General features: G+C 67.9%; 45 protein-coding genes, 1 tRNA gene and 1 pseudogene. 22 read left to right on the top strand and 25 right to left on the bottom strand.

The window, feature by feature from the left end:
- Positions 1 to 397: pseudogene (locus B1A74_RS07035) on the top strand (Hsp20/alpha crystallin family protein); the annotation flags it as partial.
- Positions 398 to 471: 74 nt separating this feature from the next.
- Here B1A74_RS07035 and B1A74_RS07030 read toward each other — a convergent pair.
- Entirely contained in the window at positions 472 to 1089 is a 618-nt protein-coding gene (locus B1A74_RS07030) for an NUDIX hydrolase (protein ID WP_077244190.1), read from the bottom strand.
- 5 nt (positions 1090 to 1094) lie between these two features.
- Positions 1095 to 1709 (bottom strand): BMC domain-containing protein, encoded by a 615-nt coding sequence (locus B1A74_RS07025; protein WP_018870039.1) that lies wholly within the window; start codon positions 1707 to 1709, stop codon positions 1095 to 1097.
- A gap of 144 nt (positions 1710 to 1853) precedes the next feature.
- Between B1A74_RS07025 and B1A74_RS07020 the strand changes: the two genes are divergently transcribed.
- Together B1A74_RS07020 and B1A74_RS07015 are read left to right on the top strand one after the other, a co-directional pair.
- Complete coding sequence (locus B1A74_RS07020) at positions 1854 to 3848, top strand: site-specific recombinase (RefSeq protein WP_077244189.1); 1995 nt, start codon at positions 1854 to 1856, stop codon at positions 3846 to 3848.
- 14 nt (positions 3849 to 3862) lie between these two features.
- On the top strand, positions 3863 to 4240 hold the full coding sequence (locus tag B1A74_RS07015) for a YajD family HNH nuclease (RefSeq protein ID WP_077244188.1): 378 nt from the start codon (positions 3863 to 3865) through the stop codon (positions 4238 to 4240).
- A gap of 28 nt (positions 4241 to 4268) precedes the next feature.
- Here the strand turns inward: B1A74_RS07015 and B1A74_RS07010 are convergent, their stop codons facing one another.
- Positions 4269 to 5288: a DUF21 domain-containing protein gene (locus tag B1A74_RS07010; RefSeq protein ID WP_018946428.1), complete on the bottom strand. Its 1020-nt coding sequence runs from the start codon at positions 5286 to 5288 to the stop codon at positions 4269 to 4271.
- A gap of 169 nt (positions 5289 to 5457) precedes the next feature.
- On the opposite strand from B1A74_RS07010, the gene B1A74_RS07005 reads away from it, so the two are divergent.
- Positions 5458 to 7863, top strand: coding sequence for an EAL domain-containing protein (locus B1A74_RS07005; RefSeq protein ID WP_077244187.1), 2406 nt, complete (start codon positions 5458 to 5460; stop codon positions 7861 to 7863).
- 140 nt (positions 7864 to 8003) lie between these two features.
- Entirely contained in the window at positions 8004 to 8453 is a 450-nt protein-coding gene (locus B1A74_RS07000; RefSeq protein ID WP_024328563.1) for a host attachment protein, read from the top strand.
- A 39-nt stretch (positions 8454 to 8492) separates the two neighbouring features.
- Here B1A74_RS07000 and B1A74_RS06995 read toward each other — a convergent pair whose 3' ends face one another.
- On the bottom strand, positions 8493 to 10028 hold the full coding sequence (locus B1A74_RS06995; RefSeq protein ID WP_077244186.1) for an L-lactate permease: 1536 nt from the start codon (positions 10026 to 10028) through the stop codon (positions 8493 to 8495).
- 187 nt (positions 10029 to 10215) lie between these two features.
- Here B1A74_RS06995 and B1A74_RS06990 point away from each other — a divergent pair, with 187 nt between their 5' ends.
- The 3 genes from B1A74_RS06990 to B1A74_RS06980 all read left to right on the top strand — a co-directional run bounded on the left by B1A74_RS06990 (position 10216) and on the right by B1A74_RS06980 (position 12083).
- Positions 10216 to 10662, top strand: coding sequence for a bacteriohemerythrin (locus tag B1A74_RS06990; RefSeq protein WP_018870045.1), 447 nt, complete (start codon positions 10216 to 10218; stop codon positions 10660 to 10662).
- A gap of 83 nt (positions 10663 to 10745) precedes the next feature.
- Positions 10746 to 11177, top strand: a complete 432-nt coding sequence (locus B1A74_RS06985) for a bacteriohemerythrin (protein WP_024328561.1) — start codon at positions 10746 to 10748, stop codon at positions 11175 to 11177.
- 102 nt (positions 11178 to 11279) lie between these two features.
- Complete coding sequence (locus tag B1A74_RS06980; protein ID WP_018946433.1) at positions 11280 to 12083, top strand: proteasome-type protease; 804 nt, start codon at positions 11280 to 11282, stop codon at positions 12081 to 12083.
- A 15-nt stretch (positions 12084 to 12098) separates the two neighbouring features.
- On the opposite strand, the gene B1A74_RS06975 is transcribed toward B1A74_RS06980, so the two are convergent.
- The 4 genes from B1A74_RS06975 to B1A74_RS06960 form a co-directional block, all read right to left on the bottom strand.
- On the bottom strand, positions 12099 to 13061 hold the full coding sequence (locus B1A74_RS06975; protein WP_018946434.1) for an alpha-E domain-containing protein: 963 nt from the start codon (positions 13059 to 13061) through the stop codon (positions 12099 to 12101).
- Between the two features lies 1 nt (position 13062).
- The gene (locus tag B1A74_RS06970) at positions 13063 to 14511 is read right to left on the bottom strand and encodes a circularly permuted type 2 ATP-grasp protein (protein WP_018946435.1); all 1449 of its coding nucleotides are present in this window, start codon (positions 14509 to 14511) and stop codon (positions 13063 to 13065) included.
- Between the two features lie 332 nt (positions 14512 to 14843).
- Complete coding sequence (locus tag B1A74_RS06965) at positions 14844 to 16412, bottom strand: methyl-accepting chemotaxis protein (RefSeq protein WP_077244185.1); 1569 nt, start codon at positions 16410 to 16412, stop codon at positions 14844 to 14846.
- Positions 16413 to 16511: 99 nt separating this feature from the next.
- Complete coding sequence (locus B1A74_RS06960; RefSeq protein WP_018946437.1) at positions 16512 to 17879, bottom strand: HDOD domain-containing protein; 1368 nt, start codon at positions 17877 to 17879, stop codon at positions 16512 to 16514.
- A 69-nt stretch (positions 17880 to 17948) separates the two neighbouring features.
- Between B1A74_RS06960 and motA the strand changes: the two genes are divergently transcribed.
- Together motA and motB are read left to right on the top strand one after the other, a co-directional pair.
- The gene (gene motA, locus B1A74_RS06955) at positions 17949 to 18800 is read left to right on the top strand and encodes a flagellar motor stator protein MotA (RefSeq protein ID WP_019021261.1); all 852 of its coding nucleotides are present in this window, start codon (positions 17949 to 17951) and stop codon (positions 18798 to 18800) included.
- 19 nt (positions 18801 to 18819) lie between these two features.
- Entirely contained in the window at positions 18820 to 19710 is an 891-nt protein-coding gene (gene motB, locus B1A74_RS06950; protein ID WP_077244184.1) for a flagellar motor protein MotB, read from the top strand.
- A gap of 15 nt (positions 19711 to 19725) precedes the next feature.
- Here motB and ilvA read toward each other — a convergent pair whose 3' ends face one another.
- Positions 19726 to 21243 (bottom strand): threonine ammonia-lyase, biosynthetic, encoded by a 1518-nt coding sequence (gene ilvA, locus B1A74_RS06945; RefSeq protein ID WP_077244183.1) that lies wholly within the window; start codon positions 21241 to 21243, stop codon positions 19726 to 19728.
- Between the two features lie 124 nt (positions 21244 to 21367).
- On the opposite strand from ilvA, the gene rpiA reads away from it, so the two are divergent.
- Positions 21368 to 22030, top strand: coding sequence for a ribose-5-phosphate isomerase RpiA (gene rpiA / locus B1A74_RS06940; protein WP_018946441.1), 663 nt, complete (start codon positions 21368 to 21370; stop codon positions 22028 to 22030).
- Between the two features lie 6 nt (positions 22031 to 22036).
- On the top strand, positions 22037 to 22246 hold the full coding sequence (locus tag B1A74_RS06935) for a DUF2905 domain-containing protein (protein ID WP_018870056.1): 210 nt from the start codon (positions 22037 to 22039) through the stop codon (positions 22244 to 22246).
- A 9-nt stretch (positions 22247 to 22255) separates the two neighbouring features.
- On the opposite strand, the gene B1A74_RS06930 is transcribed toward B1A74_RS06935, so the two are convergent.
- From B1A74_RS06930 to B1A74_RS06880, 10 genes are all read right to left on the bottom strand, one after another.
- Positions 22256 to 23080, bottom strand: a complete 825-nt coding sequence (locus tag B1A74_RS06930; RefSeq protein ID WP_018946442.1) for a rhodanese-like domain-containing protein — start codon at positions 23078 to 23080, stop codon at positions 22256 to 22258.
- Between the two features lie 102 nt (positions 23081 to 23182).
- Positions 23183 to 27025, bottom strand: coding sequence for a DUF3683 domain-containing protein (locus B1A74_RS06925; RefSeq protein WP_018946443.1), 3843 nt, complete (start codon positions 27023 to 27025; stop codon positions 23183 to 23185).
- A gap of 299 nt (positions 27026 to 27324) precedes the next feature.
- Positions 27325 to 28242, bottom strand: coding sequence for an MBL fold metallo-hydrolase (locus B1A74_RS06920; RefSeq protein ID WP_077244182.1), 918 nt, complete (start codon positions 28240 to 28242; stop codon positions 27325 to 27327).
- A 185-nt stretch (positions 28243 to 28427) separates the two neighbouring features.
- Positions 28428 to 28501, bottom strand: a tRNA-Gln gene (locus B1A74_RS06910).
- Positions 28502 to 28548: 47 nt separating this feature from the next.
- Positions 28549 to 28941, bottom strand: a complete 393-nt coding sequence (rpsI, locus tag B1A74_RS06905; RefSeq protein WP_024328551.1) for a 30S ribosomal protein S9 — start codon at positions 28939 to 28941, stop codon at positions 28549 to 28551.
- Between the two features lie 40 nt (positions 28942 to 28981).
- Positions 28982 to 29410, bottom strand: coding sequence for a 50S ribosomal protein L13 (gene rplM, locus B1A74_RS06900; RefSeq protein ID WP_018946445.1), 429 nt, complete (start codon positions 29408 to 29410; stop codon positions 28982 to 28984).
- 150 nt (positions 29411 to 29560) lie between these two features.
- Entirely contained in the window at positions 29561 to 30040 is a 480-nt protein-coding gene (locus tag B1A74_RS06895) for a DUF4168 domain-containing protein (protein WP_077244191.1), read from the bottom strand.
- 66 nt (positions 30041 to 30106) lie between these two features.
- Positions 30107 to 30613, bottom strand: a complete 507-nt coding sequence (locus B1A74_RS06890; RefSeq protein ID WP_077244180.1) for a hypothetical protein — start codon at positions 30611 to 30613, stop codon at positions 30107 to 30109.
- Positions 30614 to 30838: 225 nt separating this feature from the next.
- Complete coding sequence (locus B1A74_RS06885) at positions 30839 to 32227, bottom strand: sigma-54-dependent transcriptional regulator (RefSeq protein WP_077244179.1); 1389 nt, start codon at positions 32225 to 32227, stop codon at positions 30839 to 30841.
- Positions 32224 to 33735 (bottom strand): sensor histidine kinase, encoded by a 1512-nt coding sequence (locus B1A74_RS06880; protein WP_077244178.1) that lies wholly within the window; start codon positions 33733 to 33735, stop codon positions 32224 to 32226. The genes B1A74_RS06885 and B1A74_RS06880 overlap by 4 nt, the downstream gene beginning before the upstream one ends.
- Before the next feature lie 334 nt (positions 33736 to 34069).
- Between B1A74_RS06880 and B1A74_RS06875 the strand changes: the two genes are divergently transcribed.
- Positions 34070 to 34720 (top strand): MBL fold metallo-hydrolase, encoded by a 651-nt coding sequence (locus B1A74_RS06875; protein WP_018946449.1) that lies wholly within the window; start codon positions 34070 to 34072, stop codon positions 34718 to 34720.
- Positions 34721 to 34740: 20 nt separating this feature from the next.
- On the opposite strand, the gene htpX is transcribed toward B1A74_RS06875, so the two are convergent.
- Positions 34741 to 35628 carry a protease HtpX gene (htpX, locus tag B1A74_RS06870; protein ID WP_077244177.1) on the bottom strand — a complete coding sequence of 296 codons (888 nt, stop codon included), beginning with the start codon at positions 35626 to 35628 and terminating at the stop codon, positions 34741 to 34743.
- Positions 35629 to 35782: 154 nt separating this feature from the next.
- Here htpX and B1A74_RS06865 point away from each other — a divergent pair, with 154 nt between their 5' ends.
- Positions 35783 to 39235 (top strand): PAS domain S-box protein, encoded by a 3453-nt coding sequence (locus B1A74_RS06865; RefSeq protein WP_077244176.1) that lies wholly within the window; start codon positions 35783 to 35785, stop codon positions 39233 to 39235.
- 20 nt (positions 39236 to 39255) lie between these two features.
- Entirely contained in the window at positions 39256 to 41106 is a 1851-nt protein-coding gene (locus B1A74_RS06860; RefSeq protein WP_077244175.1) for a putative bifunctional diguanylate cyclase/phosphodiesterase, read from the top strand.
- Between the two features lie 44 nt (positions 41107 to 41150).
- Here the strand turns inward: B1A74_RS06860 and parC are convergent, their stop codons facing one another.
- Positions 41151 to 43406, bottom strand: coding sequence for a DNA topoisomerase IV subunit A (gene parC, locus B1A74_RS06855; RefSeq protein ID WP_018946453.1), 2256 nt, complete (start codon positions 43404 to 43406; stop codon positions 41151 to 41153).
- A 174-nt stretch (positions 43407 to 43580) separates the two neighbouring features.
- On the opposite strand from parC, the gene cls reads away from it, so the two are divergent.
- A complete protein-coding gene (cls, locus tag B1A74_RS06850) occupies positions 43581 to 45005 on the top strand; it encodes a cardiolipin synthase (protein ID WP_077244174.1) in 1425 nt (474 codons plus the stop codon).
- On the opposite strand, the gene B1A74_RS06845 is transcribed toward cls, so the two are convergent.
- Positions 44996 to 46681: a diguanylate cyclase domain-containing protein gene (locus B1A74_RS06845; RefSeq protein ID WP_077244173.1), complete on the bottom strand. Its 1686-nt coding sequence runs from the start codon at positions 46679 to 46681 to the stop codon at positions 44996 to 44998. The two genes, cls and B1A74_RS06845, sit on opposite strands and share 10 nt — an antisense overlap.
- A 143-nt stretch (positions 46682 to 46824) precedes the next feature.
- On the opposite strand from B1A74_RS06845, the gene B1A74_RS06840 reads away from it, so the two are divergent.
- Entirely contained in the window at positions 46825 to 47271 is a 447-nt protein-coding gene (locus B1A74_RS06840) for a DUF3293 domain-containing protein (protein ID WP_024328540.1), read from the top strand.
- 7 nt (positions 47272 to 47278) lie between these two features.
- On the opposite strand, the gene B1A74_RS06835 is transcribed toward B1A74_RS06840, so the two are convergent.
- On the bottom strand, positions 47279 to 47746 hold the full coding sequence (locus tag B1A74_RS06835; RefSeq protein ID WP_018946457.1) for a CopD family protein: 468 nt from the start codon (positions 47744 to 47746) through the stop codon (positions 47279 to 47281).
- A gap of 125 nt (positions 47747 to 47871) precedes the next feature.
- Between B1A74_RS06835 and B1A74_RS06830 the strand changes: the two genes are divergently transcribed.
- The 3 genes from B1A74_RS06830 to B1A74_RS06820 all read left to right on the top strand — a co-directional run bounded on the left by B1A74_RS06830 (position 47872) and on the right by B1A74_RS06820 (position 51403).
- Positions 47872 to 48963, top strand: coding sequence for an SO_0444 family Cu/Zn efflux transporter (locus B1A74_RS06830; RefSeq protein WP_077244172.1), 1092 nt, complete (start codon positions 47872 to 47874; stop codon positions 48961 to 48963).
- A 13-nt stretch (positions 48964 to 48976) separates the two neighbouring features.
- Positions 48977 to 49648 (top strand): O-methyltransferase, encoded by a 672-nt coding sequence (locus B1A74_RS06825; protein WP_077244171.1) that lies wholly within the window; start codon positions 48977 to 48979, stop codon positions 49646 to 49648.
- A 66-nt stretch (positions 49649 to 49714) separates the two neighbouring features.
- Positions 49715 to 51403, top strand: coding sequence for a sensor domain-containing diguanylate cyclase (locus B1A74_RS06820; RefSeq protein WP_077244170.1), 1689 nt, complete (start codon positions 49715 to 49717; stop codon positions 51401 to 51403).
- A gap of 1 nt (position 51404) precedes the next feature.
- Here the strand turns inward: B1A74_RS06820 and B1A74_RS06815 are convergent, their stop codons facing one another.
- Entirely contained in the window at positions 51405 to 52157 is a 753-nt protein-coding gene (locus B1A74_RS06815; protein ID WP_077244169.1) for a glycosyltransferase, read from the bottom strand.
- 102 nt (positions 52158 to 52259) lie between these two features.
- On the opposite strand from B1A74_RS06815, the gene B1A74_RS06810 reads away from it, so the two are divergent.
- Positions 52260 to 52886 carry a hypothetical protein gene (locus B1A74_RS06810; RefSeq protein ID WP_077244168.1) on the top strand — a complete coding sequence of 209 codons (627 nt, stop codon included), beginning with the start codon at positions 52260 to 52262 and terminating at the stop codon, positions 52884 to 52886.
- Positions 52883 to 53389, top strand: a complete 507-nt coding sequence (locus tag B1A74_RS06805) for a c-type cytochrome (RefSeq protein WP_018946463.1) — start codon at positions 52883 to 52885, stop codon at positions 53387 to 53389. The genes B1A74_RS06810 and B1A74_RS06805 overlap by 4 nt, the downstream gene beginning before the upstream one ends.
- Positions 53390 to 53430: 41 nt before the next feature.
- Here the strand turns inward: B1A74_RS06805 and B1A74_RS06800 are convergent.
- On the bottom strand, positions 53431 to 54577 hold a 1147-nt coding region (locus B1A74_RS06800), incomplete at its 5' end, for an HAD-IC family P-type ATPase (RefSeq protein WP_143592239.1).

Here is a 54577-nt window from a genome sequence, read left to right as displayed (position 1 = left end):
CCAGGCGCGCATCGCCCGCATCCACCGCGGCGAGGAGGGGCACTTCGGTGACCTGATCCGCGTAAGCCTGGAGCGCGGGCGGATGCGCATCGGCGGCCGCGAACGGCGCTATGCCCCGCTGGCCTTCACCCTGGCGGATGGCGAGACACGCACGGTGGAGGTCCACAGCGAACGACGTTCGGGGGAGATGAAAGTGGCCTACCGCGAAGGTCTGCTGCTGCTGGATTTGCCGTCCCGTGGCCGCAACGAATTCGGCGCGGCCCGCCTGCCGTGGCGCTCCGGCTGGCGCCGGGGCGAGACCCGCCGGGTGGATTCCGACGGGCCGCTGGAGCTGCGCAACGTGCGCGTGCACGTGGAGGCGGTGCCCCTGCCCGGGCATGGTGCCCGGCGGTTCTGATCATGCGGCGCCGGCCCGGCCCTGTTCGCCTGCAAGCAGGCTCCCACAGGCATCGGGGCAACCCTGACCGCGAATCAGTACCCCGGGCGGGTGCCCGGACCCGGTACCCGGTGGGCCGGCACCGGGTCGTCGACATGCTCGGCGGTGCGCAGGCGCCGGCTCTTTTCCACCATGCGCCAGCAGGAGCGATTGTTGTTGTAGCGCGAGACATGCTGCAGTGGCACCCACAGCACGGCGTGCGACTCGTGGCTGCCGGGGATCTCCAGGCGGTCGTCGATTTCCACCAGAAAGCGCACGTCGATGTGATCGTGCTGCGGGAACTCGGGGCTGGCGGGGATGGTGTGGATATCCAGGTCGAATACGTCTTCGGCGACCAGACGGATGTGCTCGCGCGCCAGCCCGGTCTCCTCGTGCACCTCGCGCAGGGCCACCTGGAGGATGTCGGCCTGACCGTCCGCATGGCCGCCGGGCTGGAACCAGCGGTTGTGCTTGCCGTGCAGCAACATCAGCGCCCGCTCGCGGTCGGGGCTGAGAACCCAGGCGGAGCCGGTGACATGCGCCGGCAGCAGATCGCAGTTGAAGCAGTCGGGGTGGCCGCGGACGAAATCCAGCGCGCGGCGGCGAAAGCCCGCCTCCTCGATGAACGGGGTCTGGTGACGTTGCAGCAGATGCAGCAGCTGTTCGCGATGCATGGCGCTCAGGTTCCCGCAGGGCGTTCCAGGGCGGCACTGGCGGCGCGCGCGGCTTCGTCGATGTCGGCCTCGCTGCCGGCCAGGATCAGCCGGCCGAAGGCCCCCACCGCACTGACGTCGATCAGGGTCACGTGCGCGGCCTTCAGCGCCTGGTTGGCGGCATAGATGATGTAGCCCGCCGGCTCGGCCTCGAGGATGAACATGCTCTGTTCCGGCAGGATCATCGAGCCGCGACGGTTCTGGCGGTTGATCAGCACCGTGTGGTCGGGCGACATCCCGCGGATGATCTCCTGCCACGGGATGTTGCACTGCTGGCGGTCGGAGACCTCGGCCCCCATGCGCGAGAGCAGCACGCGCCCGGCCTCCTGCACGTCGGAGTCGTCGCGCTGGTGCACCACCATGGAGCCGTATTCGCGTTCCACCACCTGCTGCGACAGGTGCACGCGGGTGGACTTGAGCGCGATGTCGGTCAGGCGGTGCACGGCCATGCCCGGCGAGACCTCCACCCACAGGCAGGAGTCGCCCGGCACCGGCGGGAATCCCTGCGAGACGGTCGCCATGTAGGCCGCCAGCTGCGGCTGCAGGGAGTCCATGTAGACGTAGGTACGGAGCTTGATCATCGATTTCGTCGGGAAGGTCGCCGGGGCCGGCCGCAGGGGGCGTATTCTGGACTGCGGGGCGACGCCGATCAAATCCGCGGGCGCGCGGTCACCGGGAACGGATGATAAGCTTCGCGCCATCATCCGGAATCCAGCCCGAATCCCATGTCGCAAGCCGATGACCCCGCGGACCTGCTGACCGCCCTCGAAGACGAGCCCGACATCGACCTGGCGGAGATCCTCCGGCGCCTGGTCGACTGGCTGCGCCCGGACGACCCGCGCAATGTGGCTCCGGTGATCGCGCGCCTGGAATCCCTGGTACTGGCCCTGCAGGACCAGCCTGCGCTGCGCGAACGCCTGCGTGAACGCCTGGAAGCCGGGCTGGAAGACGCCCGCCACCTGACGCTGTACACCGGGATCGGACTGTTTTCGCGCCGCGGCTTCTTCCGCGAGGCCGCGGAACTGCTGTACGAGCGCATCAACCCGTCGCCGATGGATCGCACCGACCTGCGCGACGTGCTCTATCACGTGTTCCACGATCCGGACGACGCGGTCTGGGTGGCACGCCTGCCGGACGATGCCTGGCTGCGCCTGCTGAGCGCGCTCGGCTGTCTTTCCGGCGAGCACCCCGGGGTCCTGGAACGGGCCCGCGAGGAGATCCTCTACGCCCTGGAGATGCTCTCGATCTGGATCGCGGCGGAGGAGCTGGAACCCGAACTCCTGCGTCTGGATCCGTCGATCGCCGAGCGCAATTCGGCCTTCGTGGCGCAGGAACGCGAGATCGCGGCCTACGTGCGCGAGTACCGCGCCTGGCTGCAGGATCCGACATGCGAACGCCGTGACGACCGCCATGCGCGGGTCCTGCTGGAGCAGTGCGCCGAGCAGATCGAGAAGCTGCGCACGCTGTCGCACAGCCGCGGCAACAGCCTGTCGCTGACGCACCTGCTGGAGCGGCTGAACCAGACGCTGGCGCGCATCCACAAGCTGCTGGATCTGCTCGAGCCCGAAGAATCCGCGACCACCCGCGCCACCGCCGTCGGCCTGTTCCGCGAGCTGGTGACCACCAGCGCCCGGCGCCACGGCGTGCGCGCCCTTTGGCAGGACAACATCCGCCAGGTCTCGCGCAGCGTGACCCAGCACGTCTCCGACACCGGGGAGAAATACATCACCCGGGGACGCCAGGAATACTTCGGCATGCTCGGGTCCGGCGCCGGAGCCGGGGTCATCATCGCGTTGATGGCCCTGATCAAGATCCAGATCGGCCACCTCGGACTGTCGGAAGGCTGGTACGCATTCTGGTCCAGCCTCAACTACGGCCTGGGCTTCGTACTGATCCACATGCTGCACCTCACGGTGGCCACCAAACAGCCCGCGATGACCGCGGCGCGCATGGCCGCGGCCATTGAACAGACCGAACGCGGCACCGCCGACCCGTCGAAACTGGCCGATCTGCTGGTCCGGGTGGGACGTTCGCAGTTCGCCGCCATCCTCGGCAACGTGGGCGTGGCGCTGCCGATGGCCCTGTTCATCGGCCTGTTCGCGCTGTCGGTCTTCGAACAGCCGGTGCTGGACAGCACGAAGGCCGGCTATCTGCTGGACGGTCTGCGCCCGGTCGCCGGGCTGGCCCTGCTGTTCGCGGCCATCGCCGGGGTGTGGCTGTTCGTCTCCGGGCTGGTGGCCGGCTGGCTGGACAACCGCTGCGCCTATCTCGACCTGCCCGGGCGCCTGCGCGAACACCCGCTGCTGCGGCGCCTGCTGCCGCAGCGGGCGCGCCACGGCCTGGCGAACTGGGTCGGCTACCACTATGGCGCCGTGCTCGGCAACATGGTGTTCGGCGCCCTGCTGGGGGCGACCGGCTATGTCGGTTATCTCACCGGGCTGCCGCTGGATATCCAGCACGTGGCGTTCGCGTCGGCCAATCTGGGCTACGTCACGGTGAACGAGGGACTCGCCCTGGCCACCTTCGGGCTGTTCCTGGCGTTCGTGCTGCTGATCGGTGCGATCAACCTGTGGGTCAGCTTCGGCCTGGCACTGTACGTGGCGCTGCGCGCCCGCGGCGTGCGCATCGGCTCCCCGGCGCGGCTGCTGCGCGCCTACGGCCGCCACCTGCGGCGCCACCCGGCGGAATTCCTCCTGCCGCCCCCGCGCTCGCGCGACTGAGCTATCCTCGTAGCATGAGTGATTCGAAGCGCCTGGACGAACTGGTTGCGCGCACCCATCGCGAGCGTCAGGAGCGCGAGCGCGGCTACCGCGAGCGCGCCCTGGGCATGTACCCCTGGGTCTGCGGACGCTGCGGCCGCGAGTTCACCCGCGCCAACGTGCACGAACTCACGGTCCACCACCGCGACCACAACCACGATAACAACCCGCCGGATGGCAGCAACTGGGAACTGCTGTGCCTGTACTGCCACGACAACGAACACCAGCGCCATGGCGAGGCGCGCGCGGCGGGGCCGTCCGCCGGGGGGACCGGCGCTGCGGCGTCCGGGGGCGCCACCTGGAACCCCTTCGCCGACCTCGCCGAACGTCTGAAGGACCCGGGCAAGGACTGAACCGGGCCGCTCCGCGCCTCCCGGGCGATCACTCCGGCGTAGCGCGCGCCACGCCCCGCAGCAGCCGGCCGAGGATATCGCTGCCACTGAGGATGCGCCGGTGCTCCCCCCACAGCAGGATCACGTCCTCGCCCAGCACGGTGTCCCCCTCGTGCGCCGGACGCACGCGGAAATGCGGGATCAATCCGCCCAGCCGCCGGTTGCCGTCGCGCACCACCACCGGATGCAGGCAATGGTGCAGCGGATCGAATCTCTCGGGCGCGAACAGGGCCTCGCGGGTGAAATCCGCAGCGCGCAGCACCCGGCGTGGCTCGCCGGTCGAGTCGGTGAGGATGACCCAGGAGCAGGCCGCCCGGTTGATGCTGCGCAGGAACGGGTCGTCCACCCGCGGTTCGATGTGCGGAAACCGCGGCCGGTCCCCGTCGAACTCCAGAGTCAGGATGCTGGCCGGATCCACCGGCTCGCCCTCGTGGCGCACGGCGATGTCATCCAGCTCGAGAAAGTTCCGCGCCCCGCGCCCTTCCACCCGCGCGATCTCGCTCTCGCCCGAACGCATGTGCAGATCCAGCACCTGGTGCAGGTCGCGTTCCGGGAAATAGCGGATCTCCTCCCCGCCCAGCCAGCGGTCCAGTACCCAGGCCGTAGGCCGCGCGACCGGATACATCAGGAACTGATAGAAGCGCAGTACCGGGTACAGCACCGAGGCCACGCGCAGGGCGTGGCGGGAAAAGTACGACTGCGGGATGATCTCGGCGAAGATGGTGATCACCACCGTGGAGAACAGGAACGCCGCCACGCCGCCCATCACCGAGCCGGAGAGCAGCGCCAGCAGCACGTTGACGCCCACGTTGCCCCACAGGATGGTCACCAGCGCGAAGTTGGAATCCTCGCGCAGGTGCAGGACCCGCTGCGCCCGCGCATCCCCCTTGCTGGCCTCCACCTTGAGCTCCAGCTTGCTGCGGGCGAACAGCCCCAGGTTGAGTCCCGAAAGGATCGCCGACTGCGACAGGCACAGCAGCACGCCGATCCAGGTCAGCGCGGTCGTCATCCTCGCCCCCGGCGGTCGCTTGATACCGCCAGTATCCCACACCCGGACGGCCCTGCGATCCGGCGCCCGCCGGACTGTACCCGCCGCGCCCGGCGGTGTAGCGTATGCGGCGATCAAAGGAGGGGCCGCCAGAGCACAAAAAGCCGCGCGGTCCGTTCAGGGGGAAAACATGCAAAAGCATCCGGATTGGCGGGACACCTGGCCGATCTATCTGCGCTATACGGCGCTGGCCGTGGCGATCGTCGCCGTGCTGGCGGTGGTCCAGGTGCGCTTCGTCTACGCGGTCGAAGGCTTCCCGCCGCAGCTGTTCGTCATCCCGTCGGCGGTCGGGCTGCTGTTCGGCATCATGCTCGCGCGCATCCGCGTGCTCGCGTCGCACACCCACGTGCTGCGTGCCTTCGCGGCGGTGACGGCCGGGACCCGCGAGCCGGAAGCGGAGGACGACGCCCGCGCCTTCCACCGTCTTCTGGAGGCCGCAGCCGGCGAGCTGGACAGTGACGAGATCGCGCTGTTCCGGCAAGGCGACACGGGCATCGAGCGTCTGGCCCACTGGGCGCGCGATCCGCAGCGCCCGGCCTGTCTGATCGAGGAGCGGGCCACCGCGCTGTGCACGCGCGGCGTCGTAGAACCGGTTCCCCGGAGCGTCCCCGGACAGGAACTGGAGCTGCCGGCGGCCGGACGGGTGGACCTCGTGCGAGTGCCGATCGATCTCCCGGAGCCCGTGGTCCTGGCCGCCTGTCGCCGCGGCCACCGCACCCGCCGCCCGCCCGACCCGGTGGTCCGCGGCTTCCTCGGGCTGTGTGCCGAATGGCTGGGCATGCGCCTGGAACGCCGGCATCAGCAGGCGATCATCGAAGAGCAGCGTGCCCGCCACGCGCGTGAACAGCGCCGCGCGCAGACCACCCTGGCCTCCATTGGCGACGGCGTGCTGACCGTGGACACCACCGGTCGGATCGACTACGCCAATCCGATGGCCGCCCGACTGCTGCACCAGCCGGTCGAAGAACTGACCGAACAGCCGCTCGAACGGGTGCTGCAGCTGGAAGACGAAAACACTGGCCGCCCCCTGGACCCGCTGCCCCCCGGGGCCGGCCCCCCGGCCAGCGAGCGCGGCGCCGGCGCCGACGAGCAGGTCCTCCGGCGCTCCGACGGGACCCGCCTGCCGGTCCAGCTGACCGTCACCCCGGTGCAGGACACCGACGGCACTGCACGCGGGCACGTCATCGTCCTGCGCGACGTGTCCGAAGTCCGCGACGCCCTGCAGCACATGGCCTACTACAGTTCGCACGACGACCTGACCGGCCTGATCAACCGGCGACGTTTCGAGCGGCTGATCGAGGATGCCCTGCACGGCGCCCGCCGCGACGGACGCCCGCATGTGCTGTGCTATCTCGATCTCGACCAGTTCAAGCTGATCAACGACACCCGCGGCCACCAGGCCGGCGACGAGATGCTGCGCCAGATCGCGGGCATGCTGCGCAGCATCATGCGGCCGCAGGACCACCTCGCGCGTCTGGGCGGCGACGAATTCGGCATCCTGATGCAGGACTGCGACATCGAGCAGGGCAGCCAGATGGCCGTGGGCATCGCCAGCGAGATCGCCGGCATGCGCTTCTTCTGGGAAGACAACGTCTTTGCCCTGTCGGCCAGCCTGGGCGTCGTGCCGGTGGACGGCGAATCGGAGTCCACCCAGCAGCTGCTGCGCCACGCCGACACCGCCTGCTACGCGGCCAAGGATTCGGGACGCAATCAGGTCCGCGTCTACACCCCGCAGGATGTCGATCTGGCCGATCGCGCAGGCGAGATGCACTGGGTCAGCCGCATCCCCCAGGCGATCGAACGCGGGGAATTCGAACTCTGGGCTCAGCCGGTGCTCGCACTGGGCGACGGACCACCCGCCTACCAGGAGCTCCTGCTCCGGCTGCGCGACGAACACGGCAACCCGGTTCCCCCGGGGACCTTCATCCCGGCGGCCGAGCGATACGATCTGATGTGCCAGCTGGATCGCTGGGTGGTGGAAACCGCACTGGAATGGATGCAGGACTGCCAGGCCCGCGGTGCCGAACTGCCGGTCATCGGGATCAACATCTCCGGCACCGCCCTCAACAGCGAGGCCTTCCCCGAGTTCCTGCTGGAACGGGTACGCTCGGCCGGCATTCCCGGCCACCGCCTGTGCTTCGAGATCACCGAAACCGCCGCCGTCGGCAACCTGACCCGCACCGCCCGGTTCATGCAGGAGCTGCGTGGCGAAGGCTGCCTGTTCGCGCTGGACGATTTCGGCAGCGGCCTGTCCTCCTTCGCCTACCTGAAGAACCTGCCGGTGGACTTTCTCAAGGTGGACGGCAGCTTCGTCAAGGACATCGAGCACGACCCCATCGACCTCGCCATGGTACGCGCCATCCATGACATCAGCGGCATCGTCGGCCTGACCACCATCGCCGAACATGTCGAGAACGAACATATCGGCAACCACCTGCGCGCCATGGGCATCCCCTACGGCCAGGGCTACGGCCTGGCCATGCCCGCCCCTCTGGCCGCCTGTACGCCGACGCAGGCCCCGGCCTCGGTCGAGTGATCCGGATCACGCACGCGGCGAACTCACCACCCGAAGGACCGTGCCGGCATCTACACTCCTGAGTTGGGCCGACCCGCGGGCCCGGGATGCGCCCCGGGCCGCCGCTGGCACCCGCCACGTCAATCTACGGGAGGAAATGCATGAACAACGTCTGGATCGTGGTTGCCGATGCCGCCCGCGCGCGCATCCTGAGTTGTGAAGGCCGGGCCTGCAGCAACATGCAGGATGTCGAGGCCCTCAGTCACAGCGAATCCCGGGCCCACAATCAGGACCTGGTCTCCGACCGGCCCGGACGCAGCTGGGGCAGCACGGGCGGGGATGGCCGCCATGCGATGCAGGACCCCACCGATCCCGGTGTTCAGGAACGCGACCGTTTCGCCCGTCAGCTCGCCGAGCGCCTGCGCGAGGCTCACCACGCGGGCAGTTTTCAGCATCTGGTGATCGTGGCCGCGCCCTCCTTCCTGGGTGCCCTGCGCGAACTCCTGGACCGGCAGGTGGCCCAGACGGTTACTGCGGAGATCGCCAAGAACGTCACCAAGGTCGAGAAGCCCGCCGACCTGCGCAAGCACCTCCCGGACTTCCTGTACTGAGCCGGTCCACGCATCCCGCCGCCCCGTCCCGGGGGCGGCTCACCACACCAGCATCAGCAGCCCGGCGCTGGTACACACCACCAGCACGGGGATGATCGTCTCGCGGATCACCTGACCCTCGCGCGCCTCCAGACCGGCCGCGCCGGCGGCCATCGCAATGTTCTGCAGGGAAATCATGTTGCCCACGCCGGCGCCGATCAGCTGCAGGGCCAGGATCGACGGGAGCGCCAGCGCCAGGGCCTCGGCGGTATCCACCTGCAGCCCGGTGAACAGCAGGTTGGAGACCGTGGCACTGCCGGTCATGAACGAGCCCAGGGCACCGACGAAGGCACTGAACAGCACGAAGCCCCCGCCCAGCAGTTCCGCCAGCCCCTGCCCCAGGACCTGCGGCATGGACGGCAGCCCGGCACCGTTGTCCGCGGAGATCAGCAGCAGCTGGGTCAGGCTGATGATGAACACCAGAACGATCGCCGCGATGCGTACCCGCTGCCAGGTCGCCACGGCCGCCCCGCCCAGGGTCGCGCGATCCACGCGGAACAGAAACATCGCGGTCAGCAGCGCGAGGAAGAAATAGAAATACGGGGTGAACAGCGGCTGCAGGGTCTGGTCAGGGGCCACCCCGGGCAGCGCGCCAAAACCGATCTCCACCCCCGCCAGCCACTCGCGCAGAGGGTCCACCGTGCGCGACAGGATCAGCGCCACCACCATCACCGCAAACGGCACCAGACCGCGCACCACCCGGCGCAGGTCCACCGCCTCGCCCGCCTCGCGGCCACCGTGCCCCGGCAGCAGCCAGCCGATATGCGCCGCCCAGGCGATCAGGGCCATCGCGCTGGCACCGCCGATGATCGCCGGCAGTTCCGGCCCCACCAGCCAGGCGACCAGGAAATAGGGGACCCCGAAGGCCAGCCCGGAGAACACCGCGAACGGAATGAACTCGCGAAAACGCCCCTTCTCCTCGCCCAGGGTCGCCACCCAGGCGATGAACACGGTAATGAATACCCCCAGCGCGCCATGGATGGCCGCGGTCTGGAACACCGCCTGCTCCACGGTCGCCTCGTCCAGGCCCACCCCGGCAAAACCGATCACCACCGGGGTCCCCGCCGCGCCGAAGGGTACCGCAGTGGAATTGCCGATCAGGGCGATGGCCACCGCCTTCAACGGGGGCAGGCCGAAATACACCAGCAGCGGCGCGGCCAGCACCGCCGGGGTCCCGAAACCGGCGATCCCCTCGACAAAGCCGACCAGACCCCAGCCCAGCAGCATGGCCAGCACCCGGCGATCGTCCGAGACCCGCGCGATGGCACACTGGATGGCATCCAGATGCCCGGTCCGGATCAGCACGTTCAGCATCAGCAGGGCGACGGTGATGATCAGCATCACCTCCAGGAACACGACCCCGGCATTGGCCAGACTGGTCGCCACCACCATTCCCGGCAACTGCCAGACGAACAGCCCGATCAGCAGCGTGGCCAGCCAGGCCAGCGGCGCCGCCTCGTACGCCGGGCGGCGCAGGAACACCAGGAGCACGAACAGCAGTGCGAACGGAACCAGCGTTACCCAGAACAGCGTCATGTCCTCTCCCGCGGACGGCCTGCGCAAAGCCCCGAGGGTACACGGATCCGGCGTAGCCGCGCAGACCCGGCCGCCCGACACCCCGAACACCCGATGATTATGAGCCGAATCACTGTCAACGGTGTCCGCATCCCGTATCCTTGCATCACGACATTCTCACTCTCAAATCCGTGGCCCGGAGCAACGAATGGCACACATGGAATGGACCAGCGATCTCGACACCGGGATCGAGGTCATCGACAACCAGCACAAGCGCATCGTTGACTACATCAACGAGCTCCACCACGCGATCGAGAACAGCGATCGCGACGAGGTGGGTGACGTCATCAACCAGTTAATCGACTACACCCAGTCGCACTTCACCTTCGAAGAAGAAATGATGGAGGAGGCCGGCTACCCGTTCCTGCGCGCTCACCAGCGGGTGCACGGCCTGTTCATCCGGCGGGTGGAAACCTTCAAGGAACAGTTCGAGAACGGCGAGGACATCGCCCGCGAACTGCACACCGTCCTCAAGACCTGGCTGGTCAATCACATCAAGCACGACGACGCCGACTACGCCGAGCTCGTGCGCCAGCACACCGGGGCCGACACGGCCCACAACCGGGGACTGTTCAGCAAGCTCTTCGGCCGCTGAACGCCCCGGTTTCTCCCGTGTGGCGGAGGAGGGCCGCCGCGCTGAGGGCACGGGATACCGATAAAACCACAGGAGATGGAGCCATGCCGTACGTTCACTGGTCGGACGATCTGGATACGGGGATCCCGGTCATCGACAACCAGCACAAGCGCATCGTCGAATACATCAACCGCCTGTGCGAAGCCGTCGAGGGCCAGGCGACACGTGAGCAGGTTCACGAAGTGCTCGATCAGGTGGTGGATTACACCCTGACCCACTTCGCCTTCGAGGAGGAGATGCTGGAGATCGTGGAATACCCCGACCTGGAGCAGCATCGTAAGTCGCACGAGGCTTTCAGCCAGCGGATCCGTCAGTATCAGCAGGATTTCGCCGAAGGCCACGACGTAGCCAGCGAGCTCGGCGAGACCCTGCGGGACTGGCTGATGAATCACATCCGCAAGGATGACCATGAATACGGGCACATGGTCCGCGACTGGATGCACGCCCACGCACCCAACGGCGTCCTGCAGGACTGAGAAGGCGGGACCGGCGGCCCGGTGGTGCCGGGCCGCCCCGCGTTGACGCACCCGCCGGCGGCGCCTAGTATCCCGGGACTCCGCCCTGCCCGGATGGCCCCGATGACCTACTGTGTCGCCATCGATCTGGACGACGGTCTGGTGTTCGCCTCCGATTCGCGCACCAATGCCGGCGTCGACCAGGTCAGCACCTACTCCAAGATGCACACCTTCGAGATCGAAGGTCAGCGCCTGTTCGTGGTCCTCGCCGCCGGCAACCTCGCCACCACCCAGGCCGTGGTCAATCGCCTGCAGCGGGAAATGGAGGAAGCCGGCCAGGAAGGGGCCGCCGAACCGAACCTCGCGACCGTCGCCCACATGTCGGAGGCGGCGGAATACCTCGGCCGCATCAACCGCGAGGAGCAGGAGAAGCATTCCGAGGCGCTGTCGAAGTCGGGGATGAAGGCGGACGCCACCCTGATCATTGGTGGCCAGATCGCCGGCGAGCCCCCGGCAATCTACCTAGTCTACCCGCAGGGTAACTACATCACCACCTCGCAGCACACCCGCTTTCTGCAGATCGGCGAGAGCAAATACGGCAAGCCGATCCTCGACCGCATCATCGAGGCCGAGACCCCGCTGGGCAACGCGGCGCGCTGCGCGCTGGTCTCCATCGATTCAACGGTGCGCTCCAACCTCACCGTAGGGCCGCCGATCGAGGTTCTGGTGTACGAGCGCGACACCCTGGAGATGGACCACTACCTCTGCCTGGAGGCCGAGGACGAATACCTGCGCTCACTGACCCATGCCTGGGACGAGAACGTCAAGAAGGCCTTCACCGACCTGCCTCGCTTCGACTGGGAACACCGCCACGGACGCAAGGACCGCGGCACCCGCGTGAGTCGCCGGGCGAAGAAGAAGTCCTGAAGCGCCCGGGCCGTCTCAGGCGACATCCGGCGCGGGAGCGTTTTCCGGAAACTGGAACCAGGTCCGCACATTGGCCCCGTGCAGCTCGGCCACGTCCTGCTGCAGCGTCTCCAGAAATTCATGCAGGGTGTCCTCGCCGATCAGCTCGTCGATATCCGCGTTAAGGGCGTGGCGGCGCGCCTGGGTGACCAGACGCAGCGGCATCTCGTTGCGCGGCAGCCGCTCCAGCGCCGCCTGGACCTCGGTCAGGGCATGCGCCACCGCCCGGGGGAATGCGGTGTCCTGCAACAGAAAACGCACGACATCCGGCCCGTTGATACGCCGCTTCACGTGCAGCCGGTACATCTGGAACCCGCCCTCCGAACGCAGGATGGAGGTCCACAGCAGCCCCTCGTAGGGCCGGGCCGTCTCGTCGTCTTCACGCTTGAGCAGCCTGAGGGCGCCCACGTCGACCTGACGGGTGGTCATGTCCGCGCGTTCCAGATTGCGTCCCAGACGGATGAAATCGTAGGCCGCATCGTGGCTCATGCTGCCCGCCAACAGGCCAGTAAGCATCTGGCAGCGTTCGATCACCTCGGACAGAAATTCGAAACGGCCGCGCTTGGTGATGCCCTGGTCGATGTGATCACGCGCGAACAGGAACAGCTCGTTCATCACCTCCCAGGCCTCGGAGGGCACCAGGTCGCGCGTGGTACGGACGTTCTCGCGCGCCTTGCGCAGCGACGACAGCACCGCCCCCGGGTTGTCGGCATCCGCCAGCAGGAACTTCACGCAGTTGCGCTCGTCCTCGCGCTGGTAATGCGCCTCGAATTCGGCGTCGTGGCCGGTGACCGACACCAGCCCCCGCCACGACAGCTGCGCCGATTTCGGCATGTCCAGCGCCAGCAGGCTGAAGGCCCGGACCATGCGTGCGGTGTTCTCGGCGCGCTCGACATAGCGCGCCATCCAGTACACCCGTTCTGCCACTCGCGAGAGCATCTCAGTCCTCCTCGTCCACGATCCAGGTGTCCTTGCTGCCGCCGCCCTGCGACGAGTTCACCACCAGCGAACCCTTGCGCATCGCGACCCGCGTGAGACCACCGGCGGTCACGTCGGTGCGCACCCCCTGCAGGATGAAGGGCCGCAGGTCCAGATGGCGAGGCTCGATCGCTTCGCCACACAGCGTGGGCGCCACGGACAGATCCAGCGTGGGCTGGGCGATGTAGTTGCGCGGATCCTTGCGAATCAGCCTGGCGAACTCGGTGCGCTGCTTCTTGGTGGCGTGGGGACCCACCAGCATGCCGTAGCCGCCCGATTCGTTGGCGGGCTTCACCACCAGCTCGTCCAGGTGCTCCAGCACGTACTTGCGATGCTCCTCGTCGGAGCACAACCAGGTCGGCACATTGGGAATGATCGGGTCCTGATCGAGGTAGTAACGGATTACCTCGGGGATGAAGGCGTACATCACCTTGTCGTCCGCCACGCCCGCCCCCGGCGCATTCGCCAGGCCGACATTGCCCTTGCGCCAGGCGCGCATCAGGCCGGGGACCCCCAGCAGCGAATCGGGGTTGAAGGCTTCGGGGTCGAGGAAAGCGTCGTCGATGCGGCGGTAGATCACGTCCACCCGTTCGGGGCCGTCGATGGTGCGCATGTACACGCAGTCGTCGTCGCCCACCATCAGGTCGGCGCCTTCCACCAGTTCCGCCCCCATGCGCTGGGCGAGAAAGGAATGCTCGAAGTAGGCGGAGTTGTAAATCCCCGGGGTCAGCACCGCGATCTCCGGGTAGTCCTGCGGGCGCGGCGAGATCGAGGCCAGCATGTCGAACAGCTGCGCCGGGTATTCGTCGACCGGCAGGATCGAACTGTTCTGGAACAGCTCGGGCAGGACCCGCTTGGTGACCTGGCGATTCTCCAGCATGTAGGAAACCCCGGAGGGTACCCGCAGGTTGTCCTCCAGCACGTGAAACTGGCCGTCACCCGCACGCACCAGGTCGCTGCCGCAAATATGCGCCCAGACCCCGTGCGGCGGGTGGATGCCGACGCATTGCTCGCGAAAGTTGCGCGACTGTTCCAGCACGTAGCGCGGGATCACCCCGTCGCGGAAGATGCGCTGTTCGTTGTAGATGTCGTCGATCAGCAGATTGAGCGCGGTCATCCGCTGCTCCAGCCCGGCCGCGACCCGCTCCCATTCGCGCCGCGGGATCACCCGGGGAATGATGTCGAACGGCCACGCGCGGTCGATGTTCTCGCCCTCGCTGTACACCGTAAAGCTGATGCCCATCTCGAGGATCGCACTGTCGGCCGCCTGCTTGCGCCCCTGCAGTTCGTCGTCGTCCAGGGTAGCGAGGTATTCCGCCACGGCGCGGGCCGCGGGCCGTGGCTGCCCCGGGCCTTCCATCAATTCATCGAAAAACGGGGCGGAATCGTAATGCTTCCAGTCGATGGGCATCCGGCGGGGCTCCTCTGCTCGGCGGCGTCGCAGCCCACAGCATACGTCCGCCCGCCACCGGGCGGGAACCCCGCGTGCAGGAGGCCAGCCCCCTGGCCGATCGGGGCCTGACAAGCCAACGGGGCCGAATCGGCCGGAGGGCCGGCCTCCTGCGCGCGGGTGCAACCGTGGGAGGCCAGCCTCCTGGCCGATTTGACGTCCGGGCAGTCCCCGGCGCCGGATCGGCCGGAGGGCCGGCCTCCTACGCGCGGATGCAATCGTGGGAGGCCAGCCTCCTGGCCGATCGCGGCCCGACGAGCCACCGGGGCCGAATCGGCCGGAGGGCCGGCCTCCTACGCGCGGGTGTCGAAACGGTGGATCAGGGATCTCAGCTCGCCGGCCAGGCGTTCCATGTCGGCGCTGGCCTCGCGCGCGTGTTCCGCCACAGTCCCGGTTTCGGCGGCCACGTCGTGGATGGACGTGACGTTGCGGTTGATCTCTTCGGAGACCGAGCTCTGCTCCTCCACCGCCGTGGCGATCTGGGTGTTCATCTCGGTAATGCGCCCCACCGCCTCGCGGATGCGCCCCAGCGACTCGCCGGCCGACTGCGCCTGTTGCACGCCGTGCGCAGCCTGTTCCTGGCTTGCGCGCATCGCACTGACCGCCTCGCGCGAACCGTTCTGCAGGGTCTCGATCATCTGGCGAATGGTCACCGTGGATTCATCGGTGCGCTGCGACAGCCGCCGGACCTCGTCGGCCACCACCGCGAAACCGCGTCCGTGCTCGCCGGCACGCGCCGCCTCGATGGCCGCGTTCAGGGCCAGCAGGTTGGTCTGTTCGGCGATCTCGCGGATCACGCCGAGGATGTTGTCGATCTCCGCGGCGTCGGTCTCCAGCCGGTTGAGCTTCTCTGCGGTGGTCTCGACCTCGCGCGCCATGCGATTGATCGCTTCCACGGTGGCGTTCACCACCTCCTCCCCGGAGCGGGTCTCCTGCTCGGCGTGATGGGCGCTGTCCGCGGCCTGCGACGAGTTCTGCGCCATCTCCTGGATGGTCGAGGTCATCTCGTTCATCGCCGTGGCGACCTGATCGATCTCGCCCTGCTGACGGGATACCCCGCCGGCGGTCTGCTCCACCGCACCCGCCATGGTCCGGGCCCCGTCGCTTACCGCCCCCGACTGCTCCTCGATGCGGTCGAGTACGGTGAACAGCCGCGCCTCGTGGAAGCGCTGGAACAGCTCCAGCGTCGCGGAACCGTCGCGCCGGCCGCAGTAGACGGTTTCCATCGCCGGGTTGTCAAAGATCCGCCGCAGTTCCCGCATGGTACGCTGCAGCGGCTGCATCAGCCCGAGCGTGGCCACCCCCCCCAGGGCGAACACCAGGGCCAGACCCAGCCCCTGGACCAGCGTTCCCCAGGGCGCCAGCAGCACCCCCAGCGCCAGCGCAAAGCCGAGGCCCCAGACACCCAGCAGCCGGAACAGCAGGCTGTCCCAGAGATGACGGCGGAACTGGCGCCCGCGCTTCATCGCGCCATAGACCTTCTCCGCGCGCTCGACGTGCTCGCGCGACGGCACCCGACGAACCGACTCGTAGCCCACTTTCTGGCCGTTCTCGTAGGCCGGGGTCACGAAGGCATCCACCCAGTAGTGGTCGCCGTTCTTGCGCCGGTTCTTGACGATGCCCATCCACGCACGGTCCGACTGCAGCGTGGACCACATGTCGGCATAGGCCGCCTCGGGCATGTCCGGATGACGAACGATGTTATGGGCCGAACCCCGGAGTTCTTCCCAGTCGAAACCACTGACGCGCACGAAGGCGTCGTTGGCGTCGCGGATCCGGCCCTTCAGGTCGGTGGACGAGATCAGGTCCTCGCCCTCGTTGAGGGTGTATTCGGTCCCCGTGACGGGAAGGTTTTCGCGCATGCTGCTCGGTCTCCACGGGCGCACCGGCCGGCGCGCCCTTTGCTCGTCGCGTGAATGTCGTTGTACGGGGTAACGGCCGCCGCGCAGGCGGCTTGAGCCTCAGCGCCGTGCCGCCGCCAGCAGCCGGGCGAAGCCGTCGAGGGTCCGGGAATCCAGCGCCAGCGCCGGCGAGCGCCGGTCGGCGTAGATCATCCCGATGCAGCGCCCGTGCTCCAGCACCGGCGCCAGCAGGCAGTCCACGCCGCCGGTCAGCTCGGCCACGGCCCCGGGCAACGGGGTGTCAGGATGATCGCGCGACCACCAGACCGGATCGGTCTGCTCCAGCACCGCACCCATGGCGCCCAGGTCATGCCGGCCGATGCCAAAATGGCTGAACTCCGGCTCGTGCAGCGTACCCACCAGATCGACAGCCTGCAGCCATTCACCGTCATGGGCCAGCTCCGTGAACACCACGCGGTTGAGCCCCAGGCCGAACTGGCAGGCGCGCAACAGGCGCCGCAGGCGCACGCCCCGGTGCGGCTCGCGCTGCAGTGCGAGCTCGCCGCTGACCGCGATGTCGCCGCGCGGCGCCAGGCCCAGCGGCACCGGCGAGCAGTCATCCCGCCAGACGCGCGCGACCGCCGAGGGATCCAGGTCGTCCATGGCATACAGCCACGCGTCCCGGTTGAAGCCCTCCATCAGTCGGCCAAGCCGATCCGCCGCCGCCTTGTCGGGCTCGCCCAGCAACCCCGCCAGCAGGCGCAGATCGCGGTCCTCACGCAGGGTGTCCATGCCGTGGAAGATCTGGCCGGCCACTGCGGAGGCCACCATCACTTCCATGGCGCGCGGGTGAGCGGCATTTTCCGCGCGCAGGGTACCGCGCACCAGCTCCGGGAGGTGCATGTGCTCGGCCATCCCGCGCGACAGATCGTCGGTGGCATAGCCCAGGGCCACGTAACTGGCCTCGTCGGGCACCGCCCGCAGCTGCAGCATCGAGCGCAGTCCCGGCAGTTCCGGCGCGCCGGTCATTTCCAGCGCCAGCATGCCGAGGTCGTTCAACAGGGCGGCCAGCCCCAGCTCGCCCGGTTCGCTGTCGTGGCGCACCCGTCCCAGCTCCTCCACGATCAGTGCCGCCAGGCGCGCCTGGGCCGCTCGCCGCCGGTACGGCTGCGGGTCCCCCAGAAGGTCTTCCACGCGGGGGGCCCGTTCGATCTCCTGATGCACTGCGCGCAGGCCGAGCATGGCAATGGCGTCCGGAACCGAATGGATCTCCTGCTTCAGCCCCGGGCGCGGCTCGTTGGCCCGCAGGATCAGGCGCAAAGCCAGCCCGGGGTCACGCTCGGCATACTGCCCCACCTCGCGCAGCGAGCGGTTCACCAGTTCGTCGGTGTCGGCGAACACCGCCTCGCTGGAACCCAGCACCGGCCAGTCCGTCTCCGCCAGCCCGCGCGCGCGGGCAGCGTAGGGCGCCGTTTCGTCCATGACCATCGCTGTACCTCGCGTGCGGTTCTCGATTAAGGTATCGCTGCCGACTATAGCAACGCAGGGCCTGCGCGCGTGAAGTTCATCCTCGGTTTTCTCGTCGTACTGGGCGCCGTCTTCGGGGGCTACGTGGCCCACGGCGGCGACATCTTCATCATCTGGCAGCCCTACGAATACATCATCATCGGCGGCGCCGCGCTGGGCGCGTTCCTGATCGCCAACCCGCCACACGTGGTGGTCACGGTCTTCAAGTCGATCCCCAAACTGATGCAGGGGCGCAAGTATGCGCAGGCCGACTACCTCGACCTGCTGGCGCTGATGTACAAGCTGTTCGTCAAGGCCCGCAAGGAGGGCCTGATGGCGGTCGAAGTCGACATCGACGATCCGGAAAACAGCGAGATCTTCCAGGCCCACCCGCGGGTGCTGAAGAATCACCATGCCGTCGAATTCATCACCGACTACCTCCGGCTGATCATCTCCGGCTCGATGAACCCCCACGAACTCGACGCCCTGATGGACGTGGATCTGGAGACCCACCACGAAGAGGTGGAGCGCCCCAGCCATGCGGTAAACAAGGTGGCGGACGCCCTGCCCGGCTTCGGCATCGTCGCGGCGATCCTCGGCATCATCAACACCATGGGTGCCATCGGCGGCGACATCGAGACCATCGGCATGAACGTCGCCGCCGCGCTGGTCGGCAGTTTCCTCGGGATCCTGCTGGCCTACGGTTTCGTCGGCCCGACGGCCTCCGCGCTGGAGGCCCGCTCGCACGAGGACACCAAGTACATGCAGTGCATCAAGGCCTGCATCCTCGCCAACGTGCAGGGCTACAGCCCGCAGGTCTCGGTGGAATTCGGCCGCAAGACCATGGAAAGCGACGTGCGCCCGGGCTTCACCGAACTCGAGGAACACGTGAAGGCGGCCTGAGGCCGGCCGGACACCGCTCATGGGCGTCGAGGACAAGACCCAGCCGATCATCGTCAAGAAGAAGGTGGTCCAGGGCGGCCACCACGGGGGCTCGTGGAAGGTCGCCTTCGCCGACTTCGCCCTGGCGATGATGGCCTTCTTCCTGCTGCTGTGGCTGCTGGCCGCGCTGGAGGCGGACGAACGCGCTGCGCTGTCTGAATACTTCCAGAACCCGTCGGCGTTCGAGGGCGAGGCCATGGCCCCGTCACAGGCCATCGGCGACGGCACCGGCGCCGACCCGTCGATCATCGATTTCGAGGGCCTGCCGGACCGTCACGACGTCCCGCCGGAACCCTCCGAAGCGGACGAGACCCTGCTGGAAGAGGACCGCGAGCGCCTGGAATCGCTGCAGGAAGCGCTGGAAGAAGCCATCGACCGCAGCCAGGCCCTGGAGCCGTTCAAGGACCAGCTGCTGATGGACATCACCCCGGAAGGCCTGCGCATCCAGATCATCGACGCCGAGAATCGTCCGATGTTCGCCACCGCCAGCGCGCGACCGCTGGAGCATGCCAGCGGCATCCTGCGCGAGCTCGCGGGACTCATCAACGAGGTCCCCAACCGGATCTCGATCACCGGCCACACCGATGCCCGCCCGCTGCAGCGCGAGGACTACACCAACTGGGAACTGTCCACCGACCGCGCCAACGCCGCGCGGCGCGAGCTGATCGCCGGCGGCACCGAACCGGAACAGATCGCGCGCGTGGTGGGGCTGTCCGACACCGTCCCCTTCGACCGGGACAACCCCGAAGCCGCGGTGAACCGGCGCATCACCCTGATCGTACTCAACCAGGAGGCGGAGGAAGCGATGCGCGAGGGAATCGAGACCGAGGCCACGCCGCCGGCGGATGCACTGGACGCCCCGGAAGACTGACCCCGCACGGCACCATCAGCGCAGGAACAGCGAATAGGCCGGGTTGCCGGTCTCCTCGTGCCAGGGATAGCCGACCTCTTCGAGGAATTCGCGGAACCGCTTGCGGTCTTCCTTCGGGATCTGCATCCCTACCAGCACCCGGCCATGGGCCGACCCGTGGTTGCGATAGTGGAACAGCGAGATGTTCCAGGTCTCGCCCATGTGGTTGAGGAAGTTCAGCAGAGCGCCCGGGCGTTCCGGAAACTCGAAGCGGTAGAGCCGCTCGTTGCGCACCTCGCCACCGTGGCCGCCCACCATGTGCCGCAGATGCAGCTTGGCGACCTCGTTCTCGGTCATGTCGAGGACCTCGTAGCCTCGCTCGCGCAGGTTCGCGAGGATCTCCGCGCGCTCGGCATCCCCGCCTTCCAGCTTGATCCCGGCGAAGACATGTGCGGTGCTGTCGTCGGCGTAGCGGTAGTTGAATTCGGTAATGCCGCGCTTGCCGATCGCTTCGCAGAACTCGCGAAAGCTGCCGGGCCGTTCGGGGATGGTCACCGCGAACAGCGCCTCGCGGTGTTCGCCGATCTCGGCGCGCTCGGCCACGTGGCGCAGGCGGTCGAAATTGATGTTGGCGCCGCTGAGCACCGCGGCCAGATGCGCCCCGCGCAGCCCCTCGCGCTGGGCATACTGCTTCATCCCGGCGACCGCCAGCGCCCCGGCCGGTTCGGCCACCACGCGGGTGTCGTCGAAGATGTCCTTGATCGCCGCGCAGATGGAATCGGTGTCCACAAGCAGCACCTCGTCCACCAGCTCGCGGGTCAGGCGGAAGGTCTCCTTGCCCACCTGACGCACCGCCGCGCCGTCGGCGAAAATGCCCACCTGTTTCAGGCTGACCCGCCGGTTCTGCTGCAGCGCCTTGTACATCGACGGTGCATCATCCGGCTCCACGCCGATCACCCGGATCTCCGGGCGCAGGCGCTTGATGTAGGCCGCCATGCCCGAGACCAGGCCACCCCCGCCGATGCACACGAACACCGCATCGAGAGGCCCGGGATGCTGACGCAGCAGCTCCATGGCCACCGTGCCCTGGCCGGCAATCACGTCCGGATCGTCGAACGGGTGGATGAAGGTGTAGCCGTGCTCCGCCTCCAGCTCGCGGGCATGCGCTGCGGCCTCGTCGAAGGAATCGCCGAACAGCACCGCCTCGCCGCCGAAACGGCGTACCGCATCGACCTTGATCTGCGGCGTGGTGACCGGCATCACGATAACCGCGCGGATACCGCGGTAGGTCGCCCCCAGCGCCACGCCCTGGGCGTGGTTGCCCGCCGAGGCCGCGATCACGCCCTTCGAACGCTGCTCCTCCGAAAGCTGCGCGATCTTGTTGTAGGCGCCGCGCAGCTTGAACGAGAACACCGGCTGCAGGTCCTCGCGCTTGAGGCGGATATCACAGCCCAGCCGGTTCGACAGCGTGGGCATGACGTCCAGCGGCGTCTCCCGCGCAACGTCGTACACGCTGGAGGTGAGGATCTTCTCCAGATAGGGATAGTCTTTCATGACTTCGCACGATAGCACGCGCACCGCATACCTTGTGAGCTCTTCGCGCTGCGCGGCGCTTGTCCCGTCAACGTCGGGATGGTTATGCTCGACAGGTTATATCAAGAACATGCGAGACGAAGCGATGACTCAGGACGAAATGAAGAAGGCGGTGGCCGAAGCGGCCCTGTCGAAGATCGAGGACGGCTGGGTGGTCGGTGTCGGCACCGGATCGACCGCCAACTATTTCATTGATGCCCTGGCGGGCATGAAGAACCGCATCGACGGGGCCGTCGCCTCCAGCGAGGCGAGCGCGGAGCGCCTGCGCAAACATGGCATCGAGGTCCTGGACCTGAATTCGGCCGGCCCGCTGCCGATCTACGTCGACGGCGCCGACGAGGCCACCACCCACCTGCACCTGACCAAGGGCGGTGGCGGCGCGCTGACCCGCGAGAAGATCGTGGCCGCGGCCTCCGAGACCTTTGTCTGCGTGGTCGACGACACCAAGATCGCGAACTATCTGGGCAACTTCCCGCTGCCGGTGGAGGTCATCCCGATGGCCCGCAGCCACGTGGCGCGCGCGCTGTCGAACCTGGGCGGCAATCCGGAACTGCGCGAAGGCTTCGTCACCGACAACGGGAACGTCATCCTCGACGTCCACAACCTGCGCATCATGAACCCGGTGGAGCTGGAATCGGAGATCGATCACATCGCCGGGGTGGTGACCAACGGGCTGTTCGCGCGGCGCCCGGCCGACGTGATGCTGATCGGCAGCGAGAAGGGCGTGCGCGAACTGCACCACCACTGAGGCACGATGAACGAGACCGGCAAGTGGCTGATCATCATCGGCGGCGCGATCGTCCTGATCGGGCTGCTGTGGCCCTGGCTGGGAAAGATCCCCTGGGGGCGGCTCCCGGGGGACATCGTGATCGAACGCGGTGACAGCCGCTTCTACTTCCCGCTGACGACCATGATCATCGTCAGCATCGTGCTGTCACTGATCCTGAGCTTCTTCCGCCGCTGATCCCCGCTCTCAGCCCATCACCTCGTCGTAGAACGCCTCCATTCCGCCCTCGAGGAAGTAATAACGCTCGTCCTCGATGCCCAGCTCGCGCAGGCGATACTGCAGCCAGCGCACCTGCTGTCCGTGCTGGTCGAAGATCAGCAGGGTGTCGCCGTCCGCGGCGGCCGCCCGCAGGGCGTCGTCCAGGGCCGCCGGCTCATTCACCGGCATGACCCGCTCGCGTCCGCCGAACAGGGCGATGTCGTCCTCGTCCCCGGCACCACTGATGTCGAGCAGCAGGCTGTCGTCTTCCTGGGCCCGGCGTGCGAACGTCTCTCCATCCAGCAACCGCGCCGCGAACGACGCGTCGGGGATCAGATCGTCGTCCTCGACCGCTTCGCCGAACAGGCGGGAGAAGCGCGGATAGCTCCGCGCCCAGTCGTTCATGCCGGCATCATACGCCAGCACGGCATCAAGCCCGGCATCACTGGCCCGCGCCGCGGCACGGTACGCCCGATGGCTGTCGCGCCCGTTGCAGTAGAACACCAGCGGGCTGCCCTCGCGGGCTTCCAGGTCGCGGACACGCTCGTCGAAATCGGGGGCGTGCAGATTCACGTGATGGGCGTCGCGCATCCGCATCACGTCGAATTCCGCGCGCGGGCGCACGTCCACCAGGGTCGAGCCGCTGAACTGACCACGCAGGTCGAACAGTTCGATGGCCTCCACCCCGAAGCGTTCGTAAAGATGACGCCCCGGAAACTCCGCCAGCTGGGCCGAGACGATGACAGGGGTGGCCAGCAGGCCGGCGGCAAGGGCGAACACACCCGAACGAACAGCGAAATGACGAAAGCTCATGCGATCTCCGTTGACGTCAGCAGGGGGCGCGGGATACGGCCTTCCCTGCGACGCCCTGTGAACTCCGTTTATTCCACTGCGCAGTGTACGGGAAACCGTCGTTCAGAGCAGGACCTTCTCGATGCCTCCTTCACGCGCCCGGTCGATGAAGCCCTTCTGCCAGTCCTCGCCCAGCAGCCGGTTGGCCATCTCCACCACGATGTAATCGGTGTCCAGGCCGGTATCCTCGCGGTAGCGCGACAGCCCCTGCTGGCAGGCCGGGCAGGAGGTCAGCATCTTCACGTTGCCGTTTTCCGCCTTCTCCTCGCCGGTCAGCTGCTTGATGCCCTTGTGCAGCTCCTCCTGCTTGCGGAAGCGCACCTGGGTCGCAATGTCCGGGCGGCTGACCGCGAAGGTCCCGGCCTCGCCGCAGCAGCGGTCGGACTCCAGCACCGGCTGGCCCAGCAGGTTGCCGGCCACCTCGGTCGGCTTGTGCGACTTCATCGGCGAGTGGCAGGGGTCGTGGTACATGTACTGAACCCCCTGGAGGCCTTCCAGTTTGATGCCCTTCTCCATCAGGTACTCGTGGATATCCAGCAGCCGGCAGCCCGGGAAGATCCGCTCGAATTCGTATTTGAGCAGCTGATCCATGCAGGTCCCGCAGGAAACCACCACGGTCTTGATATCGAGGTAGTTGAGCGTGGTCGCGATGCGATGGAACAGCACGCGGTTTTCGGTGCTGATCTGCGAGCCCTTCTCGAAATCGCCACCGGCATTCTGCGGATAGCCGCAGCACAGGTAGCCCGGCGGCAGCACGGTCTGCGCCCCCGCATCGTAGAGCATGGCCAGGGTGGCCAGGCCGACCTGGCTGAACAGGCGTTCGGAGCCACAGCCGGGGAAGTAGAACACCGCATCGGAGTCCATGTCGGTCTTCACCGGATCGCGCAGGATCGGGACGTAGCGCGAGTCCTCCAGCCCCAGCATCTGGCGCGTGGTCTGGCTCGGCAGCCCGGCCGGCATGGGTTTCTTCACGAAATGCACGACCTGCTCGTGCACCGGCGGCTTGCCGGTGGTCGAACGCGGGGTCTTGCCCTCGCCGGTCAGGCCGAGCTTCTTGAACGACCAGTGGCCCAGGCGCTGGGCCGCGTACCCCATCTGGATCGCGCCCTTGCGAATACCCTTGATGGTGGCGGGATCCTTGGTGTTCAGGAAGGCCATGGACATCATGGTCGCCGGCGATGCCTTGCGCTTGCCCTTCTTGTTCAGGATCGAGCGCATGTGCATGGTCACGTCGCCGAAGTCGATATCGACCGGGCACGGGTTCAGGCACTTGTGGCAGATCGTGCAGTGATCGGCCACGTCGTTCATTTCCTCGAAGTGGTTGAGGGACAGCCCGCGCCGAGTCTGCTCTTCGTAGAGGAAGGCCTCGACGATCAGCCCGGTCGCCAGGATCTTGTTGCGCGGCGAGTACAGCAGGTTGGCCCGCGGGACGTGCGTGTTGCACACCGGCTTGCACTTGCCGCAGCGCAGGCAGTCCTTGATCTCGTCGTTGAGATCCCCCAGCTCGCTCTGCTCCAGGATCAATGCCTCCTGCTTTACCAGGCGCAGCGACGGCGTGTAGGCATTGTTCAGGCCGGAGCCTTCCATCAGTTTGCCGGCGTTGAACACTCCTTCGGGGTCGATCTGCTTCTTGTACTTCGCGAAGGACGTGATCGACTCCGGGTCCAGGTACTGCATCTTGGTCAGCCCGATGCCGTGCTCACCGGAGATCACCCCGTCCAGCTCGCGCGCCAGGCGCATCACCTCGTCCACCAGGCGCTCGGCCTGATGCATCATCGGGTAGTCGTTGGAATTGACCGGGATGTTGGTGTGCACGTTGCCGTCGCCCGCATGCATGTGCAGGGCGATGAACAGACGACTCGTCAGTACCCGGTCATGGATGGCGGTCAGGCGCTTGCGCACCGACTCCATCTGGTGGCCGTTGAAGATGTCGAACAGCGGCCGTTCGACCTCCGCGCGGTAGGAGATGCGCAGGCTGCGGCGCAGCAGCAGGTGGATCAGCTTGTCATGCGGACGCATGTCCGCACGCGCGGCGTCATCCAGCAGCTCGTCGCATTCGGAGGCCAGGGTGTGGAAGTTGTCGGCGATGCGCGACCAGCGATCGCGCACGGATTCCAGCACCTCGACCGCCCGCTGGCGCTTGGACTCGAACCACTGCTGGCCCTCGCCCTCGGCGTCTTCCAGCAGCTCGCGCAGTTCGGGATGATCGCCGCGCATGCACTCCAGCATCTCGTCGATCATCGCCAGCTTGTTCTTCAGCGATTCGCGGACGTTGAGGGTCTCCACCCCCTCGGTGTATTCCGCCAGCCGCTCCAGCGGGATCACCACGTCCTCGTTGATCTTGAACGCGTTGGTGTGATGGGCGATGGCCGCGGTGCGGGCACGATCCGCCCAGAAGCGCTTGCGTGCCTCGGGGCTCACGGCGATGAAGCCCTCGCCGTTGCGGGCGTTGGCCGCACGCACCATCTGCCCGGCCAGCCGGCCCAGCGCGTCCTCGTTGTCGGAGACGATGTCGGCCACCAGGACCATCTTCGGCAGGTCGCCGCGCGCCCCCTTGGGGGTGTACTTCACCGCGCGCACGTAGCGTTCGTCGAGGTGCTCGAGCCCGGCCAGCAGGACCTCGTCCTCGGCATCCACCGCGTCCTTGATCTCGACGATCGCCGGGACCGCCTCGTGCAGGTCGGTGCCATAGAACTCCAGGCACACGGTGCGGATGTTGTCCGGCATGCGGTGGAGGATGAACTCCGCCGAGGTGATCAGGCCGTCGCAGCCTTCCTTCTGGATGCCCGGCACCCCCATCAGGGTCTTGTCGGTCACGTCCTTGCCGAGCCCCGTCTTGCGGAACTGCGCCCCGGGCATCTCGAGGATCTCGGGCTCGCCCTTCTGGGTCTTCCCGTCGGCCTCGTAGCGAGTCACGCGGAACTGCACCGTCTGCGCATCGTGGATCTTGCCGAGGTTGTGATCGAGGCGCTCGATGTACATCCAGTCGGCCTCGGGAGTGACCATGGTCCAGGCCGCAAGGTTATCCAGCGCGGTGCCCCACAGCACCGCCTTCTTGCCGCCGGCATTCATGGCCACGTTGCCGCCGATAGTGGATGCGTCCTGCGAGGTCGGATCCACCGCGAATACCAGGCCGTTATTGTCGGCCAGCTCGGAAACGCGCTTGGTGACCACGCCCGCCTCGACATGCACCACCGGCACTTCCTTGTCCACGCCCGGCAGCGTGCGCCGCTGCACGTCGCTAATGTTTTCCAGCTTCTCGGTGTTGATGACCGCCGAGCGCTTGGACAGCGGAACCGCACTGCCGGTATAGCCGGTACCGCCACCGCGCGGGATCACGGTCAGACCCAGCTCGATACAGGCCGCGACCAGCGGGCCCATTTCCTCTTCGGAATCCGGCGTCAGCACCACGAACGGCAGCTCCACGCGCCAGTCGGTCGCATCGGTCACGTGCGAGACGCGGGCCAGCCCGCCGAACTGGATATTATCCTTGTGCGTGAGCCCGTTCATACGCTTGCGAACCTTGTCGCGCAACGCCAGCGTCTTGTCGAACTCCTCCGCGAACGCGGTCAGTGCCGCCTGGGCGCGCCGAGCCAGGGTCAGGGCCTTCTCGTTGCCCTCGGCACGGGCCTCGATCTGATCGAGGCGGTGCTGCATCGCATCGATCAGAGAACGGCGACGCTTGCGGTCTCCCAGCAGATCGTCCTGGATATACGGGTTGCGCGTCACCACCCACATATCCCCCAGGACCTCGAACAGCATGCGCGCGGACACGCCGGTACGGCGCTCGCCACGCAGCTCGTTGAGCAGTTCCCAGGTATCGGAACCGAGGAAGCGGATAACGATTTCGCGATCGGAGAAAGAGGTGTAGTTATACGGTATTTCGCGCACGCGTTCGGCGGTCATTGAGGCGGGGCCTCCCGATCAGAGTGAAGCGCAAGGTTAACGGCCAGCCGGACCGAAAGCACGATCTCGCACTCCCGGTCCATTCTTTTGGCACCAAAGTAATTGCGCAATATTAAGGAAACCCTGATCAATGTGCACGCTCGCGTTGGTACCCCGGGTTTTCCGAGACAAGGCGCGGGGCGCAGCGGGTCGTGGTTCTACCCGGAAGCGGCGCAACGCCGGATCGGGGAACCCGGGGTGCCAACCCCGAAGGGGCCCGGAACATCCCGGGCCCGGTCGGGCGCCGAAATGATCCGGCGTCAGAACAGTTTGGATTCCATCTCAAGGAACACCGCGTTGGCGTTCGAACGATTGGTCTGGTCGAACGCCGGCAGGTTTTCGTATTCCGACCAGTCCATGGCAGCGTAGGCCTCCTCGAAGGACATCATTTCCTCGACCGATTCCGCCATGTGCTCCCGCAGCTTCACCAGGTAATCCCGGGTGAAGCGCACCGCCCGGCGGGCATTGGCGGTCGCGTCGCCATGCCCCGGGATCAGAAAGTTCGGCTCCATCGCCTCCACCTGCTCCAGGCGGTTCACCCAGTTGCCGGAATCCAGGGCATCATCGCCGAGGAACGGGATGCGGCCGTCAAACACGATATCGCCGGCAAACACCACGCCGTCTTCCTCGACCACCATGATGACGTCATCCGGTGAATGCGCCGGACCGGCATGCAGCAGGCGGAACGTCTTGCCGCCCAGCTCGATGGTGTACTCGTCGTCGAACAGCTCGTCCGGCGGGATCACCTGAGTGTCTTCGTCCACCCACGGATAAAGCACGCCCCGACGCTGCTGCAGACGGGATTCGGCGCCCGGCCCGCGCAGATAATCTTCCGCCCGCCGCTGACCGATGATGCGCGCTTCCGTATGATCGGCGAACGCCTGCAGACCGTAGATATGGTCCGCATGGTAATGACCCGCAATCACGTAGCGGATCGGTTGATCCGTGACCTCCCGGATCCGCCGGATCATCTCGAACCCCAGGGCCGGGGTACCCAGAGCATCGTAGACCACCACGCCCTCGTCGGTCACCACGAAACCGGCGTTGGAGGTGTGGCCCTCGTTGTCGGGGCCCGGGATGCCCGACAGACCGATCATGTACCAGGCATTGGTCCCTTCCACCTGGCGGGCACGGGTATCGACAGTGACCTCGGAATACGGATTCTCGGGTACGGACATGGCTTCTCCTCGCTCGAAACCTGGGACTGACTATAGACCACAGACGCACGGAGAAGACCCGACATTCCGCAGAAGAGCCCCCGCGTGTGCGTTGCTCCGCTGCGCTCCGCCGAACCTTCCAGGTTCTCATCCTGGCCGGTCATATCCATGAAAAAGGGCCCCGCGAGGGGGCCCTTTTCCATGGATGGCTGGGGGACCAGGATTCGAACCTGGGTTGACGGAGTCAGAGTCCGTAGTCCTACCGCTAGACGATCCCCCAATTCTGGCCGGTGCCCGAAACCTCCGGGTGCACCGGCGAAAACCGGATCAGCGCTTGGAGTACTGCGTCGCGCGACGGGCCTTGCGCAGGCCGATCTTCTTGCGCTCCACCTCGCGGGCATCCCGCGTCAGGTGACCGCCACGACGCAGCGTGCTGCGCAGGTCCTCATTATACTCAACCAGGGCGCGGGCGATACCCAGACGAATGGCACCCGCCTGACCGTTACCGCCCCCGCCGGAGACCGTAGCCACCACGTCGAAGCCGTCGAGGGCTTCGGCCGCTTCCAGCGGCTGCCGGACAACCATGCGCGAAGTCGGACGACCAAAGAACTCGTCCAGCGGACGGCCGTTGACGGTCACGTTGCCCGAGCCGGGACGCAGAAAGACACGCGCGGAAGCCGTCTTGCGGCGACCCGTACCGTAGTACTGATTCATAGCCATTGGAATCGATTTCCCTGTTTCTGGTTGGCGGCGCCGCGGATCAGATGTCCAGCGGCTGCGGCTGCTGGGCCGCATGCCGGTGCTCGGTTCCGGCATACACCTTGAGTTTCTTGAGCATCGACCGGCCGAGCGGGTTGCGCGGCAGCATGCCCTTGACGGCCAGCTCGAGCACCTTCTCCGGATGACGTTCGATCATCTGGGAGAAGTTCGCCTCCTTGATGCCCCCCGGATAACCGGTATGGCGATAATACATCTTGTCGGAGGCCTTGTTGCCCGAGACCCGGATCTTGTCCGCATTGATCACGACGATGTAGTCGCCGGTATCCACGTGCGGCGTGTAGACGGGCTTGTGCTTTCCGCGCAGCCGACGCGCGATTTCCGTGGCGAGTCGACCGAGGGTCTTGTCACTGGCATCCACAAGGAACCAGTCGCGTTCGACTTCTGCCGGCTTGGCGCTGATGGTGCTCATGTATCGATGCTCCGATGTCGGGGCGATTCAGAAAGCGCGAAAGAATACCGTGTTGTACCCCGTCATTCAAGGGTCCCACGAGCGATTGCACAAAAAGACGGGGCCGCCCCGAAGGACGGCCCCGTCAGCGCATGCCTGTCCCTTGCGGGCTTACATGGCGCTTTCGGCCTGCTGCTGGACCTCCTGCATCAGCTCGGGGTCGTTCTGCAGGGCCATGGCGACCTCATTGTACTCTTCAACGGTCATGCCGGCATCCTCCACGGCCGCGACCATCTCGTCCTGGGCCTCCTGCTGCATCTGCTGCGCCTGGGTCTCGTCCTCGGCTTCCTGCAGGCGCTGGGAGAAGTCCTCGCGGACTTCCTGCACGCCGACGAAGGCCTCGACGAAGGTGTCGATATCCTCGTCGGACAGGTCGACCTCGGGGGCCTGCTGCTGCATCGGGGCACCGCCACCTTCCGGCGGAGCACCACCCTGGGCGCCCGCGCCGCCCTGCGGCGGGGCACCGCCCTGAGCGCCGCCTTCCGGCGGAGCGCCACCCTCGGCGCCGCCACCCATCTGCGCGGAGGCCACACCACCGAAGGCGAACATGGAAGTCAGGGCGAAAGCCATTGCGGTCTTGCGAAAGTTCATCATTGCGTTTGCTCCTTGGTCTTTACGACGGTCTGTATTCACGAAAATCATGATCTGCGGTCCGGACTACCAGTCCCGCTCCGTGCCCTGCCGCGGGTCTTCGCCGGGCTCGGGCATCGCCTCGCCCTCGGGCCGCTCGCCCGGGGCCGGCATCTGCTGGCCGGTGGCACCGCCACGCGGATCCGTGCGCTCGGGCTCCATGCTCCCCGGCGGCGCGTCACGCGGCTCGGGGGGCGCACCCTGCGGCCGATCCGGCTGCCCCGGCCCGGTTTGCGGCCCGGTCTGCGGCCCGGGGGGCTGGCCACCGGGCGGAAGCCCGCGTTCCTGTCCGGTTCCGCCGGGCGGAAGCCCCCCGCCCTGGCCGCTCCCGCCGGGTGCCGGGGCATCCCGCGGTGCTGGTGCGTCCTGCCGCGGCTCGGGTGGCTGGCCCTGTCCGGGGGTTCCGGCCTCGGGCGGCATGTCGCCGGCGGGGGCACCGCCCTGGCCCGCCTGGGCCGCGGCCACCCCGGAAAAGCCGAGGGTCAGCACCGAACCGAGCGCCATGGCCGTTGCGGTTTTGCGGAAAGTCGTCATGCGACCTCCTGTGGTTTGCGGATTTCGCTACGGACAACTCACATGAAGCAACCCACGGGCCAACATTCAGAACACAAAAAAATACGTTTGAACTCAGAGACCTGAAGGCCGTCCGCGCGGCCGGGAGAGGAACAGAAAGAAGATCAGAACTGTTTCTTTTCGACACATGGGTCGCAATGAAACGTGTCACCGCGTCCGCACGACACACCGCGCAAGGGAAAGGGCTCAGTTCGTATCGGACTCGCCGAGCCGCCGATAAAGCGTCTTGCGGCCGATCCCCAGCATGCGCGCCGCCCGTTGCTTGTTGCCCTCGCAGTGCTCAAGGACGCGCTGGATGTAATCGGTCTCGAGTTCGGCCAGCGAAGGCCAGTGGGCGTCCCGGGCGCCGGGAACGCCGTCACCCGGGGGCATGCCGGCTGATGTTCCGCCGGATGCCGATGCGTGCACCCGCTCCGGCAGGTCGCGCAACTCGATCTGGTCACCGGAAGACAGGGTCGCGGCGCGCTCCATCAGGCTGGAGAGTTCGCGCACGTTGCCGGGGAAGGCATAGTGGAGGAGGGCCCGCATCGCCTCGGGACTCGGGCGACGCTCCGGCAGCCCGTGAGCCAGGGCGTGCTGGCGCAGGAACTGCAGGGCCAGGCGTTCGATGTCCTCGCCCCGGTCGCGCAACGGCGGGATCTCGATACGAAAGGTCTCCAGCCGATAGTATAGGTCCTCGCGGAACTCGCCCTGCGCGATGCGCCCCGGGATGTCCTGGTGGGTCGCCGCCACGATGCGAACGTCGGTGTCCACCTCCTCGTTGCCGCCCACCGGGCGCACGCGCCCGTCCTGCAGCAACCGCAGGAGCTTGCTCTGCATCGCCACCGGCATCTCGGCGATCTCGTCGAGAAACAGGGTGCCTCCGTCGGCCTCGCGGAACAGGCCGCGGCGCGCGCCCCTGGCCCCGGAAAAAGCCCCGGCGACATGCCCCAGCAGTTCCGATTCCAGCAGGCTCTCGGGGATGCCGGCGCAGTTCAGGGCAACGAAGGGACCGTCGCGGCGAGCACTCTCGGCGTGCAGCGCACGCGCCACCAGCTCCTTGCCGGTACCGGATTCGCCGGTGATCAGCACCGATCCATCGGAAGCCGCGATCCGCCGGATCAGGTCGAACAGCCGCAGCATCGCCGGGCTGTTCCCCTGCATGCCGTGAAAGCCCTCGCCGGCCGCCAGCAGCTCGCGATACTGGCGCACCTCGGCCTTCAGCCGCCGGGCCTCGATCACCCGATCGGCCGCCAGCCGCAGATGATCGAGGTCCACCGGCTTGGTCAGGAAATCATCCGCCCCCGCCTTGAGCGCGGCCACGGCCTGGTCGATGGTTCCGAAGCCGGTAAGCATGATGAAACCGGGCTCCGGCACCGCCTCGCGCGTGGCTTCCAGCACGCGGAAGCCATCCTCGCCCGGCAGTCTCAGATCGCTGACCACCAGGCCGAAGGGTTGCTGGCCCAGGGCCTGCATGGCCTCTTCGGCGCTGCCCACGGCCACCACGCCATGCCCCGCCTCGCGCAGCTCCTCCACCAGCAGGTCCCGGTGACCGCGATCGTCCTCCACCACCAGCACCGATTCCGGATTGGTCATGCACCCGCCTCCGGCAACGTTCCATCCCCTCCATCCCTCACGGCACTTCCCGTGGCATCCGCTGCCCGCGGAAACCGGATCACGAAACGGGTCTCGCCCGGGTCCGAACGATCCAGCGCGATCGAACCGCCATGGTCCTCCATCGCGACCTGGGCCACCGCCAGTCCAAGACCGGTCCCCTTTCCGGCCGGCTTGGTGGTGAAAAAAGGCTCGAACAGGCGCTCCGCCGTCTCCGGATCGATACCGCCTCCGGCGGCCGGACCGTCGTCGGCCACCGTGACTTCCACCTGCCCGTGCTCCACGCCCCACGTTATCCGCACGCGCGACCGGGCTGCCTGCCCGCCATTCTCGATCAGGTTTTCCAGCGCCTGACCCAGTCGCAGCCGGTCCGCTTCCACCTGCAGGGGTGCGCCTTCCAGCCTGAACTGCACGTCCGGACAATGTCCCCGACCGCGCACGCGATCCACCAGTTCCCGGACCAGTTCATCCAGATTCACGCTGCGGCGCTGCAGCGGATTGCGCCGGGCGAAATCCAGCAGCTGCCGCACGATGGTCTCCACCCGTTCGGTTTCTGCCCGCAGCTCCTGCATTTCCTTGCGCGCCGGATCGTCCTCGGCCAGGCGGCGGGCGGCCCGCTGGGCGCGTCCGGCGATGATCCCCAGCGGGGTTCCCAGCTCGTGCGCCACCCCGGCCGCCAGCTGGCCGATCGCCGCCAGCTTTTCCGAATGCCGCAGTTTTTCCTCCAGCGCTCGCTGCTCGGCCCGCTGCGCCTCCAGCGCGGCTTCGGACGCCTCGCGCCGTTCCAGCATCCCGTTCATGGTAGCCGCGACATGGCGCAGCTCCGCCGGCCCGGCCTCGGGTGCCCGCACGCCGCGCACCCCTTCGCCGATGTCGTGCATCACCCCGGTCAGGCGCTCGACGTGGCGCCCCACGGCCCGGTGGTACCCCACCAGCACCAGGGCCAGGAACAGCACCGTCACCGCCCCGGTCAGCACCGCGCCCTGCCAGCGCAGCTGGGAGACGTAGGCACGAAACGGAGACACGTCACGGGTTACCTGGAGCAGGCCCACGATTCGTCCCGCATGGTCCGCCAGCGGCAGAAAGAACGAAAAAACCTCGCGCCCGCGATGTTCATCGAACGCGCCCAGGGTTCCGGTCTCGCTGATCGCCTGCGCCTCTCCCCGATGCCGCAGCGACGGGCTGGGCGGCCCGGAGGTCGCCACCAGCTCGCCGCGCGCGTCGTAGACGTACACCCCGAAGACTTCGTCGATCTGGAACAGCGAGTCCAGCGACTCCTGAACGGCGGCCACGTCCTGTTCAACAATCGCCGTGGACACCGGCAGACGGATCGCCCGCGCAACCAGCTCGATGTCGTCCTGCATGCGGTCTTCCATCTGCGTCTGGAATTCCTGCAGGCCCAGCGCGACCACCGCACCCACCAGCAGGAGCAGCGGCAGCAGGATGAACATCACCACCACATTGCGCAGGCTGTTCAGGCGTCGCGTCATGATCGATGGGAACCGGGGGCGGGCATGCCGCCATGGTAGGCGCGGCGGCCGGACGATGCGAACGGGCAAAAAAAAGCGCGGGACAGAGCCCGCGCCAAGAAAACCACCAAAGGAGGATGGAGGAGTCCGCCGATGCTGTCAGGGGGGACAACATTCAGCGTATGCAGATCTTCTAATATTAGGATTTTCCTGTCAAGCACTTCCCGCGAGCGACGAACAGAAAGCGGTCGCGCCGGACCGGTTTTTCTCCTAAGCTTGCGATCTGCACACCCGTAAGACGCATACGCCGCACAACTATTCCGTCCCGACGCGTTCGCCGCGAAGCGATACCCCGATGCTTGAACACTGCACCCTTCCGGTAACCCCGCTGGAGCAGAACGCCACCCTGATCTGGTGCAACGAAACCGGCCGCGCGGCCTGGGTCGACCCCGGCGGCGAGGCCCCGACCCTGCTGGCCCGCGTGCGCGATCAGGGCCTGGAACTGGACTCCATCCTGCTGACCCACGGCCACCTGGATCATGCCGGCGGCGCGGCCGAGCTGGCACGGCTGTCCGGCGCGCCCGTCATCGGCCCGCAGCGCGAGGACGCGTTCTGGCTCGAGCAGCTGCCGCAGCAGGCCGCGATGTTCGGATTTCCGGAAATCGCGCCGCTGACCCCGGACCGCTGGCTGGACGACGGAGAGACCCTGGAGCTGGGGAACGAACGGCTGCAGGTGCTGCACTGCCCGGGACACACCCCGGGGCATGTGGTGTTCTTCAGCCCGTCCGCGCGGCTGGCGCTGGTGGGGGACGTGCTGTTCAACGGCGCGATCGGGCGCAGCGATTTCCCCGGCGGTAACGGGCGCGTACTGATCGAGTCGATCACGCAGAAACTGTGGCCACTCGGAGATGACGTCCGTTTCATCCCCGGCCACGGACCGGAGTCCACCTTCGGCGAGCAGCGCCGGCGCAATCCGTTCGTCGCCGATCACGTGCTCGCCGGATGAACCCCGGCGCGGGGCCTGCCTCAGGCCCCGGCGCGCAGCGCGGCGATGCGCTGTTCGATCGGCGGATGGCTCATGAACAGCTTCTTCAGGCCCTGCGCCATGCCGCCACGGATGCCGAAGGCGGCCATCTGATCCGGCATGTCCACCGGCCGGCCGGAGGCCCGCGCCAGCGACTCCAGCGCCCCGATCATCTTGTCGCGCCCGGCCAGTTCGGCCCCGGCCTGGTCGGCGCGGAACTCGCGCTGCCGCGAGAACCAGAACACGATGATGGAGGCCAGGATCGCGAGGATGATCTCGGCCACGATGGCGGTAATCCAGAACGCCGGTCCGTGGCCGGACTCGTTCTTGAAGATCACCCGGTCCACGAAATGCCCGATCACGCGCGACAGGAAGATCACGAAGGTGTTCACCACGCCCTGGATCAGCGCCAGAGTGACCATGTCGCCGTTGGCCACATGACCGATCTCGTGGCCCAGCACGGCCTCGACCTCGCCCTGCCCCATGTTCTGCATCAGCCCGGTGCTGACCGCGACCAGCGCGTTGTTCCTGCTCATGCCGGTGGCGAAGGCGTTGGGGTCCGGCGAATCGTAGATCCCGACCTCGGGCATGCCGATGCCCGCCTGCTTCGCCTGGCGCTGGACGGTCTCCAGCAGCCACTGCTCGGTGGCATTCGAAGGCTTCTCGATCACCTGGACCTTCATGGTCTTCTTCGCCATCCACTTGGAGATGGCCAGGGAGATGAACGAGCCGCCGAAACCGAACACCGCGGCAAAGATCAGCAGGGCCGTCAGGTCGAGGTTGACCCCCTGCTCGTCGAGGATGCTCTCCACCCCGAGGATGCGCAGCGTGATGCTGAGCACGATCAGGATGGCGAAGTTGGTGGCCAGGAACAGCAGTATGCGTTTCATCGGATGAACTCGTTCTCCGTTGCGGGTGGAATCAGGCATTTCGGACGGTGTATTAGATAGGGGCGATACACGCGGGTTCAAGTCCCGGCCACACACACCGTCGCCTGCATGACGTATCATCCCTTCGTAGACAATCCTCCGCCCAGGTTCATGCATGCGGGCACCCCCCACCCCCGAAGACGAAGACCGGCGACTGGCCGGCGTGCGCCGTCTCCTGCTCGAGGAGACCGACGGCGAGCGCCTGTTCGCGCCGCTGCTGCGTCAGGCAGCGGCACGCCTGGAGGTCCCGATCACGGTGGTCTCGGTGATCGACCACGACCACCAGCGACTGCTGGGCGCCTACGGCGCCTGTCACCGCCGCATACCGCGCGAGGTCTCGTTGTGCGCCCATGCCATCGCCACCCCGCAGCACACCACCATCGTCGACGACGCGACCGACGATCCGCGCTTTGCCGACAACCCGCTGGTCACCGGCGAGCCGGGCGTGCGTTTCTATGCGGGGATACCGCTGACCCTGGAAGACGGCCTCGCGGTAGGTACCCTGAGCGTGATGGATACCCGGCCGCGCCGGTTCGATGCGGACCGGATCCGCGCGCTGGAGGACTTCGCCGGGCTCGCCGGGCACATCCTGCGTACCGAGTTCCTGCGCGGAGATTATGACGCCACCCGCTCCGCACACGAGCACCAGAGCCGCAAGCTGCACGCCGTGCTCGAGACCGCGGCCGCCGGCATCATCCAGATCGACGCCGGTGGCCTCATCGAGAGCTTCAACCCCGCGGCCGAGCGCCTGTTCGGTTACTCCGCGGCCGAGGTTCTGGGCCACAACGTGTCCATGCTCATGCCGGACCCTTGGGCGAGCCAGCACGACGACTACCTGCGCCACTACCAGGCTACCGGGGAGGCGCGCATCATCGGGATCGGCCGCGAGGTCCGCGGCCTGCATCGCGACGGGCACACCTTTCCGATGCAGCTCGCGGTCTCCTCCATCCGGATCGACGGCGGAGAACACTACATCGGCATCGTCAACGATCTGACCGAACTGCACGAGGCCCAGGAACGCGAACTGCGCGAAAGCCGCCTGTTCAACGCGGTGCTGCGCGGGGCCCCCAATCCGATCTACGCCAGCGACGCCGACGGCCGCTACGTGGTGGCCAACCCGGCCTGCGAGCCACTGCTGGGCTTCGCGCCGGAAAAGGCCCTCGGAAGCACGGCCCACGATCTTTTCAGTGCCGACGTGGCCGACTATGCCCGCGGCCTCGACCACGAAGTCATGACCACCGGCCAGACCCGCACCCAGCCGCTGCATTTCGAGCACAACGGCCGGAGCTGGGAACTGGAACTGATCAAGACCCCGCTGGTCGGCGAGGACGGGCGTTCCGAGGGCGTCATCACCGTCGCCCACGACCTCAGCGAGATCACCCATGCGCAGAATGCCCTGCGCGAGGCGGAACGCCGTCGCAGCCTGTCGCAGCGCTTTGCGCGCATCGGCAACTGGAGCGTGGACGCGGTCACCGGCGAGCTGGACTGGACCCCGGAGGCCGCCGCCCTGACCGAGGGCGCCGAGCATCCCGCGCTGCGGGATCCGCGTTTCCTCACCGACATCGTGCTGCCGGAGGACCGTCCCCGCGTCCAGGGAGCGCTGAACGAAAGCCTGGCCTCGGGGATCCCGCTGGACGTGGAATTCCGCATCCGCACCTCGCCGCCGCGCTGGCTGCGCGCCCAGGGCGATCTGGAACGCGACGACCGTGGCCGCCCTCGACACCTGCTGGGGATCGTCCAGGACATCGACGCCTACCGCAACGCGACCGCGCAGCAGCAGCGCCAGCAGCATCTGCTGGAGGCCATGCGCCTGGCCACCACGCAGTACATGGAGACCGACTCCGCCGAGGACGTCTGGCCGTTCCTGCTGGACACCCTGCTGCAGGTGACCGACAGTCGCTACGGTTTCATGGGCGAGACCGAATGGCACGACGGCCAGCCGTGCCTCAAGATCCACGCGATCACCAACCTGGCCTGGAGTGATGCCTCCGAACGGCTCTATCAGGAACTGCTCAGCGGCGACATGCGGCTGTGCGGGGCGAACGGCCTGATCGGCCGGGTCATGCACGAGGGCCGCATGCTGATCTCCGACGACGTGATGACCGACCCCCGCGCCAGTGGCCTGCCCGAGGGGCATCCCCGGCTGGGCCCCTACCTCGGCATGCCGCTCTACCACGGCGACGAGCTGGTGGGCATGTTCGGCATCGCCAACCGTCCCGGCGGCTACGACAGCGAACTGGCCGAGTTCCTGGCGCCCTTCTCGGCGACCTACGCGATCCTGATCCGCGCCCTGCGCGACCGCGAGGCCCGCCGCCGCGACCGCAAGGAGCTCGAACGGGCGATGCACGAGGCCGAACGCGCGAGCCGGGCCAAGTCGCAGTTCCTGTCCAACATGTCGCACGAGCTGCGCACGCCCCTGAACTCCATTCTGGGCTTCGCCCAGATCCTCGCCGAAAGCTCGCGGGAACCCCCGACCGAGCGGCAGGCCCGGCAGATCGCCCACATCCGCGAGAGCGGGACCCACCTGCTCAACCTGATCAGCGATGTCCTCGATCTCTCGCGCATCGAGACCGGCCGCCTGACCCTTTCGCTGGAGGCGATCGAGGTCGGTACGGTGCTGCGGGAGGCACTGGACATGGTGCGGCCGCTGGCGGAGGAACACGGGGTGGCGCTCCACCACCCCGACCCCGCGACCGCCTGGCCGACGGTGCACGCCGACCCGACCCGCGCCCGTCAGATCCTGATCAACCTCCTGTCGAACGCCATCAAGTACAACCGGCCCGACGGCCGGGTGGACGTGATCGTGCAGGCCGAGCGCAACGACGCGACTGCCGATCCGGGGCGAGATCCGGAACACGGCATGCTGAACGTGGAGGTCCATGACACCGGTTACGGGATCCCGGAGGAACACCAGGAACGCCTGTTCCAGCCATTCGAACGCCTGGAACAGGAAGGCGGCGGCGTCGAGGGCACCGGCATTGGCCTGGTCATCTCGCGCGAGCTCGCCACGCGCATGGGTGGCGAACTCGATTTCTCCAGCACCGAGGGCGAGGGCTCTTGCTTCCGCATCCGCCTGCCCCTCGGCCAGCCATCGTCGGCGGCCGACGCGCCCGATCGCGCGCCGCCGGACCCCGCCGAAGGCCACGCCGGCGATGCCGATGCCGATACCGGTGCCGCCCCGGCTGCCGTCCGGCGGATCCTGTATATCGAAGACAACCTGGCCAACGTGGAACTGATGCGCGAACTGCTGCGCAACCGGGGCCGGACCGAACTGCGCGTCGCCGGCAGTGCCGAACAGGGTCTGATCACCGCGCGCGAATGGCTGCCGAACCTCATCGTGCTCGACGTCCATCTGCCCGGGATGAGCGGCACCGCCGCGGCCCGCGTGCTCAAGTCGCGGCCGGAGACCCGGCACATACCACTGATCGCCCTGAGCGCGGACGCCACCCGTGAAAAGGCCGGTGAAGGGAACCAGAATCCCGATTTCGAGGACTATCTGACCAAGCCGCTGGATATCCCGGCCTTCATGCGCAGCCTGGACCGGCTGCTGAACCCGACCGACGACTGACCCACGAACGCCACGCCGCCATGCTCACACCCGACCAGTCCCAGACCGAAGCCCGCATCCTCATCGTGGATGACAACCCGATGAACGTGGAGCTTCTGACCACCATCCTGGAGGACGCCGGCTTTCAGCATGTCCGGGGCGAGACCCGCCCGCAGCAGGCCGTGGAGTCCTGGCTCGAGGACCCGCGCGACCTGATGCTGCTGGACATCCGCATGCCGGGCATGGACGGCCATCAGGTGATGGAGACCCTGAACGCGGAACTGGGCGAAGGCGACTGGCTGCCGGTGATCGTGCTGACCGCGCAGATCGACCCCGACACCCGCCAGCAGGCCCTGGCGGGTGGCGCCCTGGATTTCATCACCAAGCCGTTCGACGCCTCCGAGGTGGTCCAGCGCATCAGCAACCTGCTGCGGGTGCGGGCCCTGCACAACGCCACGCACAACGAGGTGCAGGACCTGTCGCAAAGCCTCGAGACGCAATCCCTGACCCTGCAGCGCAAGGATCGCGATCTGGAATACCTGGCCCACCACGATCTGGCCACCGACCTGCCCAACCGCGCGGCGCTGCTGGAAACCCTGGAGCAATGGCTGCAGGACCCGAGGATCCCGGTGATCGATCTGGTGATGCTGCGTCTGGGAGGACACGAGCCGCTGGAACGTCTGGAGGGGCACGCGGCCGCTGACCTGATGCTGCGCGAGACGGGCCAGCGCCTGCAGGGGTGCCTGGAGACACTGGCGGGAGACACCGCGCTGTGCGGACTGTGGGGCGGGTCCACCTTTCTGCTGCTGGCCGCCAGCGAACACGGTCTGCCCGACGACACCCTGCAGGCCATGCTGGAGAGCAGCACCCGGACGCTGCGCATCGGCCAGTACGAGGTCCGCCCGGAGATCGTGGCCGGACATGCCCGGACCACGGAAGCCGGCCACGACACCGGCGAACTGATCCGCCGGCTGATGCTCACGCTGTCCAGGGCCGACCGGCGGCAACTCCCCTGGCTCACCTACGTCCCGGAGCTGGAGCAGGCCGCGCGCCGGCGCCACCGGCTGGAACACGACCTGGCCGACGCCCATAACGGCGACGGCCTGTCCCTCCTGTACCAGCCCAAGATCGATCTGGCCATGGATTCCGTGGTCAGTTTCGAGGCCCTGATGCGCTGGGAACACCCCGAGCTCGGACCGGTCTCGCCCGGCGAGTTCATCCCCGTCGCCGAGACCACCGGCGCGATCGTCAACCTGGGCGAGTGGGCCCTGCACGAGGCCCTGGCGGCCACGGCCCGCTGGCGCGCCGCCACCGGCGAGTGCTATCCGGTCGCGGTCAACGTCTCCGCCCGCCAGTTCGAGGCCCTGACCGCGCGTGGCCACACCCTGACCCAGGCCGTACGCACGGCGCTGGAGCACACCGGCACCCCGCCCGGCTGCCTCGAGGTCGAGATCACCGAGACCGCGATCATGCACAACCTGGAGGATGCACTGGACGAACTGCACGCCCTGCGCGACCTCGGGGTGTCCATCGCCATCGACGACTTCGGCACCGGCTATTCCTCGCTCGCCTATCTGCGCCGGCTGCCGGTATCCACGGTCAAGGTGGATCGCGCGCTGGTCGACGGCATTGCCAGCGACCCCGGCATGCGCGGCCTGTTCGAGGCAATTCTCGCGGTGAGCCGCGGCTTCGGCCTGCAAACCGTCGCCGAAGGCATCGAGACCGCGGAGGACGCCGCCCTGCTGCACGAACTCGGCTGCCCGGTGGGCCAGGGTTTCCTCTACCATCGCCCCCTGCCGGAGGCCGAGGCCTGCGCCCTGATCACCCCCGCATCAAGCCATCGGGCCAGGCCCTCCGAAGAACGGAGCGAACGCAGCGCCCGGGGCTCCTGACCCGGAGCCGCCTGCCCCGGACCGGGAACTCTCGGCCGCGTCCGTCAGCGCCGCACTTCCAGCCGGTCGACATTCTGGTAGCCGCGCGGCAACTGCCGCCCGCGGCGCGTGCGTTCGCTGACGTATTCGCCCCACTCCGCCGGCGCCAGCGCCTTGAAGCGCTTGCCGGCATGCACCACCAGGGTATCGCCCGGTGCCAGAGCCACCACCTCCTGCACCCGCTCCGAGCCGTCCTTGAGCGACGCGGCCGGGATCCCGGCCAGCTTGTTGCCCTTGCCCCGCGCGAGCTCCGGCAGCGCAGCCGCCGGGAACACCAGCAGATAGCCGCGCGTGGTCACCACCGCCAGATGGTCGCTCTCCGGATCCGGCACCGCGACGGGCGGCAGCACCGCCGCCCCGGCCGGCACGGTCAGCACGTTCTTGCCCGCCTTCTGCCGTCCCAGCAGCTCCTCCAGACGGGTGATGAAGCCGTAACCGTGATCGGTGGCCAGAAGCCAGCGGTCCTCGCTGCCGCCGGTGGCCATGCCGACGAAATGCGCCCCCTCCGCCGGGTTCACCCGCCCCGACAGCGGCTCGCCCTGACCGCGCGCCGAAGGCAGGCTGTGCGCCTGCAGGGTATAGGCACGTCCGGTGGAGTCGAGAAACGCCACCGGCTGATTGCTGCGCCCGGCGACCGCGGCGCGGAAGGCATCACCCGCCTTGTAGTTCAGACCGCGGGCGTCCACATCGTGGCCCTTGGCGGCGCGCACCCAGCCTTTCTCCGAGAGCACGATGGTCAACGGCTCCGCCGGCACCAGCGCGGATTCGTCCAGCGGCCGCGCGGCTTCGCGTTCCACCAGCGGGGATCGCCGCTCGTCACCATAGTCGGCGGCGTCCTTCTCGATCTCCTGGCGCACGCGGGTCCGCAGGCGACGCTCGGACCCCAGGGTCTTCTCCAGCTGGTCGCGTTCCTGCGAGAGCTCGTCCTGCTCGCCGCGGATCTTCATCTCCTCCAGCTTCGCCAGATGCCGCAGCTTGAGTTCCAGGATCGCCTCGGCCTGGGTCTCGCTGAGGCCGAAGCGGCTGACCAGTTCGGGCTTCGGCTCGTCGTATTCGCGGATGATCGCGATCACCTCGTCGATGTTGAGATAGGCGATCAGCAGGCCTTCCAGCACGTGCAGCCGCGCCTGCACCTTCTCCAGGCGCCACTGCAGGCGCCGGCGCACGGTCTCGATGCGAAACTCCAGCCATTCGCGCAGCAATCCGGGCAGATCGCGCACCTGCGGGCGGCCGTCGAGCCCGATCACGTTCATGTTCACGCGGTAGTTCTTCTCGAGGTCGGTGGTGGCGAACAGATGCGCCATCAGCGCCTCGATGTCCACGCGGCTCGAACGCGGGGTGATCACCAGGCGGGTCGGGTGCTCGTGATCGGATTCGTCGCGCAGGTCCTCGATCATCGGCAGCTTCTTCGCCCGGATCTGGCTGGCGATCTGTTCCAGCAGCTTCGCCCCGGACACCTGGTGCGGCAGCGCGGTGACCACGATATCGTCGCCCTCGCGCTCGTAGCGCGCCCGCGCACGCACCGACCCCTGGCCGGTGGCGTAGAGCTTTTGCAGTTCGGCGCGCGAGGTGACGATCTCCGCCTCGGTGGGGAAGTCCGGCCCCGGCAGGTGCTCGCACAGCTCGTCCACCGTGGCCTTCGGGTGTTCCAGCAGGTGCACGCAGGCCGCGGCCACCTCGCGCAGGTTGTGCGGCGGGATGTCGGTGGCCATGCCCACGGCAATCCCGGAGCCGCCGTTGAGCAGCACGTTCGGCAGCCGCGCCGGCAGCATCTTCGGCTCCTCCAGCGCGCCGTCGAAGTTCGGCACCCAGTCCACCGTGCCCTGGCCCAGCTCGGAGAGCAGCAACTGGGCGTAGCGCGACAGGCGCGACTCGGTGTAGCGCATCGCGGCGAAGGACTTGGGATCGTCCGGCGAGCCCCAGTTGCCCTGCCCGTCCACGAACGGATAGCGGTAGGAGAACGGCTGCGCCATCAGCACCATCGCCTCGTAGCAGGCGGCATCGCCGTGCGGATGGAACTTGCCGAGCACGTCGCCCACGGTACGCGCCGACTTCTTGTACTTGGCGGTGGCGGACAGCCCCAGTTCGCTCATCGCATAGATGATGCGCCGCTGCACCGGCTTCAGCCCGTCGCCGATATGCGGCAGGGCGCGGTCCAGGATCACGTACATGGAGTAATCCAGGTACGCCTTCTCGGTGAAATCCTTCAGCGGCAGCTGCTCGCCATTGGCGAACGATTCGGGAGTCAGGGAATGGCTCATGCGCGATTCTCGGCCGGGGAGCGAAACGGAGGGCGACAGGGCTGGATTCCCGCGGGCCACCGTGGCGGGCACCGGGGAAAATCTTTAAGCTGCCGCCCGGCCCGCGTACTGTAGCGGGCCTGCGGCGGTTCATCCACAACGCCGCCACGCCACACCGTCACCGGGAGACCTGCTGTGCTCGACAGCGGCTGGGCCGCCAGTGTTTTCGCCGTCGTCTCGCTCGCGATCGCCGTCGCCACCGCCGCGCACGCCCTGCTGCAGCGGCGCGACACCGGCATGCTGATCGCGTGGGTCGGGCTGATCTTCCTGCTGCCGCTGGCCGGCTCCATCCTCTACTGGCTGTTCGGCGTCAACCGCATCCGGCGCCGTGCGCATGCCCTGCGCGAGGGGCACCTGCTGTCCGGGCTGCAGCCGCACGAAGGGGCACGCCCCGCGCCGCCGGCGCGCTGGGAACGCCTGGTACACAGCGGCGACCGCCTGAGCCCGCTCCGCCTGACCGGCGGCAACGCGATGGAACCGCTGTTCGACGGCGACCAGGCCTTCGGCGCGATGCTGGAGGCGATCGATCGCGCGGAACATTCCATCACCCTGGCCACCTACATCTTCGATTATGACACTCAGGGCCAGCGTTTCATCCGGCACCTGCAGGCGGCGCGCGAACGCGGTGTGGCCGTGCGCGTGCTGGTCGACGGCATCGGGGTGCGCTACAGCCGCCGCAACACCCTGCGCCATCTGCGCCGCGCCGGGCTCGTCGCCGCCCCCTTCCTGCCCGTGCACCACATCCCGCGCAGCCTGGCGGTCTTCAACCTGCGCAATCACCGCAAGCTGCTGGTGATCGACGGGTATCGTGGCTTCACCGGCGGCATGAATATCCGCCGCGGGCACAGCCCCAGCGACCCCGGACGTCACCCCATCCAGGATCTGCATTTCGCCGTGCGCGGGCCGGTCTGCCGCCAGCTGCAACGGGTGTTTGCCGAGGACTGGGAATTCACCACCGGCGAACAGCTGAAGGGCGAGACCTGGTTCCCGCCGCTGGACGCCGACGGCGGTGCCCTGCTGTGCCGCGGGCTGCCCGACGGCCCGGACGAGGATTTCGAGGTCCTCAACTTCACCCTGCAGGCGGCGATCGCCGAGGCCCGCGAGCGCATCGTGATCGCCACGCCCTATTTCCTGCCCGACCACGCCCTGGTGGGGGCGCTCAAGGCCGCCGCACTGCGCGGGATCCGCGTGGACATCCTGCTGCCGGAACACAACAATCTGCGGCTGGTGCAATGGGCCAGCCAGCCGGGCCAGGCGGAACTGCTGGAACGCGGCTGCCGCCTGTGGCTGACCCCGCCGCCGTTCAACCATTCCAAGATCATGCTGGTCGACGGCGAATGGGTGCTGGCGGGCTCCGCCAACTGGGACCCGCGCAGCCTGCGCCTGAACTTCGAGTTCAACCTGGAATGCTACGACCCGGGGCTGGGCGGACGCCTGACGCAGTGGGCCGACGAGCTGCTGGAAGACTCGCGCGAACTCACGCTTACCGAGGTCTACCGCCGCCCGCTGCCGATACGCCTGCGCGACGGCGCCGCCCGGCTGCTGACCCCCTACCTCTGATCCGACAGCACCAGTTCCTGGCCGGAACCGTTCTTGGCGACGTACATGGCGTGGTCCGCCTGCTGCAGCAGCTCCTCGGCCCGTTCGCCGTCGTCGGGATAGATCGCCGCCCCCAGACTCAAACCCACGCGTACCGCCTCCTGATTGATCTCCACCGGCTCGGCGAAACGCTGGTGCAGCTTGCGTCCCACGGCGCGCACGTCCTCGGGTCCGCCCACGGCCTCCAGCAGCAGGACGAACTCGTCGCCCCCCACGCGGGCGACCACGTCACTCTCGCGCAGCCCGCTGCGCAGGCGCGCGGCCACGGTCACCAGCACCACGTCACCGGCATCGTGACCCAGACGGTCGTTGACCGGCTTGAAGCCGTCCAGGTCGCAGACCAGCAGCGCCAGACGGGTGCCGTTGCGCCGCGCCCTGCTCAGCGCCTGACGCAGGTGCTCCTGCAGCAGGCTGCGGTTCGGCAGTCCGGTCAGCGAATCATGATGGGCCTGATGCCACAGGCGTTGTTCGGATTGCTTGTCGCGAGTGATGTCCCGCACCATGCCCAGCACCCGCTGCGGGCGCCCGTCAGCATCACGCGATATCTCGCCCTCCACCCGCACGTGCCGCAGCCCGCCGTCGGGCAGCACGACCCGGTGCTCCAGGTGATAATGGCTGCCCTCGGCCAGCGCGGCGTTGATGCCCTGGCGCACCCGGGCACGGTCTTCCGGATGGATGGCGTGCATGTAGGCCTCGAAACCGGCCGTGTCCCGTTCGGGATCCAGACCGAACAGCTCGAACACATTGGTCGACCAGTTGAGCTGCTCGCCGCGGATGCCCCAGTCCCAGTACCCCACACCGGCGATGCGCTGGGCCTCCTCGAGGCGCGCGGAGGCATCCTCAAGCTCGGCGGTACGCCGTGCCACCGCGGCCTCCAGCCCGGCCTGGGTCTCGCGCAGGCGCGCTTCGGCCCGGCGGCGCTGCACCAGTTCCTCCTGCAGCGCCGAATGATCCTGGCGGATGCGCCGGCGCACCTGAAAACCGATGCCGGCGATCAGCAGCATGGCCACGCCCGAGGCCATCACCATGACCTGCTGGGTATCCTCGTGCTGGCGCACCATCGCACGGATGTCCGCCGCGTTCTGCTGTTCGAGAGCCGCGAGAAGGCGCTCGATCTGCTCCAGGGTGCGCTCCTGCGCCGGCATGATGCGGGAATACAGGGTCGGCAACGCCTCCTGACGGCCGCCGGCAAGGGCCAGGTCGATCATCTCGCTCATCAGCGGCGCCCCCACCGCGGTCATCTCGCGCAGTTCCGCCAGCAGACGCGCATGGCGGGGATCGTCGATCGCCCGATCCACCTCGTCGCGCGCCTCGATGAAGCGTCGGGCGAGGTCGCGGAATTCCTGGCGGTACTGGTCCTGCATGGCGGGGTCATCGGTGCTGAGGACCAGCGTCGCGCGCAGCGTCCGCTCGCGCACCAGCGCGCGCATGCGGTGGACACTGTCCACCCGCTGCACGTATTCCGCGGTCAGAGACTGGACCTCCTGCTGCAGCTGCTGCACGCGCAACCAGCTGGCCACCGCCACCGCCGCCACCAGCAGCAGGACCAGCAGAAAGGCCCCGGTCAGATGCGAAGTCCGCCCGGGGACCCGACCGGGGGCCGACCCGCGGCTCACGTCCCGCCCCGCTGGATCCATGGCTTGACCGACATCCCGCTCCCCCTGTCGAATCGCCTGCCGTGCAGGTGCAACCTCGAGAGTGCCGCGACATGACCGAACAAACAAGCAGCGGGGGATCGTCTGCCCCCGGAAGCCGCGCAGAAATCCGGCGTCTGGAGCAGGTGTACGCCGCGGCGCACTACCGCGTACAGCTGCCGCCCGGCCCTACCGGCAGCCTGCATACCGCCGCCACGACTCTCGACCTGCGCATTGGCGAGCCCCACGCGGAACTGGCGCGCCAGCTGAGCGCACGGGGCCATGCACGGATCACGCTGATCACCGCACACAACCCCTTCAGTCGGCCGTCCGGTGCGACGGAGAACGCCCGGCGCCAGGAACAGCTGCGGGCCACGATCACCAGCGCGGGACGACCCGCCTGGCCGGCCACCAGCGGCGACCCGGACGGAGAATGGCCCGAAGAACCCGGTTTCGGCATCCCCGACCTCCCGCCGGCGATCCGTGACCACTGGCTGGAAAAATTCGAGCAGAACGCAGTGGTGGAGTGCGAACCGCCGCGGGCACCGGAGCTCGTCTGGCACCCGCGCCTGCGCTCCGGGCCGGGCCCCTGAACGCGCTTTACAGCGGCAGCCGGCCGCCGGAGCCCACGGCCACGGTGACCAGGCCCAGCACGGTATTGATCGCCACGAACAGGCGGATCTGGCCGATGCGGCGCAGGCCTTCTGCAACGTCCCCGGCCTCGGCGGCCTGCTTCAGGCGACGATACGGGGCAAAGAAGATGTGCGCGAAGATCAGCATCATGATGATGCCCAGCAGCAGCATGGTGTGCACGCTGGGATGCACCCCGCCCATGCCCCCGAGTACACCGAAGATCAGGTAGAAGCCCGTCACCAGAACCACCGCGATGGAGGCCCACACCCAGGGGAAGAACCGCCCCAGCACCGCCGGCCACAGGCGCAGACGCGCGGCGTCATCCAGCTCCGCGTTGGCCGCCGGGCGCAGGATGGCCCAAGCGAAGAACATGCCGCCCACCCAGATCACCACGGCCAGGACGTGGAGCACGTTCGCCAGTGCGTATCCCGTCATTATCGTCTCCTTTCGTTGCATTGCGTGAATGGGCGGCAGTGTAGCCGCTCGCGCCGGGCAGTGCCGAACCGCCACCCGCACTGGTCGCTCTTGCACCCGCGCGGCACACAGCGAAGGATGGACTCATGGCAAGCGACATACTTCAGGCCACCCTGCAACTCGCGCTCGCCGCCGCGCCCTGGCTGCTGGCGGGGCTGGCGGTCGCCGGCCTGGTGCGCGCCCTGTTGCCTCAGGAACGCCTGCAGGCCTGGCTGGGGGGATCCTCGGTGGGGGCCACGGCGCGCGGGGCGGTGGCCGGGGCGCCCTTGCCCCTGTGTTCCTGCGGCGCCATCCCGGCCGCGCTGGCGCTGCACCGTGGCGGCGCCGGACGCGGCCCCGCCACGGCCTTCCTGATCGGCAGCCCCGGCATCGGCATCGACTCGCTGGCGATCAGCTACGTCCTGCTGGGACCGCTGATGGCCGTGGTCCGGGGGCTCGGCGCGGTGGTCACCGCGCTGGCCACCGGTCTGCTGGTCGGGGCGGGAAGCCTCGCCCGCCAAACGCCGAACGACCCCGGTTCGGACGATGTCGGCGGCGACGCCTGCGGCAGCAGCTGCGGGAATGGCTGCGAAGACGCCTGCGGCACGGAGTCCGCGCCGCCCGAAGCCCGCAACGGGCGGCTGGCCGAACTGCGCGGCGGCCTGGCCTACGCCTTTGGCGACATCCTCGACGACATCCGCCTGTGGCTGGTGCTCGGACTGCTGGTGGCGGGCGTGCTGCTGGCCACCGTACCGCCGGATGCGCTGGCCGCGTACGGCAGCGGGCCGGCCGTCATGCTCCTGATGGCGCTGGTGGGCATCCCCATGTATCTGTGTGCAACGGCGGCCACGCCCATCGCCGCCGGCCTGCTGGTGGCCGGCGTTTCGCCCGGGACCGTGCTGGTATTCCTGCTGGCCGCGCCGATCACCAGCATGGCGACCCTGGGCGTCTATCGTCGGGAGATGGGCAACGCCGCGCTGATTCGCTACCTCGTCGGGATCGTGGCATCGACCGTCGCCCTGGGGCTGCTGCTGGATCTGGCCCTGGCGCAGACCGGCTTCGATCCGCTGACCGGGGTCGAGGCCGCCACCGAATGGCTGCCCCACTGGCTGGAATGGGCGGCGCTGATCGCCCTGGTCCTGGCCGCCACCCACCCCCTGCGCGTACTGCGGCGCCTGCGCGCGGCGCGGTCCGCATGACCCGGAGGCTGCGATGTCGACACGTTCCATCGGACTCGATGACGAACTCCACCCGTATCTGCTCGACGCCTCGCTGCGCGAATCGCCGCTGCTGGCAGAACTGCGTGCGGAGACCGCGGCCCTGCCCGAGGCGCGCATGCAGATCGCCCCGGAACAGGGGCAGTTCATGGCCCTGCTCGCCCGGCTGACGGGTGCCCGGCGCTACCTGGAGATCGGCACCTTCACCGGCTACAGCAGCCTGGTCATCGCCGAGGCCCTGCCGGCCGACGGCCGGATCGTGACCTGTGATCTCAGCCGCGAATGGACCGACATCGCCGGCCGCTACTGGCGCCGCGCCGGCGTCGAGGACCGCATCGACCTGCGCCTCGGACCGGCCGCGGACACCCTGCAGGCCCTGCGCGAAGAAGACCCTGCGGTCGAGCCCTTCGACCTGGCCTTCATCGACGCCGACAAGACCGGCTACCGCGAATACTACGAACACTGCCTCGCCCTGCTGGCGCCCGGGGGCCTGGTGATGATCGACAACACCCTGTGGCACGGCACCGTTGCCGACCGCAGCGACCGACGCGAGGACACCGTGGCGATCCGCGAATTCAACCGGTTCGTGCACCGGGACGAGCGGGTGGATCTGTCGCTGGTGCCGATCGGCGACGGCCTGACGCTCGCACGCAAACGGGCCGCGTGACCCTCTGCTCCGTGCGGGTTAAACTTGAACCATGCACGGTCCCCCATCTCCCTTCCCGCCCCCGGCATGAGCCTGCGCAGCCGCTTCCTGATGCTCGCCGGCGCCCTGCTCCTGGTCGGACTGGCCGGCGTCTGGTTCGCCTTCGAGCGCATTGCCGAAGGCATCATCGAGCAGTGGGGGCAGCACGTCGCGGAGATCCAGGTGCGCTACGACAGCGCCCGCCTGCAGCAGCCGCTGGAACGCGAGATCGCCCTGTCGCACCAACTGGCCGACTCCACCGCCATCCTCCGGTTCGCCCGCGAATCCGACAACCCCGACAGGGAGGCGGCCGCCATCGAGGAGATGGAGAGCTTTCGCGGCAATTTCCGCGACGAAAACTACTTCGTGGCCCTGCGCGAAAACGGCGCCTACTACCACAACAACGCCGACGACGAATTCGCCGACGACCCGCTGCGCTATCACCTGGACCCCGACGACCCCGATGATGCCTGGTTCTTCCGCCTGATCGAGGAGGAACGCGACTTCCATCTCAACGTCAATCCGGACACCGAGCTGGGGGTCACCAAGCTGTGGATCGACGTGCTGATCCGCGACCGCGACGGCTCCATCCTGGGCATGACCGGGACCGGCCTGGAACTGGACGGCATCCTGCGCGACATCGTCGACATCGAGCAGCCGGGGATCACCACGGTGTTCGCCGACTTCAGCGGCGCCATCCAGCTCTACCGCGATCCGGAGTTCATCGAATTCGCCAGCCTGGTGCAGCCGGAGGGTCAGAAAAGCACGGTGGAACGCCTGGTCGACCGTCCCCGCGACCACCAGCGCATCCGCTCCATGATGGACGAACTGCGGGATCTGTCCGACCCGGAAGGCGAGGTGCGCACCGACTTCGTCCAGATCGACGGGCAGCGCCAGCTGGCGGGCATCGCCCGATTGCCGACTCTCGACTGGTACGAAATCACCCTGCTGGATCTCGACGAGGTGATGCCGGTACGACATTTCACGCCGGTGCTGGTGGTCTTCGGCTTTACCCTGGCCCTGGTCCTGGTCCTGCTGCACATGGCCCTGCAGCGCCTGATTTTCCGCCCGGTGGCCGCGCTGGAACAGGCGATGGCACGCATCCAGTCCGGCGACCTGCGCCCGGTGGAACTGCCCGAGGCGCGCGGCGAGATCGGCCGCCTGATGCGGCACTACCAGAGCATGGCGGAGGCCATCCGCAACCAGACCCGCAACCTCGAGACCAAGGTCCGCGAGCGCACCGAGGCACTGCACGAAATGGCCCGCAAGGATCCGCTGACCGGACTGGTGAACCGGCGGGGCATGGACGAGCTGCTGGATGACCATGCCCAGCGCGCGCGGCATTCCGGCGAGCCGTTCGGGGTCATCTATCTGGACCTGGACCACTTCAAGCCGCTCAACGACACCCACGGGCATGCCGAAGGCGATGCCACCCTGACCCGGGTCGCCGAACGGCTGCGCGAATTTCTCGGCCCCGACGACCGGGTGGCGCGCTGGGGCGGCGACGAATTCCTGGTCCTGCTGCATCCCTGCGACCCGGAACGCCTGTCCGCCATGGGTCAGGCCCTCATCGAGGCCGCCGCCGGAGTGGAAACCCCCGAGGACACGCCCGTGACCTTCAGCGCCGGGGGCCACCTCGCGCAGCCCGGAGAACCCGTCGACGAGATCCTCGAACGCGCCGACCACGCCCTGTATTCGGCCAAGGAATCCGGACGCAACCGCTTCGACGTGCTCTGAGTCAGGGTTTGCGCGGGGGACGCGTGTACCAGAACCAGCTCAGACGCCGCGAACGCAGGCTCCAGGGCAACAGCAGCACCTGCAGCACCACCAGGACATGGCGGGCCGGATGGAACCAGTCCTCCTTGCGCCCGGAGGTCAGCACCGGCGTCTGCAGGATCTCGAAGCGCTGACCCTGCGCGCGTCCCCGGCGTTTCAGTGCCCGTGACAGGAACACCTCCTCGCCCGCATAGACCGCCTCGCTGAAACCGCCCGCGGCCGCGAACGCCTCGCGGGTGCAGAATACGTAGCAACCCGCGGCCAGCCCCAGGCGCGCGGAGAGGGCGTTCCATACGGCCGCGCCCCAGCGATATATGCGATGGTCGAGATGATCAAAGGCGACCCGGGCGCCACCGCCGCACACCGTTCCGCTGTCGAGCGCGTCCAGCGTGGCCTGCAGCAGTTCGGCATCGGGCCAGGTGTCGGCATCGACGAACAGCAGGTACTGCCCGCGAGCCGCCCCGGCACCCGCATTGCGCGCCCGGCTGATCCTGCGCTCCGGCTCGTACACCACCCGGCAGCCCGCGCGCTGCGCGATCTCCGGGGTGGCATCCGTGGAGGCATTGTCGACCACGATGATCTCGCTGGCCCGTTCGACACCGGCCAGCGCCCCCTGGACCGCGGCCAGGGTCCGCGGCAGCCATTCCGCCTCGTTCCACGCGGGGATGATCACGGACAGGCCCGGAGCACCGCGGACAAAAGCGTCGAATTTCACGGATTCACCTCCTCGTCGGCCGTCGCGCACGGAACTGGGGAAACTACACCGGGCCGCACTCGTCTACCATGGTGGACAAATCGAGGCATCCGGAGACTCCTCATGACCCGCAATCCAGCCACCCGACTGTTACTCCTGGCCGTGCTCGGGCTCCTGCTGGCGCTGCCACCGGCCACCTGGGCGGAATCCGGCGACGGGACCACCGCTGCCGAAACCACCAGCGAGTCGATGAAGAGCCTGCGCGAGGACTGGCAGCAGCGCCGCGAGCAGCTGCAGCGCGATGCCGAAGAAGGCGACGAGACCGCACGCGAGCGCACCCGGGATACCCTGGACGCAATGGATGACACCCTGCGGCGCCTGCACCGGGAGGCCGGGGAGTCCTGGGACGGTCTCGCCGACACCACGCGCGAAAACCGCGAACGGGCCTTGCAGGCCCTGGACGACGAACGCGATGCCCTGGCCGCCTGGTACGACGACATGGAACTGCGCAGCGGGCGCGCCGGCGGGTCGATCCACGAAGGCTCGCGCAAGGCCTGGGAAGGCGTGCGGGACGGCTCGCGCGAGGCCTGGGGTGGCGTCCGCGAAGGTTCCCGCGAGGCCTGGGATGGCGTGCGCGACGGGTCGCGGGACGCCTGGGGCCGCATCCGCGACGGCTCGCGCGACGCCTGGGACGAGGTCCGTGATGCCTTCGGCGGGGACGACGCGCCGGACGAAGGAGAAGCCGAATGACCGCGACCCTGCGAACGTCCCCGCTTCTCGCCCTGGCCCTGGCCCTGCTGGTGACCGGCTGTGACGGCGGCTTCTGGTCCGGCGAGCCGGAACACCGCGAACGCACCGACAACCCGGAGATCCTCGCGCGCGGCGAGCACCTCTACCAGCAGTACTGCGCGGCCTGCCATGGCGAGGACCGCGAGGGGGCGGAGAACTGGCACCAGCCGGACGAAGACGGCAACTGGCCCCCGCCGCCGCTCGACGGTTCGGCCCACACCTGGCACCACCCCTGGTGGCAGCTCAAGGACATGATCCGTTACGGCGGCCAGGCCCGTGGCGGCACCATGCCCTCGTTCGAGGAACAGATCGACGAAGAAGACGCCGAGGCCATCATCTACTGGCTGCAGTCGCACTGGCCCGACGAGGTCTACGAGGCCTGGCTGGACTACGACCGCAACACCCCCACGCCCGCAGACTGGGAAGAGGCCACCGGCCGCGAGTGGGTCACCCACACCGACTGATACCGGGCGGGGCGGGAACTGACCGGACCCGACCGGCGCGGTCAGTTCCCGGCCCAGCCCATGCGCCGGAACACCAGCTTCTCGCCCTCCACGATCAGGAACACCGCCAGCCCGAACAGCAGGATGCGCGCCCAGTCCCCGGCATCGATCGCAGTGGTGCCGAACAGGGTGTGCATCACCGGCACGTAGGTGAACGCCAGCTGCAGCACGACCAGCACCCCGATGGCGATCCACATCGCCCGCGAGCGGAACAGCTCGCCACCCGCCAGCACCGGCTGATGGATCAGGCGCAGGTTCAGCAGGTAGAAGGCCTGACCGGCCACCAGGGTGTTGATGGCCACGGTGCGGGCGAGGTCATCGGCCACCCCCAGCACCTCCTCCATGTACACGAAGTGGCCGAAGGTCCCGAGCCACAGCAGGATCGCCACGAACGGGATGCGCCACAGCAGAAACCCCGACAGCAGCGGGGTATCGGGCGCACGCGGCGGACGGCCCATCACCCCCGGCTCGGTCCGTTCGAAGGCCAGCGCCATCGCCAGGGTCACCGAGGTCACCATGTTGACCCACAGCACCTGCACCGGGGTCAGCGGCAGGGCCAGGCCCATCAGGATCGCCATCATGATGGTCAGTGACTGCCCGGCATTGGTGGGCAGCATGTGCAGGATGGCCTTGCGGATGTTGTCGTAGACCGTGCGGCCTTCCTCCACCGCATGCGCGATGGAGGCGAAGTTGTCGTCCGCCAGCACCATCTCCGAGGCCTCCTTGGCCGCCTCGGTCCCCTTGCGCCCCATGGCCACGCCAACATCCGCGCGCTTGAGCGCGGGGGCGTCGTTCACCCCGTCCCCGGTCATGGACACGATACGGCCGTTGCCCTGCAGCGCCCTGACCAGCCGCAGCTTGTGCTCCGGCGTGGTGCGCGCGAACACGTCGGTGTCTTCCACCGCGCGCGCCAGTTCGGCGTCATCCATGGCTTCCAGCTGCTGGCCGGTCAGCGTGCCGCCCTCGCCGCGCAGGCCCAGCTGCTCGCCGATCGCCCGCGCGGTGGCCGCGTGGTCGCCGGTGATCATCTTGACCCGGATCCCGGCCCGCTGGCACTCGGCTACCGCGGCGATCGCCTCGTCGCGGGGCGGATCGATGATCCCCACCAGCGCCAGCAGGATGAATCCACCCTGCTCCACGTCACCATAG

It is taken from the genome of Thioalkalivibrio halophilus (assembly GCF_001995255.1).
GTDB lineage: Bacteria > Pseudomonadota > Gammaproteobacteria > Ectothiorhodospirales > Ectothiorhodospiraceae > Thioalkalivibrio > Thioalkalivibrio halophilus.
This window is presented reverse-complemented; position numbering and strand designations above follow the sequence as displayed.

Excerpts from the sequence above, each read along its gene's own strand:
- rpsI (WP_024328551.1), bottom strand. The coding sequence starts at position 28,941 with ATGGCTATGAATCAGTACTACGGTACGGGTCGCCGCAAGACGGCTTCC.
- B1A74_RS06845 (WP_077244173.1), bottom strand. The coding sequence starts at position 46,681 with ATGGATCCAGCGGGGCGGGACGTGAGCCGCGGGTCGGCCCCCGGTCGG.
- B1A74_RS06835 (WP_018946457.1), bottom strand. The coding sequence starts at position 47,746 with ATGACGGGATACGCACTGGCGAACGTGCTCCACGTCCTGGCCGTGGTG.
- B1A74_RS06860 (WP_077244175.1), top strand. The coding sequence starts at position 39,256 with ATGCTCACACCCGACCAGTCCCAGACCGAAGCCCGCATCCTCATCGTG.
- B1A74_RS06975 (WP_018946434.1), bottom strand. The coding sequence starts at position 13,061 with ATGCTCTCGCGAGTGGCAGAACGGGTGTACTGGATGGCGCGCTATGTC.
- B1A74_RS07020 (WP_077244189.1), top strand. The coding sequence starts at position 1,854 with ATGTCGCAAGCCGATGACCCCGCGGACCTGCTGACCGCCCTCGAAGAC.
- B1A74_RS06895 (WP_077244191.1), bottom strand. The coding sequence starts at position 30,040 with ATGAACTTTCGCAAGACCGCAATGGCTTTCGCCCTGACTTCCATGTTC.
- B1A74_RS06805 (WP_018946463.1), top strand. The coding sequence starts at position 52,883 with ATGACCGCGACCCTGCGAACGTCCCCGCTTCTCGCCCTGGCCCTGGCC.
- B1A74_RS06995 (WP_077244186.1), bottom strand. The coding sequence starts at position 10,028 with ATGACGCTGTTCTGGGTAACGCTGGTTCCGTTCGCACTGCTGTTCGTG.
- B1A74_RS06930 (WP_018946442.1), bottom strand. The coding sequence starts at position 23,080 with ATGAGCTTTCGTCATTTCGCTGTTCGTTCGGGTGTGTTCGCCCTTGCC.
- B1A74_RS06820 (WP_077244170.1), top strand. The coding sequence starts at position 49,715 with ATGAGCCTGCGCAGCCGCTTCCTGATGCTCGCCGGCGCCCTGCTCCTG.
- B1A74_RS06880 (WP_077244178.1), bottom strand. The coding sequence starts at position 33,735 with ATGACGCGACGCCTGAACAGCCTGCGCAATGTGGTGGTGATGTTCATC.
- B1A74_RS06830 (WP_077244172.1), top strand. The coding sequence starts at position 47,872 with ATGGCAAGCGACATACTTCAGGCCACCCTGCAACTCGCGCTCGCCGCC.
- B1A74_RS06935 (WP_018870056.1), top strand. The coding sequence starts at position 22,037 with ATGAACGAGACCGGCAAGTGGCTGATCATCATCGGCGGCGCGATCGTC.
- B1A74_RS06980 (WP_018946433.1), top strand. The coding sequence starts at position 11,280 with ATGACCTACTGTGTCGCCATCGATCTGGACGACGGTCTGGTGTTCGCC.
- B1A74_RS07005 (WP_077244187.1), top strand. The coding sequence starts at position 5,458 with ATGCAAAAGCATCCGGATTGGCGGGACACCTGGCCGATCTATCTGCGC.
- rpiA (WP_018946441.1), top strand. The coding sequence starts at position 21,368 with ATGACTCAGGACGAAATGAAGAAGGCGGTGGCCGAAGCGGCCCTGTCG.
- B1A74_RS06825 (WP_077244171.1), top strand. The coding sequence starts at position 48,977 with ATGTCGACACGTTCCATCGGACTCGATGACGAACTCCACCCGTATCTG.
- B1A74_RS06810 (WP_077244168.1), top strand. The coding sequence starts at position 52,260 with ATGACCCGCAATCCAGCCACCCGACTGTTACTCCTGGCCGTGCTCGGG.
- B1A74_RS07010 (WP_018946428.1), bottom strand. The coding sequence starts at position 5,288 with ATGACGACCGCGCTGACCTGGATCGGCGTGCTGCTGTGCCTGTCGCAG.
- B1A74_RS06985 (WP_024328561.1), top strand. The coding sequence starts at position 10,746 with ATGCCGTACGTTCACTGGTCGGACGATCTGGATACGGGGATCCCGGTC.
- B1A74_RS07025 (WP_018870039.1), bottom strand. The coding sequence starts at position 1,709 with ATGATCAAGCTCCGTACCTACGTCTACATGGACTCCCTGCAGCCGCAG.
- B1A74_RS06920 (WP_077244182.1), bottom strand. The coding sequence starts at position 28,242 with ATGTCCGTACCCGAGAATCCGTATTCCGAGGTCACTGTCGATACCCGT.
- B1A74_RS06965 (WP_077244185.1), bottom strand. The coding sequence starts at position 16,412 with ATGCGCGAAAACCTTCCCGTCACGGGGACCGAATACACCCTCAACGAG.
- B1A74_RS06960 (WP_018946437.1), bottom strand. The coding sequence starts at position 17,879 with ATGGTCATGGACGAAACGGCGCCCTACGCTGCCCGCGCGCGCGGGCTG.
- B1A74_RS06875 (WP_018946449.1), top strand. The coding sequence starts at position 34,070 with ATGCTTGAACACTGCACCCTTCCGGTAACCCCGCTGGAGCAGAACGCC.
- B1A74_RS06970 (WP_018946435.1), bottom strand. The coding sequence starts at position 14,511 with ATGCCCATCGACTGGAAGCATTACGATTCCGCCCCGTTTTTCGATGAA.
- motB (WP_077244184.1), top strand. The coding sequence starts at position 18,820 with ATGGGCGTCGAGGACAAGACCCAGCCGATCATCGTCAAGAAGAAGGTG.
- B1A74_RS06925 (WP_018946443.1), bottom strand. The coding sequence starts at position 27,025 with ATGACCGCCGAACGCGTGCGCGAAATACCGTATAACTACACCTCTTTC.
- B1A74_RS06990 (WP_018870045.1), top strand. The coding sequence starts at position 10,216 with ATGGCACACATGGAATGGACCAGCGATCTCGACACCGGGATCGAGGTC.
- ilvA (WP_077244183.1), bottom strand. The coding sequence starts at position 21,243 with ATGAAAGACTATCCCTATCTGGAGAAGATCCTCACCTCCAGCGTGTAC.
- B1A74_RS07015 (WP_077244188.1), top strand. The coding sequence starts at position 3,863 with ATGAGTGATTCGAAGCGCCTGGACGAACTGGTTGCGCGCACCCATCGC.
- parC (WP_018946453.1), bottom strand. The coding sequence starts at position 43,406 with ATGAGCCATTCCCTGACTCCCGAATCGTTCGCCAATGGCGAGCAGCTG.
- B1A74_RS07000 (WP_024328563.1), top strand. The coding sequence starts at position 8,004 with ATGAACAACGTCTGGATCGTGGTTGCCGATGCCGCCCGCGCGCGCATC.
- B1A74_RS06865 (WP_077244176.1), top strand. The coding sequence starts at position 35,783 with ATGCGGGCACCCCCCACCCCCGAAGACGAAGACCGGCGACTGGCCGGC.
- B1A74_RS06885 (WP_077244179.1), bottom strand. The coding sequence starts at position 32,227 with ATGACCAATCCGGAATCGGTGCTGGTGGTGGAGGACGATCGCGGTCAC.
- B1A74_RS07030 (WP_077244190.1), bottom strand. The coding sequence starts at position 1,089 with ATGCATCGCGAACAGCTGCTGCATCTGCTGCAACGTCACCAGACCCCG.
- rplM (WP_018946445.1), bottom strand. The coding sequence starts at position 29,410 with ATGAGCACCATCAGCGCCAAGCCGGCAGAAGTCGAACGCGACTGGTTC.
- htpX (WP_077244177.1), bottom strand. The coding sequence starts at position 35,628 with ATGAAACGCATACTGCTGTTCCTGGCCACCAACTTCGCCATCCTGATC.
- B1A74_RS06890 (WP_077244180.1), bottom strand. The coding sequence starts at position 30,613 with ATGACGACTTTCCGCAAAACCGCAACGGCCATGGCGCTCGGTTCGGTG.